The sequence below is a fragment of the Halalkalibaculum roseum genome (assembly GCF_011059145.1).
Classification (GTDB): Bacteria; Bacteroidota; Rhodothermia; order Balneolales; family Balneolaceae; genus Halalkalibaculum; species Halalkalibaculum roseum.
The window spans coordinates 346,028-403,698 of the sequence record NZ_JAALLT010000002.1 but is presented as its reverse complement, the minus strand read 5'-3'; the positions used below and the strand labels follow the sequence as shown (position 1 = coordinate 403,698).

General features: G+C 45.0%; 44 protein-coding genes (2 of these 44 running past the window's edge). 19 read left to right on the top strand and 25 right to left on the bottom strand.

Features of this window, described 5'->3' with window-relative positions:
* A protein-coding gene (locus G3570_RS05860; RefSeq protein ID WP_165140228.1) for a citrate/2-methylcitrate synthase crosses the window boundary here: on the top strand, positions 1 to 787 show its 3' portion. The gene continues 389 nt to the left of window position 1, outside the view; the window shows 787 of its 1,176 coding nt (coding positions 390-1,176); the start codon falls outside the window, past its left edge; the stop codon is at positions 785 to 787.
* 234 nt (positions 788 to 1,021) lie between these two features.
* On the top strand, positions 1,022 to 2,443 hold the full coding sequence (locus tag G3570_RS05855) for a GH3 family acyl-acid amido synthetase (protein WP_165140226.1): 1,422 nt from the start codon (positions 1,022 to 1,024) through the stop codon (positions 2,441 to 2,443).
* 161 nt (positions 2,444 to 2,604) lie between these two features.
* On the opposite strand, the gene leuS is transcribed toward G3570_RS05855, so the two are convergent.
* From leuS to G3570_RS05840, 3 genes are all read right to left on the bottom strand, one after another.
* Complete coding sequence (gene leuS / locus G3570_RS05850) at positions 2,605 to 5,232, bottom strand: leucine--tRNA ligase (protein WP_165140224.1); 2,628 nt, start codon at positions 5,230 to 5,232, stop codon at positions 2,605 to 2,607.
* A 265-nt stretch (positions 5,233 to 5,497) separates the two neighbouring features.
* Positions 5,498 to 6,355, bottom strand: a complete 858-nt coding sequence (locus G3570_RS05845; protein WP_165140222.1) for a hypothetical protein — start codon at positions 6,353 to 6,355, stop codon at positions 5,498 to 5,500.
* Positions 6,356 to 6,385: 30 nt separating this feature from the next.
* Positions 6,386 to 8,593, bottom strand: a complete 2,208-nt coding sequence (locus G3570_RS05840) for a TonB-dependent receptor (RefSeq protein ID WP_165140220.1) — start codon at positions 8,591 to 8,593, stop codon at positions 6,386 to 6,388.
* A gap of 388 nt (positions 8,594 to 8,981) precedes the next feature.
* Between G3570_RS05840 and G3570_RS05835 the strand changes: the two genes are divergently transcribed.
* From G3570_RS05835 to G3570_RS05825, 3 genes are all read left to right on the top strand, one after another.
* Positions 8,982 to 9,923 (top strand): sodium:calcium antiporter, encoded by a 942-nt coding sequence (locus G3570_RS05835; RefSeq protein WP_165140218.1) that lies wholly within the window; start codon positions 8,982 to 8,984, stop codon positions 9,921 to 9,923.
* Positions 9,924 to 10,025: 102 nt separating this feature from the next.
* The gene (locus G3570_RS05830) at positions 10,026 to 10,355 is read left to right on the top strand and encodes a cupin domain-containing protein (RefSeq protein WP_165140216.1); all 330 of its coding nucleotides are present in this window, start codon (positions 10,026 to 10,028) and stop codon (positions 10,353 to 10,355) included.
* A gap of 131 nt (positions 10,356 to 10,486) precedes the next feature.
* Positions 10,487 to 13,735 (top strand): VPS10 domain-containing protein, encoded by a 3,249-nt coding sequence (locus tag G3570_RS05825; protein WP_165140214.1) that lies wholly within the window; start codon positions 10,487 to 10,489, stop codon positions 13,733 to 13,735.
* Positions 13,736 to 13,880: 145 nt separating this feature from the next.
* On the opposite strand, the gene G3570_RS05820 is transcribed toward G3570_RS05825, so the two are convergent.
* Entirely contained in the window at positions 13,881 to 15,431 is a 1,551-nt protein-coding gene (locus tag G3570_RS05820) for a hypothetical protein (RefSeq protein WP_165140212.1), read from the bottom strand.
* Positions 15,432 to 15,606: 175 nt separating this feature from the next.
* Between G3570_RS05820 and G3570_RS05815 the strand changes: the two genes are divergently transcribed.
* On the top strand, positions 15,607 to 16,605 hold the full coding sequence (locus G3570_RS05815) for a metal-dependent hydrolase (RefSeq protein WP_165140210.1): 999 nt from the start codon (positions 15,607 to 15,609) through the stop codon (positions 16,603 to 16,605).
* Positions 16,606 to 16,639: 34 nt separating this feature from the next.
* Here G3570_RS05815 and G3570_RS05810 read toward each other — a convergent pair whose 3' ends face one another.
* The 8 genes from G3570_RS05810 to G3570_RS05775 all read right to left on the bottom strand — a co-directional run bounded on the left by G3570_RS05810 (position 16,640) and on the right by G3570_RS05775 (position 26,937).
* Complete coding sequence (locus G3570_RS05810; RefSeq protein ID WP_165140208.1) at positions 16,640 to 17,749, bottom strand: acyl-CoA reductase; 1,110 nt, start codon at positions 17,747 to 17,749, stop codon at positions 16,640 to 16,642.
* A 19-nt stretch (positions 17,750 to 17,768) separates the two neighbouring features.
* A complete protein-coding gene (locus G3570_RS05805) occupies positions 17,769 to 18,836 on the bottom strand; it encodes a LuxE/PaaK family acyltransferase (protein ID WP_165140206.1) in 1,068 nt (355 codons plus the stop codon).
* An 81-nt stretch (positions 18,837 to 18,917) separates the two neighbouring features.
* The gene (gene purB, locus G3570_RS05800) at positions 18,918 to 20,213 is read right to left on the bottom strand and encodes an adenylosuccinate lyase (RefSeq protein ID WP_165140204.1); all 1,296 of its coding nucleotides are present in this window, start codon (positions 20,211 to 20,213) and stop codon (positions 18,918 to 18,920) included.
* Between the two features lie 204 nt (positions 20,214 to 20,417).
* Positions 20,418 to 21,920, bottom strand: coding sequence for a M48 family metalloprotease (locus tag G3570_RS05795; RefSeq protein ID WP_165140202.1), 1,503 nt, complete (start codon positions 21,918 to 21,920; stop codon positions 20,418 to 20,420).
* Between the two features lie 62 nt (positions 21,921 to 21,982).
* A complete protein-coding gene (locus G3570_RS05790) occupies positions 21,983 to 23,905 on the bottom strand; it encodes a DUF2779 domain-containing protein (protein ID WP_165140200.1) in 1,923 nt (640 codons plus the stop codon).
* Position 23,906: 1 nt separating this feature from the next.
* Positions 23,907 to 24,947, bottom strand: a complete 1,041-nt coding sequence (gene murB / locus G3570_RS05785) for a UDP-N-acetylmuramate dehydrogenase (protein WP_165140198.1) — start codon at positions 24,945 to 24,947, stop codon at positions 23,907 to 23,909.
* Between the two features lie 12 nt (positions 24,948 to 24,959).
* Positions 24,960 to 26,360: a hemolysin family protein gene (locus tag G3570_RS05780; RefSeq protein ID WP_165140196.1), complete on the bottom strand. Its 1,401-nt coding sequence runs from the start codon at positions 26,358 to 26,360 to the stop codon at positions 24,960 to 24,962.
* A gap of 133 nt (positions 26,361 to 26,493) precedes the next feature.
* The gene (locus G3570_RS05775; protein ID WP_165140194.1) at positions 26,494 to 26,937 is read right to left on the bottom strand and encodes a single-stranded DNA-binding protein; all 444 of its coding nucleotides are present in this window, start codon (positions 26,935 to 26,937) and stop codon (positions 26,494 to 26,496) included.
* A gap of 234 nt (positions 26,938 to 27,171) precedes the next feature.
* Between G3570_RS05775 and G3570_RS05770 the strand changes: the two genes are divergently transcribed.
* Complete coding sequence (locus tag G3570_RS05770) at positions 27,172 to 27,855, top strand: DUF1614 domain-containing protein (RefSeq protein ID WP_165140192.1); 684 nt, start codon at positions 27,172 to 27,174, stop codon at positions 27,853 to 27,855.
* Between the two features lie 157 nt (positions 27,856 to 28,012).
* Here the strand turns inward: G3570_RS05770 and G3570_RS05765 are convergent, their stop codons facing one another.
* Both G3570_RS05765 and G3570_RS05760 read right to left on the bottom strand, forming a co-directional pair.
* Positions 28,013 to 28,819 (bottom strand): dienelactone hydrolase family protein, encoded by an 807-nt coding sequence (locus G3570_RS05765; RefSeq protein ID WP_165140190.1) that lies wholly within the window; start codon positions 28,817 to 28,819, stop codon positions 28,013 to 28,015.
* A 243-nt stretch (positions 28,820 to 29,062) separates the two neighbouring features.
* Entirely contained in the window at positions 29,063 to 29,773 is a 711-nt protein-coding gene (locus tag G3570_RS05760) for a TIGR00266 family protein (RefSeq protein ID WP_165140188.1), read from the bottom strand.
* 358 nt (positions 29,774 to 30,131) lie between these two features.
* On the opposite strand from G3570_RS05760, the gene G3570_RS05755 reads away from it, so the two are divergent.
* The 6 genes from G3570_RS05755 to htpX all read left to right on the top strand — a co-directional run bounded on the left by G3570_RS05755 (position 30,132) and on the right by htpX (position 39,877).
* Positions 30,132 to 32,855, top strand: a complete 2,724-nt coding sequence (locus G3570_RS05755; protein WP_165140186.1) for a S9 family peptidase — start codon at positions 30,132 to 30,134, stop codon at positions 32,853 to 32,855.
* A gap of 107 nt (positions 32,856 to 32,962) precedes the next feature.
* Positions 32,963 to 33,394 carry a hypothetical protein gene (locus G3570_RS05750; protein WP_165140184.1) on the top strand — a complete coding sequence of 144 codons (432 nt, stop codon included), beginning with the start codon at positions 32,963 to 32,965 and terminating at the stop codon, positions 33,392 to 33,394.
* A 154-nt stretch (positions 33,395 to 33,548) separates the two neighbouring features.
* Positions 33,549 to 34,091, top strand: coding sequence for a DinB family protein (locus G3570_RS05745; protein WP_165140182.1), 543 nt, complete (start codon positions 33,549 to 33,551; stop codon positions 34,089 to 34,091).
* A gap of 370 nt (positions 34,092 to 34,461) precedes the next feature.
* Complete coding sequence (locus G3570_RS05740) at positions 34,462 to 35,670, top strand: efflux RND transporter periplasmic adaptor subunit (protein ID WP_165140180.1); 1,209 nt, start codon at positions 34,462 to 34,464, stop codon at positions 35,668 to 35,670.
* Positions 35,671 to 35,704: 34 nt separating this feature from the next.
* Positions 35,705 to 38,815 (top strand): efflux RND transporter permease subunit, encoded by a 3,111-nt coding sequence (locus G3570_RS05735; protein WP_165140178.1) that lies wholly within the window; start codon positions 35,705 to 35,707, stop codon positions 38,813 to 38,815.
* 177 nt (positions 38,816 to 38,992) lie between these two features.
* The gene (gene htpX / locus G3570_RS05730; RefSeq protein ID WP_165140176.1) at positions 38,993 to 39,877 is read left to right on the top strand and encodes a protease HtpX; all 885 of its coding nucleotides are present in this window, start codon (positions 38,993 to 38,995) and stop codon (positions 39,875 to 39,877) included.
* Positions 39,878 to 39,914: 37 nt separating this feature from the next.
* On the opposite strand, the gene G3570_RS05725 is transcribed toward htpX, so the two are convergent.
* The 4 genes from G3570_RS05725 to G3570_RS05710 all read right to left on the bottom strand — a co-directional run bounded on the left by G3570_RS05725 (position 39,915) and on the right by G3570_RS05710 (position 43,398).
* Positions 39,915 to 40,085, bottom strand: coding sequence for a hypothetical protein (locus tag G3570_RS05725; RefSeq protein ID WP_165140175.1), 171 nt, complete (start codon positions 40,083 to 40,085; stop codon positions 39,915 to 39,917).
* A gap of 145 nt (positions 40,086 to 40,230) precedes the next feature.
* On the bottom strand, positions 40,231 to 40,644 hold the full coding sequence (locus G3570_RS05720) for a nucleoside 2-deoxyribosyltransferase (RefSeq protein ID WP_165140174.1): 414 nt from the start codon (positions 40,642 to 40,644) through the stop codon (positions 40,231 to 40,233).
* Between the two features lie 59 nt (positions 40,645 to 40,703).
* On the bottom strand, positions 40,704 to 41,897 hold the full coding sequence (locus G3570_RS05715) for a phosphoglycerate kinase (RefSeq protein WP_165140173.1): 1,194 nt from the start codon (positions 41,895 to 41,897) through the stop codon (positions 40,704 to 40,706).
* 31 nt (positions 41,898 to 41,928) lie between these two features.
* Positions 41,929 to 43,398, bottom strand: coding sequence for a hypothetical protein (locus G3570_RS05710; protein ID WP_165140172.1), 1,470 nt, complete (start codon positions 43,396 to 43,398; stop codon positions 41,929 to 41,931).
* A 279-nt stretch (positions 43,399 to 43,677) separates the two neighbouring features.
* Between G3570_RS05710 and G3570_RS05705 the strand changes: the two genes are divergently transcribed.
* From G3570_RS05705 to G3570_RS05695, 3 genes are read left to right on the top strand one after another with little or no spacing between them, the layout of a single operon-like run.
* On the top strand, positions 43,678 to 44,844 hold the full coding sequence (locus G3570_RS05705) for a cysteine desulfurase family protein (RefSeq protein ID WP_165140171.1): 1,167 nt from the start codon (positions 43,678 to 43,680) through the stop codon (positions 44,842 to 44,844).
* Positions 44,841 to 45,386 carry an LOG family protein gene (locus G3570_RS05700; protein WP_249066731.1) on the top strand — a complete coding sequence of 182 codons (546 nt, stop codon included), beginning with the start codon at positions 44,841 to 44,843 and terminating at the stop codon, positions 45,384 to 45,386. Before G3570_RS05705 ends, G3570_RS05700 begins: the two co-directional genes overlap by 4 nt.
* 26 nt (positions 45,387 to 45,412) lie before the next feature.
* Positions 45,413 to 45,808 carry a DUF1499 domain-containing protein gene (locus tag G3570_RS05695; protein ID WP_165140170.1) on the top strand — a complete coding sequence of 132 codons (396 nt, stop codon included), beginning with the start codon at positions 45,413 to 45,415 and terminating at the stop codon, positions 45,806 to 45,808.
* Between the two features lie 94 nt (positions 45,809 to 45,902).
* Here the strand turns inward: G3570_RS05695 and G3570_RS05690 are convergent, their stop codons facing one another.
* Both G3570_RS05690 and G3570_RS05685 read right to left on the bottom strand, forming a co-directional pair.
* Entirely contained in the window at positions 45,903 to 46,382 is a 480-nt protein-coding gene (locus G3570_RS05690) for a hypothetical protein (protein ID WP_165140169.1), read from the bottom strand.
* Between the two features lie 66 nt (positions 46,383 to 46,448).
* Positions 46,449 to 48,329, bottom strand: coding sequence for an AMP-dependent synthetase/ligase (locus tag G3570_RS05685; RefSeq protein ID WP_165140168.1), 1,881 nt, complete (start codon positions 48,327 to 48,329; stop codon positions 46,449 to 46,451).
* 256 nt (positions 48,330 to 48,585) lie between these two features.
* Between G3570_RS05685 and G3570_RS05680 the strand changes: the two genes are divergently transcribed.
* On the top strand, positions 48,586 to 49,089 hold the full coding sequence (locus G3570_RS05680) for a Fur family transcriptional regulator (protein WP_165140167.1): 504 nt from the start codon (positions 48,586 to 48,588) through the stop codon (positions 49,087 to 49,089).
* A gap of 204 nt (positions 49,090 to 49,293) precedes the next feature.
* Here the strand turns inward: G3570_RS05680 and G3570_RS05675 are convergent, their stop codons facing one another.
* Positions 49,294 to 49,746 (bottom strand): hypothetical protein, encoded by a 453-nt coding sequence (locus G3570_RS05675; RefSeq protein ID WP_165140166.1) that lies wholly within the window; start codon positions 49,744 to 49,746, stop codon positions 49,294 to 49,296.
* 62 nt (positions 49,747 to 49,808) lie between these two features.
* Positions 49,809 to 52,355, bottom strand: coding sequence for a serine/threonine-protein kinase (locus G3570_RS05670; RefSeq protein ID WP_165140165.1), 2,547 nt, complete (start codon positions 52,353 to 52,355; stop codon positions 49,809 to 49,811).
* Positions 52,356 to 52,660: 305 nt separating this feature from the next.
* Between G3570_RS05670 and G3570_RS05665 the strand changes: the two genes are divergently transcribed.
* The gene (locus G3570_RS05665; protein ID WP_165140164.1) at positions 52,661 to 53,020 is read left to right on the top strand and encodes a SpoIIAA family protein; all 360 of its coding nucleotides are present in this window, start codon (positions 52,661 to 52,663) and stop codon (positions 53,018 to 53,020) included.
* Between the two features lie 27 nt (positions 53,021 to 53,047).
* Here the strand turns inward: G3570_RS05665 and G3570_RS05660 are convergent, their stop codons facing one another.
* Genes G3570_RS05660 through G3570_RS05650 form a run of 3 tightly spaced genes read right to left on the bottom strand, consistent with a single transcriptional unit; the run spans position 53,048 to position 57,225 of the window.
* The gene (locus G3570_RS05660) at positions 53,048 to 53,932 is read right to left on the bottom strand and encodes a cell division protein FtsX (protein ID WP_165140163.1); all 885 of its coding nucleotides are present in this window, start codon (positions 53,930 to 53,932) and stop codon (positions 53,048 to 53,050) included.
* Positions 53,933 to 53,954: 22 nt separating this feature from the next.
* Positions 53,955 to 55,883 (bottom strand): putative porin, encoded by a 1,929-nt coding sequence (locus G3570_RS05655; protein WP_165140162.1) that lies wholly within the window; start codon positions 55,881 to 55,883, stop codon positions 53,955 to 53,957.
* Between the two features lie 49 nt (positions 55,884 to 55,932).
* A complete protein-coding gene (locus tag G3570_RS05650; protein WP_165140161.1) occupies positions 55,933 to 57,225 on the bottom strand; it encodes a competence/damage-inducible protein A in 1,293 nt (430 codons plus the stop codon).
* Positions 57,226 to 57,504: 279 nt separating this feature from the next.
* Here G3570_RS05650 and G3570_RS05645 point away from each other — a divergent pair, with 279 nt between their 5' ends.
* Positions 57,505 to 57,671: the 5' portion of a CDP-alcohol phosphatidyltransferase family protein gene (locus G3570_RS05645; RefSeq protein ID WP_346267219.1), read on the top strand. Its footprint extends 445 nt past the window's final position; the window shows 167 of its 612 coding nt (coding positions 1-167); its start codon is at positions 57,505 to 57,507; the stop codon falls past the right edge of the window.

Here is a 57,671-nt window from a genome sequence, read left to right as displayed (position 1 = left end):
CAGTGATAAGTTCCGCCAGAATAAGGCAATTTCGATTACTGCTAAAATCCCTACGATCATTGCTGCTTTCGATAGATCACGAAACGGGCTTAATATTGTTGAGCCACTCGATACAGGAAGTACGGCATTTAACTTCCTCTATATGCTCAATGACGAAGAGCCCGGTGAGCAGGCTGAAAAAACTATGGACTTGTGCCTGATCCTGCATGCTGAACACGGAATGAACGCCTCGACATTCACCGGACGTGCTATTTGCTCAACAGAGTCTGATATGTATTCTGCTGTAACTGGAGCTATTGGAGCACTGAAAGGACCTCTACACGGCGGTGCCAACCAGGCTGTTATGAATATGCTGATGGATATCGAGAAGACCGATTCCGATCCTGTTGAGTATATCAAAAAGCGTTTGGAAGGCAAGCAAAAAGTAATGGGCTTCGGACACCGGGTGTACAAAACTATGGATCCCAGAGCCCGAATTCTTCGCGGCATGTCTAAAAAACTTTCCGAAGAAACCGGTCATGAAAAACTCTATGAATGGTCTGAAGCTATCCTGAAGACCATGAAGGATGAAAAAAATATTGATCCTAACGTCGATTTCTTCTCTGCAACCGTTTATTACTCAATGGGTATCAAGCCTGACCTTTATACCTGTATCTTTGCTATGAGTAGGGTATCAGGCTGGACCGGACACTATATCGAACAAGCTGAAAATAATCGCCTTGTTCGTCCCCGTGCTCATTATACCGGAGAGAAAAATCTCGACTGGGTGCCTGTAGAAGAACGATAGTTTTCTGCAAAAAACACATTCAAAACCGCAGGTTTACAGTAAAACCTGCGGTTTTTTTATTTGTATCCATCTTACACTTCCCGTCTTATCACAATTAACCTACCCGGCTATTATCAGCACGTCCCGCGTAAATAATTTGCATAAATACTTTTATGACCTGCGCTTCACCTCTTTCTTGCTTATTATCTTGGCCTGAAAAGAACTAATAATTTGTATCCGGAAGCTTAGGAACCATTGAAAGCAAAAACACTCCAGCAAATCAACCTGTTTCGTCTCCTGGATATAGCAGGCGCAACGGAATTCGGTACAAAATATAGATTTGATACCATCAAGGAGTATTCGGTTTTTACCGATCAAGTACCCATACACTTTTACAGTGACCTACTACCCTATATCCAAAAAATGAAGGAGGGTTATGAAGATGTGTTATGGCCCGGTAAAGTTGATAAATTTGCTGTATCTGCCGGTACGACCGGTGAGGGAAAGCATCTGCCTCTTAGCCGGGACCGGCTTGGCTCAGATGGGGCTTACATGAAAGAGGTCGCCCTCTCCTATTTTAGGCAACGTCCCAACCTCTTTCGTATTCTTGGTAAACACCTCAGTTTGCCCGGTTCCATTGAACAGCAAGGATCCATACAGATTGGGGAAGTAAGCGGGTTCTCAGCCCTGAATTCCCCGGCCTGGTTACGGCCCTTTCAACTGGCCGACCCGGAATCCCTGACCAAAATGAGCTTTCAGCAAAAATTTGACCTGCTCCTTAAAAAAGCGCTTAATGCAAACATCAAGGTGATTACCGCCGTACCCAGCTGGATATTGACCCTTTTTCAGCAGGCACTCAGTGAAACCGGTGCACATGATATTGAAGAGATATGGCCGAATCTCAACCTTTTGGTATGCGGTGGAGTTAAGCTTTCAAATTACCGGCCTCACTTTGAAAAATTGATGGGCAACCTGAATCCGGATTTCATTGAAACATACGGCGCCTCCGAGGGATACGTTGCATACAGTGATAATCTTGATAGAGATGACCTGAAGCTCGTTACGGATAACGGCATCTTTTTCGAATTTATAAAAGATCCGCTTCCAGACAAAGATGCTCTGTCCATTCAGGATGCGGTACCGATCTGGCAAGTAGAAAAAAAAGTGCCCTATGCAGTAATTGTCTCTACTAATGCCGGACTTTGGCGTTATGCCTTACGGGATGTCATTGAGTTTACCTCCTTAGAACCACCAAGAATTGTGGTGAAGGGTAGAATTAACGAGATGCTCGATGACTATGGGGAAGGGCTTTATATCTATGAGGCGGAAGAGGCTTTGTCGGAAGCATTGAGCGAGATGAATCTGAAAAAAAGTGTCTTTACCATTGCACCCCTATTGCCAGATGAAACAGAGATCCCCTATCATCACTGGCTGGTTCAGTTCAGTAACCCAATACATACCGACACCCTTAAACGCCTGGCACAAAAGATTGATGAAAAATTGAAGAGAATGAATCGTCACTACGCAATCAGGCGTGAAAGCGGGACCCTGGCACTTCCAAAAATTGACAGCATTTCGCAACAGGATATTAACCGCTGGCTGGATGCATGTGATAAAATCAAGGCGCAGGGAAAACTCCCCAGGATACTTCGTGAGAATGTAGATCTGCTGATTTAGTATAGCCGCAGATTTTCACAGATTTTAGTGTATTCCATGTATCTCCAGTAGAGCTCTGCAACTAAACGCTACCTCTAAAGCATAGAACGTTATAAGTAAGACCATTTCTTAGTCAGTGAAAATCTGCGGCCCAAAAAATCCGTGTATATCTGCGGCTAAATTTATTTCACAACGATATTCACGATACGGCCGGGAACAAAGATCTCTTTTACAATCTTCCCTTCTGACAGGTACTTTTTAATATTTTCTTCCTCTTTTGCGGCATTCAGAACAAACTCTTTGTCCTTCGCTTTCTCACGTGGAACCTCTATATCCGCGCGTACTTTACCGTTCACCTGAATGGGATACAGTTGGGTATCGGAAACCAGGTACTCTTTCTTGAATTCCGGCCATGGTTCATAGGCAATTGTATCTTCATGCCCCAGCATTCGCCAAAGTTCCTCCGCAATATGCGGGGCAAATGGCGATAACAGTTTTAAAAAAGATTCCAATATTTGCTGTGGACGTTCATCCCACTTATTGGCCTCATTGACGAAGATCATCATGGCCGATATGGCAGTGTTAAAAGATAGGTCTTCGATATCCTTGCCTACTTTTTCGATACACTCATGCAAGGTTTTAAGTTGCTCGCGGGATGGATCTCCTTTTTGAATGACTGAATCCAGTACTTCCCCTGTTTCCTCATCAATCATCAATCGCCATACACGTCCCAGGAAACGGTATACCCCGTCGACATCCTTGGTGCTCCAGGGTTTTACCTGTTCCAGCGGACCCATAAACATTTCATACAGACGCATGGAATCTGCCCCGTATTCTTCGATAATATCATCAGGGTTCACGACGTTGCCCCTCGATTTTGACATCTTGTGGGCTTTAGCGTCGATCTTAATATTGGTGCCCTTAACTACATAATTGTCACCCTCTTTACCGATTTTTGATTCCGGCAGCTTTACTTTCTCCACCTCACCGACGGCGTCTATCTCATCAGAACTGATCCACTCCCCGTCTTTTTTATAACCGGTGTATTCCATCTCACCCAGAATCATGCCCTGGTGAACGAGCTTCTGAAAGGGCTCTTTGGTTTTAAGGACACCGCAGTCGTAGAGAACTTTGTGCCAAAAACGGGCATAGAGCAGGTGAAGAACCGAGTGCTCGGCGCCGCCCACATAGAGGTCAACGGGCATCCAGTAATCTTCCTCATCCGGATCTATGGGACCCCCATCGAAGTCAGGACTGCAATAGCGAAGGTAGTACCAGCATGAGCCGGCCCACTGCGGCATGGTATTGGTTTCCCGTTTGGCCGGTTTTCCGGTTTCGGGGTCTGTGGTATTGACCCAATCTTCCGCTTTAGCAAGGGGCGGTTCACCCGTCTCGGTAGGCTGGTAATCATCAAGATCCGGCAGGGTAACCGGTAACTGCTCTTCGGTTAACGCTTTAGGCTCTCCGTCAACATGAATAATCGGAAAGGGCTCTCCCCAGTAACGCTGTCGGGAGAAGAGCCAGTCACGCAGCTTATAGTTCACTGCTTTTTTGCCATAGTCATTGTTTTCAAGCCATTCAGTAATCTTTTCCTTTGCTTCATCCACCGGCAGTTCATTCAGGCTTATCTCGTCATTTGTTGAATTAACTACGATGCCCTCTTCGGTATCGGTATACGCTTCTTCTTCGATATTACCGCCCTTCACTACCTCGACGATATCAAGACCGAACTTTTTGGCAAATTCCCAGTCGCGTTCGTCATGGCCGGGAACAGCCATTATAGCTCCTGATCCGTAGGTAGCCATTACATAGTCGGCAACCCATATCGGTATCTCCTCACCGGTTGCGGGATTAATCGCATAGGCACCGGTAAAAACGCCTGTTTTCTCTTTACTCAGCTCAGTACGTTCCAGCTCAGATTTCCGAGCTGCCTGCTCCTTATATTCTTTTACTTCATCCAGACGTTCTTTCTCTGTGATCTTCTCTACTAAATGATGTTCCGGTGCCAGAACCATGTAGGTAGCACCGAAAAGAGTATCCGGGCGGGTAGTAAAAACCCTGATATACTTTTCATCATTTCCCAGATTCTTGCTCTCAGCTTCAGCTACTTTGAAATCAATGTCTGCCCCGATCGATTTTCCGATCCAGTTACGCTGCATTTCCTTGGTTGAATGAGGCCAGTCAAGATCATCCAGCCCTTCGAGCAGGCGATCGGCATATTCGGTAATTTTTAACACCCATTGTCTCATCGGTTTACGTACAACAGGAAAGCCTCCAACCTCACTTTTGCCGTCAATAACTTCCTCATTGGCAAGTACCGTACCCAGCTCAGGACACCAGTTTACCGGCACATTATCCTCGTATGCCAGCCCCTTTTCGTAGAGTTTCAAGAAAATCCATTGCGTCCATTTATAGTACTCCGGATCTGTAGTGTTAACTTCCCTGTCCCAGTCATAGCTGAAACCCAATGCCTGCAACTGTTCCCTAAAGCGGTTGATATTCTTTTCGGTGGTATCTCTGGGATGTGTTCCCGTCTTTACCGCATATTGTTCAGCCGGTAAACCGAAAGCATCCCACCCTATCGGATGAAGTACATTGAACCCTTTCATGCGCTTGTATCGGGCAACGATATCCGTAGCAGTATAGCCCTCAGGGTGGCCCACATGCAGACCGGAACCGCTTGGATAGGGAAACATATCCAGCACATAGTATTTTGGCTTGTCGTGCTGCTCCGGCGTCTTAAACGTTTTCTGTTTCTGCCAGTACTCTTGCCACTTGGTTTCAATCTGATCGGGATTGTACGAACTCATTAAATCCTGGTATTAAAATAGAGTTAAAATTAGTTGACGAGATTGAGAAACAGTGGGCTGGAATGACTTTGAAATTACGCTTTGTCACTCTGCGATATCCAGCCTTATGTTTCGCTTTCTCGCACTGATGAAAGAAGCCAAAGATACACAAAAAATGATGGGGTGTGAAGAGAGGATTTCTTTCTAAACTTAGAATTGTATAGAATCTCCGGGTGGGTACTCAATCCAAATACCTACTGAAACATTCTCTCTCTAAGAGTATGTATTAACAGTTTGGCCAACAAACATTTACGGTGTCAATTCTAAAATTGAGGGTATCTTTATATAAAGAAAGTAATCGTCCGGTTCCGCGTGGTATCTGTATCGAATCGGATGTGGCGCTTTCAAAAGAGTTAGGGCCGTAATGCGTATACCTAACATAAAATTGGTCATTATCAAGCTGGTGGCACCCAATTGCCTCGGCACCTGATGAGAAGGGATTGCTGGCACCGGTAAATTCATCGAGCACAGTTTTGGGAATGAATGTAAATGTCTCTGATTTTTCACCATTATTAATATCTCCAGGGCCTGCCCCGATACTTTCCCTGTAAGGCACCCACTGAATCTCTCCATCATAATTAAAACCGATATTCAGGCTAAGATTAATTCGTTCTTCAACCGGATCGAAAGTGACATGTATTGGAGTCAGACAATCTTCCATAACCGGTTCAACATTTGTCTGTGAATAGCTCGGGGTCTCGGCTTCCGCAGAAACGGTTCTCCCATCGGATCGCTCCACCGATACGCGGTACCGGGTATCCGGTAGAATTTCCATACCTGTATAAAAATTATGTGTTTTAACTCCGTCGAACGCAACGATACTATCCTGCATGACATCCGACACACCGGACTGCAGATCTTCTATTATAACGGTTGCATCTATCACTCCGGAAGTATCCTGCTGCAACGTGCGATTAAGATCTTTGATTCTTACGAAATTCATGTCATCGCGCAAGTCCAAAGCACCGTATATAGAATAGACCCCATTTTCTCGATCCAAGGGCTGAATACTGTTATCACAGCCTGTGTAGAACAACAGGAAGAAAAATGTCGGGTAAACCCATAATGTTTTAATGAAATTCATAAGCGCACTCTTTTGTGGGGTATTCTTTAATTATTTAAATGTTGTTTTCAAAGAGAAATATGGCAGCAATGGGGTTTGATTTACCCTTTCCAAAGAATTCAGATCGTAGTAGAAGATATTATCGCGATCGTAGGTATTAATGCATCCCAACTTGACATTCAGAGTGTTACTAGAAGCAAACGTGAACGAGCGCTCCAAGGAAAAGTCAAGTCTGTGTACGTAAGGGAGTCGCTCTCCATAGGGACGATCATAAAGTGTACGAGCTGTGCCCGGTTCCTGAAGGGGCTCCTGTGATGGAACATTGACTGCCAGATCAAAACCGTACACCTGGGTGTAGGGCCGTCCGGAACTCATCTCCCAGCTGGCACTGGCCTTGTATTTTCCGATCCGATAGGACGCTATGGTGTTAATTTTGTGTCGCTGGTCATGAGCGGGTGAATATTCAAAAATCGGTTCTTCAATCCACGCACCCAGATCTTCAGAGGCCGCTTTGTACTCAACTTTCGACCAGCCGTATCCTAGGTAGAGATATAGTGGGTGATTATTATACTCGACTCGCACATCAAAACCGTAGGTCAGTCCATTTGCATACCCGGTTTCGATATTTATCTGGGCTTCGGGTGTCCATTTGGCAACCGGAATACCCCTGTGCCTTTTCACATATCCCTCAATATTCGTCGAAAGTGAACTGCTAATGATCTGTTTATAGCCAAGGATCCCATGCAGAGCCGTCTGAATACCATCCTCTAATTCAACGGGGCGATAAACCGTGAAGACCGTGCCGGCATCTCTTTGATCATTGATACCATTCAGCTCTTGTGAGTACCTCCCTGCTGCTAGGCTAAACTCACTGCTTTCGCTTCCGGCCGGAGTGTAGGTTACTCTAAGTCGAGGCTCGAGGGTAGGTGGTGATCCCAGGGCAACTTGTGATCCAAAGCTAGGTTGGAAGGTGAAGTTTTCACCCGAATCTATGATCGTACTGAAATATGTATGGGGAATCAGGCTGAGATTGCTGAACGATTCATAATTGGTAAATACACCGGCCAGTTCGGCAGTCACCGAGCGCAGGTTAAGACCAAAGCCGTAATCTATCGGCAAACCGAACAACTCTTCCTTGTTATCAATACGTATAAAAAACTGTTTGATGCCGGCCGATCTCTCTTCCCCGTCTGGGGAGGCTTCTGAATTGCTGAATCCGGAATATCCGGCCGTGACTTCAAAAGGATGGTTATATGTTTCGTCGAAGCCTCTGCAGCGTGCCCCTAGTGCGGTATTACTCCAGCTTAGGTTAATATCCCTGCCGGGATTGATTTCCCCCTCATCGAAGGTACGCATACCGGTAATATTGCAATAGAAATTAGAAGATTGGTAGGAGTATCGCGCTACGATGTCATAGAAATCAATAGGTACCTCTTCGATATCGATTAAATCGGAGTACTTTTGAATCGTCGACTTTCTACCCATAATTAGAAATGATTCCCTGTTTTCTGTCAACGGCCCTTCCATCTGAAGTGAGACAAGATGCGGGGAAAGTGAACCGCCTCCGCTAAAATTCTTCATATTGCCCGGGCGTAAGCTGACATCTACGATTGCCGAGGTTGCACCCAGGTATTCCGCTCCGAATCCTCCCGCGTAGATGTCAATATTCTGTACCGCCTCCTGGGGGAAAGCTGAAAAAAGGTTGGATATATGAAATGGTTTGAAGAGCGTCATATTATCCACCAGCACTTTGTTCTGTGTTGGGGTACCTCCCCTGATGTAGAGATCGCCACCGCGATCACCGGTACTGACCACACCCGGAAGTGTCTGCATATAGGATGCCAGATCACCTCCGGAACCGGGCATGGGTATTCTGCCGAGATCCACACTTGAAACCCTGCGAAGCCCGGCTTCACCGGTAATTACTTTTCCCTGAGCTTCAACTACCAGTTCTTCGAGCTGCTGCACATTCACCGGTAGCGTTACCTGCTCTATTTTAATTTCGCCGCTTTCCAGAGATATTCGCCTGGTGTAATTTTCGTGACCTATAAAACTGACGCGCAAGACATACTCTTTTGGAATCACATTCCGGAATTCATGAAATCCATCCTTATCCGTAGCCCCGGCATGGGATATGTCCAGTGAATCACCCTCCTGATACTCTTCATTCAGCAACAGTACATTTGCCCCGGCAACCGGGGTGCCGTCTTCACCCGATACAACCAGCACTCTCAGTGTTGCGTTGTCCTGAGCAGACAAACCTGCGACTGTGAAAAAAAGGTAGAGTAAAAAAAGCAAAGAAGTTTTAAACGTGTAAGTATGGTTAAGCGTCATCTCGCAAATAAATTTATTTTATGAAGCGGAATAGGGATTCTTGAGCAAACGTATTTATTGATACTTCAAAAAAACAAGCTTGATAAACCATCTTATTTCATAATATCCTATCATAGTCTTTAAGCCAACTAATCTATCCCGTTTGTGTATCTATAAAATCGAAATTAAAATAGAAATGTACATCACATGATCATGTTAATTTTTCGATATACTTATATACAACACTAAAATATATTTTAGAAAAGTAAGATATTTGTTTTATATCTTTTCGAACATGACATGCCAATATTTCAAAATAAATGATCACTGATCCATGATTACAGCCGTTTCCCTCTTTATTATTGGTTTAGTGCTGGTTGTTTATTTTTCCGAAAAGTTAGTGGAGGGTGTAGTCGGCACCTCCCTATCCTTTGGAATTTCAGCTTTTCTGATCAGTGTAATATTCATCGGTTTTGATCCGGAGAACCTGGTACTGGGCGGTGTGGCCTCTTACGAAGCAGCCTCCGGTATTGCACTGGGAACCATCATAGGCTCTGCTATGGTTGCCATAGCACTCGCTTTCGGGATAACTGCAATCATCGCACCAATGAAATTCAAATCGGCGCCGGCAGGAATTGTTATTGTTCCTGTAGCATCTGTTGCACTGTTGGTGTTGTTGAGTCTGGACGGGATGCTGACACGTCTCGACGGCATCTATCTACTGGGCGGATTTTTCCTGGCGCTGTGGTATCTTGTACGCTTGTCATCCAAAGGACTCGATATTGAAGCTACCGGAGAGGTAGCTGAAACTATAGAAAAAGAGACCGTACCCGCTGCCTGGAAATCTGTGGGCATGTTAATTATCTCCCTGATTGCAATAATAGTGGGAAGTGAATTACTCATTCGCGGATCAGAAACCATCATCGACGGCATAGGTTTGACAGAAACTGTTTTCGGTATGACCTTGCTGGCATTGCTGGTCAGCTTCGAAGAGCTTGCACGGGAACTTCCGGCTGCCTTGAAGGGTCGTCCCGATATCAGTTACGGCAATGTTTCCGGTTCCGTATTGGCATTCTTCCTATTCAATGCCGGGATCATTGCATTAATCAATCCTGTACCTATACCTACTGAAGTGCTCTATTTTCACCTGCCTGTAAGTGTTTTAACTATTGTGTTTATTTCCATGTGCATGCTGGCCAAACGGGTAACCCGCTGGTCAGGTCTGATTCTGGTTTTATTATACACGGTATTTTTTGTTGGCAGTTTCTTCCGGTAAAAAGTGCGTTAATAATCCTACTTTTCTTCTTCCCTCCTTTACCCTTCCCGCTTTGTCTGTTACATTGTTTTAATCCAATCAACAAAATAGCGGAGGATCGCAATGAGTCAAGGACATATAAAATCGGGAGAAGTTGTAAATCTGGAAACACTACGGGAAGAGATGGATGTGGATGCTTCTTATGCACTGGTTAAAACGGAAGATATGGAAGTGATTAGAATGGCAGTGCCAAAAGGGAAGACCATTGATGAGCACCATATCTCCGGGGAGATGACTGTGCAGTGCCTGAAAGGTGATATTCTATTTATGGTGGATGGAGAAGCCCGGGAGCTCACACAGAGTGACTGGCTGTATTTACAAAGAGAGCAAAACTTCTCCTACAGTGTCAAGGAAGACACCATTTTGCTGGTCACCATACTGTTTACCGATTAACAGATAGAACAATTATATCCGATTCAATCATAGCATCTTTAAGAACGATTACCGGTACTGTAATTGATTGGCATTGCTTATCAAGAATCACTATCGTTTTATCTCCATACTCACCAATAAAATAATCAGATATGAAATTAACATTTCAAGCATCACTGCTCTTAGTCATTGTAATGCTTATCGGTTTGCCCGCTAAAGCACAAAATGATGGCTCCATAGTAACCGAAACAAATTATAATGCACTGGAACTGAGAAATATCGGTCCGGCACTCACTTCCGGAAGGATTGCTGATATCGCCATTCATCCTGAAGATGACAATCTGTGGTATGTAGCGGTCGGCTCCGGCGGCGTCTGGAAAACCACCAATGCCGGCACGACCTGGAAGCCGATTTTCGATAACCAGCCTTCCTATTCTATTGGCTCGGTAACTATTGATCCGAATAATCCTAACACTATATGGGTTGGAACAGGTGAAAATGTAGGTGGTCGTCATGTAGGATATGGTGACGGTGTATACAAGAGCACAGATGCCGGGATGACTTGGGAAAATATGGGACTCAAGAATTCTGAGCATATCTCAAAAGTAGTTATCCATCCGGAAAACCCGGATGTTGTTTGGGTAGCAGCTCAGGGACCGCTTTGGAGCAAGGGCGGAGAACGGGGACTTTATAAATCAATGGATGGTGGCAAGACCTGGAATAAAGTTCTGGGTGATGACGAATGGACCGGTGTTACTGATTTGGTACTGGATCCCAGAAATCCCGACCGTATGTACGCGGCAACCTGGCAGCGGCACAGAACCGTAGCTGCTTACATGGGCGGCGGGCCGAATACCGGTATTCACAAAAGTACGGACGGAGGCGAAACCTGGACCGAACTGCAAAACGGTCTGCCGGGTGCCAATATGGGCAAGATCGGACTTGCCATTTCTCCCCAGCAGCCTGATATCGTGTATGCAGCTATCACGCTTGAACGAACTACCGGTGGAGTATATAAGTCTGATGATCGTGGGGCTTCCTGGCAAAAAATGTCCGATGCTGTTTCAGGAGGCACAGGTCCCCACTATTACCAGGAACTCTATGCCTCTCCCCATCACTTCGGAACTATCTACCTGGTGAGCAATTACACATTGTTCTCGCAAGATCACGGTGAAAACTTCGACCGTATCAATGTCGGCAACAAACACGTTGACGACCATGCAATTGCTTTCAGAAAGGATGACCCCGATTACCTTCTATTCGGAACTGACGGTGGAATCTATGAAACACTAGACGGTACGGAAAGCTGGCGTTTTATCAACAATATGCCGATCACTCAGTTTTATAAAGTCTCAGTAGATGATGCCAAGCCTTTTTATAATGTATACGGCGGCACCCAGGATAACGGTTCACAGGGCGGCCCTTCCCGAACAGACAACGATGATGGAATTCGCAACGCCGACTGGTACAAAACCCTCTTTGCGGACGGGCACGATTCGGCAACAGAACCCGGGAATCCGAACATTATTTATGCAGAAACCCAACAAGGTGGACTTCACCGTGTAGATCGTATTACCGGCGACCAGGTATTCATTCAGCCCCAGCCGGGTAAAGACGAAGACTTTGAACGCTACAACTGGGATGCGCCCATTGAAGTGAGTTTTCACAAACCGACGCGACTCTATTTCGCTTCCCAGCGGGTTTGGCGATCGGAAAATCGTGGTGACAGCTGGACCGCCATTTCACCGGATTTAACCAGGGATCAGGAACGAATCACCCTGCCTATCATGGGCAAACAACGCAGCTGGGAAAATCCCTGGGATGTCGGTGCTATGTCAAATTACAATACCATTACCTCTATCGGGGAATCTCCCATCGATGAAAACCTCATCTATGCAGGTACTGACGACGGTATCATCCAGGTCACGGAAGATGGAGGAGAAAACTGGCGCAAAATTGAGGTGGGTAGCATCCGGGGAATACCCTCCACGGCTTTCGTCAATGACATCAAAGCCGACCATCACGATGCCAATACCGTCTATGTTGCGCTTGACAACCACAAATACGGAGATTTTAACCCGTACCTGATCAAGAGTACCGATCGCGGCAGGTCCTGGACTTCAATCACAGGAAATCTTCCCGATCGTAACCTGGTATGGCGCATGGTACAGGATCATGTAAATAAAGACCTGCTTTTCGCAGCCACCGAATTCGGTATCTTCTTTACTATCGATGGCGGAAATGAATGGGTAGAACTCAAGGGCGGTGCACCTACCATCTCCTTTCGCGATATTGTCATCCAAAGAGAGCATGAAGACCTGGTTGCCGCCTCGTTTGGACGCAGCTTTTTCATACTTGATGATTATACCCCGCTTCGTGAAATCAGTGAGGAGGCTCTAAATCAGGAAGCCAAATTATTTGATGCACGTGAAACCTTCTGGTATGTCCCCAATAGTGTGGTTAGCAGCATGGGAGCAAATTACTATAAGGCGGATAATCCGCCTTTTGGCGCAGTCTTCACCTACTATCTGAAAGAAGGGTATCAATCACTGGAGGCTCAGAGGAAAGAGCAGGAGCAAAATCTGGATGAAGATGCCGATGTTCCTTTTCCCGGCTGGGATGCATTGGAACGTGAATTACGTGAGGAAGGTCCTAAAGTGTACATTACCATCAAGGATCAAAACGGCAACGTAGTGAATCGAGTAGAAGGACCAACTACAAAAGGGTTACACAGGGTAAACTGGGAGCTCCGATATGCTTCCAAAGATGTTGTAAGTCTGGATGAACCGGAAGGTGGCGGTGGTTTTTTCGGGGGCGGCTTCATGGCTACGCCGGGAACTTACACAGCAAGCCTTTCAAAGCTTGTACGAGGTGAGGTTACCCAGCTATCCGAACCGATTACCTTTGAAGTAGTACCCTTAGAAAGCGGTGCTATCGAGGGTGCATCCGAACAAGCTATTGTGGAGTTCAGGGAAAATCTGGAGGCCTTGCAGCAGGATCTGACCCAAACCACTAATAACCTCCGCAAGCAGCTGGACAAGGTCAATGCCATGCAGCGTGCACTGGAACGGGCCGAAGAAGAAGCACCCGAGTTGGTTACCCGTCTGAATGACGCCCGGCTGCAACTGCTTCAGCTGAATGAAGAGATGAATGGCAGTGAGGCAAAGGACCAGATCGGAGAACGCAATCCTCCGTCTCCAAGATCTCGACTGTTTACCGGGTACCGGGCTCTCAGCACCACTTATGGTCCAACAGCCATGCACCGTGAACAGGTTGAAATTGGTAAACAAGAGCTCGCGGAATTCAAACAGGATCTTAACCGCTTTGTCAACAATGTGGTACCATCCCTGATGCGTCAGGTGCGTGATGCCGGAGCACCTCCCATTGAAGGAGAGAACTAGCTTCATAAAGCAATAATCAAAAAAGGAGTGTCTTTAAAAGACACTCCTTTTTTATTTTGATAAACCAAAAATCGTCTATCCCTTAATTTATGGAGATCGCCACTAAAATTATTTACAAGATGATTTTAACTCTTTGACCATTGCATTACGATCCCGTCTGAATAGCCAGCTTAACATTGTAAATTAGTTCTAGATTATAGAGATGGTGTTCTCCCTGGACGTTTTCAGTAAAACTCTCGAAATCATTGAGCATTTCAAGCCAGTTTGCCACACGCTCCTGATTTTCTTCGGTTCCACCAGGAACACCTTTGGTTATTATCTCATCCTGTATAAAAAGAGCCATCATCCGAAAACTGTTCTCTGTCAACAGTCGATAAATTGCTTTTGCCTGCTCATTTTCAGGTTCTTCCCGGAAGGCACGGTTGCTGAAGTTCTCATAGTTTGCATTCAGCGGCTTATCAGTGTCATGAATTTCACTGTCGAAATTCTCCACAACAAGCTTGCGGGTAATGGCAAAGGCGTTATGGATGGGATATCCGTCATCAATATGCATATGCAGGGTAAAATAACGTGCCTGAGTGGTGGCATCCCCTCCTTTTGAATGCTGCAATCCCTGATCAAACAGCCATCCTGTATAAAACCACGGAACACGAATATCATTCATCTGTTCGTCAATGCTACCCGATGGCTTGGACCTCAAAAGCACTTCAGGAGGCATCTCAAAATCAGTAGGATCATCGGGTCCGCCCCGTAAGCCGTGGGCTATAAGTCCGATATCCCAAATCGGATTATCAATATCTTCATCACGAGTCGGGTACCAAGCCAGCGTAGGCCGGTTGGGAAATTCGTCTTGTGCCATCAATTCCTTGCGGAACATGTGTTGCGCCATTAGAACAGAACGGTATTTTTTATGAAAAAACCGCTCGCTGCTTCCGTCAAATATTGCCGTGGTATAGCGATTTTCATTGTCGTACATGGCCCAGAAGTTTTCATCGGAAGGATTCTGCAGATAGTTATCCTGCAGCGCATACCAATCCGCCGCCCTTCCCTCTCTGGGAAGCCTGGGCAAATCAGGGAGCCAATCGGCCATCGTTGCATGCATTTCCCCGTGATGAGGGTCCTCCGACCAGCGATTAAATGGAATACCTATTTTCAGCGTCCGCGGATTCAACCCCAGCCAGGCATCACGGTGAGCAATGGCATCTTCAAGAGACAAAACCGGCTCAGTAGCAAAGATGAATCCCATATCAACCAGTTGTTGTCCAAAGGCATAATCCCGTTCCGCTGCGGTATTACCCGGTAGCACCTCACGTCCGGGCTGCAAGGGCCGGAAATTCATATGATCCCTGGGCTCTATATCATACTTGATTCGCAAGGCATCCACCATCTTTTCGATCTTTTTAAAATCTGAGCCCGTAAGCTGAAACGAAAATTCTCCAACGTGCGGTTCTGCCCTTCTCTCTAAGGTTTTATCATCAAAATCAAAATAGGCGAGGTCCAGCGCATCCGGTGCATGGCAGTTGGCACAAGCAGCGCCCTGCTGTATGACTCCCGGCTTTCGCCAGGCTTCCAATCCTTCGGTAATAATGGCATCGAGCTCTGATTCAGGAGTATCCGGAGAAAGACCGGTATCGGTACAGCCCGATAGTGAAAGCAGTAAGATTCCTATGAACAGGTAGTGTATCTGATATTTCATATTCCCCTTGAGATTAAATGCAGATGATACAGCCCTTAAAAAGATTATATATCAAGATATAAAACGATACTTTTGTTACAGTTAATTGTTCCTTAAGTGCATTAATTATATTTAATTACCGTGGCTGTTTATTTTTGGCTTTTTAAAATTCAACGCGTAAATATCTAAACTGCCTATGGATCCTGTTACACACGGACTTCTTGGAGCTACTGCTTCTCAATCCTTTGCTTCCCGGGATAAGATCCGTGCTGCGGCTTTTACAGGACTAGCCTCCGCTATGATAGCCGATTTAGATGTGTTGATATCCAGTTCTGCCGATCCTTTGCTTAACCTGGAGATGCACCGGCAGTTTTCCCATTCGCTGGTTTTCATTTCTGTAGGTGCCCTTATAGCCACGGTTTTGGTATGGTGGTTTGTAAAAAGTCGGCTCTCATTTAAGGAAACTTATCTCTTCAGTTTAGCTGCCTATGCCACAGCAGGCATACTGGACGCCTGTACCAGCTACGGGGTCAAACTTCTGTGGCCTTTTGTAGATGAGCGCTATGCCCTGAATATCATATCCGTGTTTGATCCCCTATTCAGTTTGGTATTGCTGCTCACCACTGCTCTGGTATTCTATAAACGACAAAAGCTGCTAAGCTGGCTTTCATGGACCTGGGTTGTACTATATCTCTTGTGGGGATCAGGTCAATACGGGCGCGCCGAACATATTGCCTCCCAAATAGCCGCTCAGCAGAATCATCTGCCTGTTAAAACGGTAATCAAACCGACCATAGCCAATGAGCTCTTGTGGAGTGTTCGTTATGTATCCCGAAATGACAGTTTGTATGCCTATGGAGTGCGTATCAGCCCGTTTTCCGATCCGGTAATCTATAAAGGGAAAGCTGTCCGGCTACTCAACTGGCGCAACACATATGCCGACTACAAAGGAACCGTTCTGTACGATGACATTCAGCGATTTGCGAAGCTTTCGGATGGTTACCTTGTACGCCATCCACAACTTGCGGAGGTAATCGGCGACGGACGCTATGCCATGCTGCCTACTTCTGTTTCACCTCTATGGGGCATCGAAATAGATACGACCTCCCCACACAATCACGTCAAATTTGAAACATTCCGAGACGCCGGTCCCGAGGTTCGCAACAAATTTCTGGATATGCTTTTAGGGCGGTAGAAAAGGAAGCTCTTTATTTTTTTGTTGCTTCAAATTAACCCGAAATAAGCCAACGAAGTATATCTGTCCCATCCGGTTTCCAGTAGATCGGTGGACGTTGCGCATCTGATAAATACTCAACCTTATCACTGTGATCTGGAATAGTAATATCCGGCTCGGTAATGTAGATGCTTTGCAGCTGCCCGGTGAATCGTTTTGCAAGTTCCTGTACCTTCGTTTCATCGCCTTCTACCCAGTAGCAGATGAAATCCTGGTCCATTTCCAGTCCCCCTTCCTGTAGCAGAAAGTCATCCAGCCACGCCTGGGGTCGTTCAATCGCTTTGTTATAGGCAAAACGCTGAGTCAGCTTTGGCTCAGGCTTCTCAAACTGGGGGTTTTCCAGCCAGAAGGACTCAATGTAATCAGTCAATTCGCATTTAATCGTGTCCAGATCGTATGGGGAGACGACAACGGCCACAGACCGGCATCCCTTGCCGCCATAGCGAAAGATCGCTTCCACCAAATCCTTCATGTGTTTCTCCTGCCGTTTATCCAGGTAGGCCATAGAAAAATGGGCCGTTCTGATGAGATACCGGGTATCCTTCTTTTCAAGGTTTAACTCTTCCACAGCTTGCTTCACACCAGTGACCGATGATTCAGAGCCGGCAAATAGGATAGCGTCATTCTGCATGTCTTCCAGGTCATCAAGCCGGTGGCTCCACTGAACATCAATACTGCTCCAAATACCGGTTTTCTTTACCTCATTCAAAAACGTAGGTAGCAAATAGGGATCTTTTCTTGAAATCTTACCTGTATAGCGGGCACCGCTCAATAGCACTGCCAGGGCATCCTGAAACCCTACCAAAGGCAAATTCCCGGCATGAAGACAGAGTACGTTTTCTCCACGGGCATCATTACGGTCACTGAGGCTGCTTCGTTCAACCCACTCTTCGATGGCAGTCCGGTTAAGGGTCTCCTTTAAAGTCTTCAGGGCATATTTAACGTCATGGAAGGCGAAATACTCCTCCTCTACTGTTCGTGCAATCGCCTCCCTTAAGAACTGATTATCATCCGAGAGCCAGTTATCAAATACCTCTAGAAGCGTATCTATTCTACTTTGAAGATCACCCATTAGATTGTTGAAATCGTTTCGGATTTTGTTCATTCGATATTGTGGTATTCATTCAGTCTTCATCAATGAGGAAATTACAGCCTCTTAAGTCCTTTTGGTTCCATCTCCCGAGGACCTGAAACCGACCCCCATTGTCCATAATGCCCTTGTCACCGGTTAATAAGAAAGAACAAGAGTGCACATTGGCAAGGTCAATAACTCCAATCAGACCTTCCTGATATGGAGGCATTTTTTGCCGAGGATCATCGGCATCCCTTACAGTGACCTTCATCCATGGAACTGTATGAAACCACTTTCCGCCCCGTGCATAGGCCTGGCTTAACAGCTCAGCCATACCGTACTCAGAATGAATTCTATCTTCAGCAGTTCCAAAACCCTTTGCCAAATTCTTATGCATTTCATTACGACTCATCTCCCGTTTGTGGGTTTTCATACCACCCGTCTCTATGACAAGGCTGTTGCCCGGCAAGACAACATCGGAGGATTCAACTAGATCAACCAAACCGAATGCTGCCCCGAAAAGGATAATGCGGCTTCCTTCTGAGGCAATGTCATCGATATCGTTTTGCTTCAATGGTTCATTGAGGGGTAAAAATCTACTGACCGTGCTGTCACTTTTTGTGATAAGCTCCTGTAACATCCAAATAAGCGAAGAATCCGGATTTTCGGAATAGCCCGGTGTATAAGCAAGAATAGTTGTGGAATCGGATCCATAAAAATGATTAAAACCCCTGATAAGCGACTCTCGGTAGATACCGGCATCTGCCACAAGATGAGTACTTCGGGCCATGCTCGTTGTGCCACTGCTCTTGAAGACCAACTCCGGTTCGGTATCCGTTCTGCAAGTCAGCTCTGCATCTTTAAAACCTTGAATAGGAAATAAGGGAATATTGTCAACATCCTCTCGGGCCAAACCCATTAATTTATCTCCAATTTTACTAGGACTTAAAGCTGTTTCCTTGGCTTCTAATTTACTATAGGTATTGCCAATAACGCTATGCAGAGCATTGCAGTATCGTTTGTACATAATATTATTTTTATACTGATACTCAAATACCTTGCTCGCCTTATCTTCAAAGGCGATATCTTCGGAAAAAATCAGTTCTTTCCAATTCTGCATATAGTCGTACACCTTGAAATAATTTATCGAAATGTGGTGGCAGCCTGCGCTGCAATGACTGAATTTAAGAAAGAGTGTGTATTAGGAAAGACCTACCCTTTGAAAGATCCGATCAACATTTCTTGTATGGTGTTTCAGATCGAACGCCTCATCAATTTCTTCATCACTGAGTTGTTCCCTGACGGTCTCATCGGCTTCGACAAGATCCCGGAACATGGTTTTCTCCTCCCAGGCCTTCATTGCCAAAGGCTGAACGGTATCATAAGCCTTTTCACGGGACATGCCTTTGTCGATGAGCATGTGCAACACTCGTTGCGAAAAGGTCAATCCGTATGTTTTATAAATATTATCCTTCATATTCTCCTCATAGACGGTAAGCTTGTCCAAGACACCGGAAAAGCGATTGAGCATGTAATCGAGCAGAATTGTGGCATCGGGTAATATGATGCGTTCTACAGAAGAGTGCGAAATGTCACGTTCATGCCACAGAGGAATATTTTCAAAAGCGGACACCATATATCCCCGAAGCACCCGTGAGCATCCCGATATATTTTCAGAGCTCACCGGATTTCGCTTGTGAGGCATAGAAGATGACCCTTTTTGCCCTTTCCTGAAAAATTCTTCAGCTTCACGAACCTCACTGCGTTGTAAATGACGTATTTCAACAGCCATCTTTTCCAGGGAGGATCCGATAAGAGCCAGGGTCGAGACATATGCTGCATGGCGGTCACGCTGCAGGGTCTGGGTGGATATGGGCGCCGGCTGCAGTCCCAGTTTTTCACATACATACTCTTCGACCTCGGGCGGGATGTTGGCAAAAGTTCCTACCGACCCGCTCATTTTGCCGAATTCAACATCGCTTGCTGCCTTTTCAAAACGCTCCAGATTTCGCTTCATTTCGGCATACCATAGGGCACACTTCAGTCCAAATGTCGTAGGTTCGGCATGCACTCCGTGCGTGCGACCCATCATTACCGTGTATTTATGCTCTTTAGCTTTGTTCGCAAGAACCTCAATGATATGTTCAATATCTTTCCTAAGAATGGCATTCGCCTGTTTAAGGCGGAAACCGTTGGCAGTATCAACGACATCCGTGGAAGTCAACCCGTAATGCACCCATTTCTTCTCCTCTCCCAGTGACTCGGATACCGATCGGGTGAAAGCCACTACATCATGACGCGTCTGCTTTTCAATCTCTTTTATTCGTTCTACATCAAAAGATGCCTTATCATAGAGTTTAGTCACATCTTCTTCAGGAATTTTACCCAGCTTGCTCCATGCCCAGCAGGCAGCCAGTTCCACTTCCAGCCACGCCTGAAATTGGTTTTCCAGTGACCAGATGTCTGCCATCTCCTTTCGCGAATATCGCTCTATCATGTATTGCTATTACCTTCCGTTTAGAGATTAAAATTACGCTCCAAAGATAGAATAAAGGAACAAGGGAGGAAAGGACTCGATTGGCACAATTTGGAATACAGTATTCAGGAGTCAGAATTCAGGAGGGTCACAAGCAAAATCGCTACTGCCTACTGTATTCTGAATTCTATATCCTGCAACCTGCAGCCTGAAACCTGCCCCTCCTTACTGCCTCGGCAGCTTTATCCAGGTTCCCGCTTCGATACGCTCATCCAGATCTACCTGATTCAGTATGGCCAGATCATTGGCGGTAATTTCTATGGGCATGCCATCGAAATTTTCAGGAAGAAATGACTCAAATGTTCCTGATCTATTCGTTTTAACTGCTTGCAGGCGTACCGGTTGAATGTCAAGTATACTTTGATCTCTAAGCGGTTTGAAACCGGAGGTTATCTGTTTGAACCTGGGCTCATAGTTGGAAAACTTGTCAAGTGTTGAATAATTCAAGAAGCGATAAATGGTGCCGTCATGCTTCAAGGCATAAATATAGAATTTAATTTGAGTCCCTTCTTCAGTCTGACCGCTGGCTACGGCTTCGTAAGCTTGCAGCTCATTATTGGTTGCTGCTGATTTACTGACCGTCGTTATCCCTTCCTGGTTCAGGAATTCATTTACAGATGCCTGTACATCAGCAGATTTGCTGTCCAGCTTCATGATAGAGACGGCATCCTGTTCCTTATTGACGACAGCGACCAGGGATCGCTGGTTGATAACCTGCCAATCCTGAGGATAGGGAAATTGAAATTTCAGCTCAGGATGATAAAAGAGGCCGTTGCGAGTAAAACCCTCCCTGGGATTGTTACCGTAAACAATATCATTGATCTTGCTCATATACTGATCGGTGCCCTCTATTCTCAAATCATACCCTTTCTGACTCCAGCTTTCCGCTAATTGAGGTATCGTCTTGGCCCTTTCCGAGGGATCAGGGTGTGTGGATTGCCAGTCAGGAATACTTTGTCCGGACTGCCTGGACATTCGCTCCAGGGAAACGAAGAAATCAGCCCCTTCAGCAGCCTGGTAACTTTGCATAGCTGCGTACTCTACACCCAGTCGATCCGACTCCCTTTCATCATCTCTGCCGTAACTGAGAAATAAAAGCTGTGCCGCCTGACTTCCCAGGTTTAGAACACTGCCACCCGGAATCCCGAGAAGCTCTTCTCCCGCGATAGCTCCTCCAAGCAGGGCTACCTGTCCGATCTGCTGTTCAAAAGCCCTCTGCGAGGCATGTCTTGCTGCTACGTGTCCGATCTCATGGCCAAGTACCACCGCCAGTTGCGCCTCATTTTCCAAATGGGAAAGCAATCCACGGGTCACATACACATAGCCTCCCGGCAGTGCAAAAGCGTTAACAACGGGACTATCTAAAACCCTGAAATAAAACTCAGTATTTTTATACTGCTCAGGCGTATCCTCCCGGCGCATGTGACTGACAGATAGCATTTCCTGCCCGATATTCTCAACATAACGCTCCAATTCATCATTATCGTAGATGCCATACTGCTGTTGTATCTGCTGGTCAGCATCCCTTCCAATCTGTTTTTCCTGTTCCCAGCTGTACCCATATGCCCTTCGATCACCGGTTATGGCACTCTGCTGAACCACACAGGCAGTAATAATAAAACTTACAATTACAAGAGGAAGTGCTGCTTTTGCTAAAAATCTTCTCATGACAATTTTGCTTTTTGTTTAACAGATCTTTGGAAGCCTAATTTAAATATAAATCCTATAACTTAGTTCCAATTTTCTTCCATCAGGTAGTGCCAGTGCTGGTAAATCATAACCATCGCGAGGGTATCCAATTCACAGTATCTAAGCAGCGCTTTGTGTAAGGATTGCTTCTCCTCAACAGTCAAATCTTCGCTCAACATTTGTGCATAGACTACCATCGCTTCCGTCCCTCTACGTATACCCTCATCCTCACGGTCTTCAAGCATGAGCCGGTAAGGACTTTTTGCTGCACCTTCGGGATCTGCCTGCCACCAGATAGCAGCGTTGTAGTTTTCACTGTTATACGGCCTGGAGTAAATTTCTTTGAGCTGCGGACTGACGCTCATAATCGACTGTAGTACATCTTTTATGCTCAGTGAATCCTCCATTTCCGCATTGTAGTAATAGTTTTTTACCAATCTGCTTAGATCCGACAAATAAGGACCGGTAGGATTGCTTGAGTCATGGCGGTTGATAATCTGGAGAATCCATTCAGTTAGCTCTCCCGCATCTTTTACCTGGTCCGCTTCAGCCAACAGTTCTTTACGGATACCGCGCAACGCATTTCTCTCAAAATTAGAATACTGCACAATCGTACCTTGCTCAATATCAGGAATTTTCTTGAGGCTGCGAACGAGTTCATAATTGGGATATGTCCCATCAGCCCCATCAATCCACTGGTAGTGATTCCAATGACCTTCTTCAGTTAATGAGTGACAGGAATACTGAAACACCAGTAAATGGTACGGCCTCCTCCCTTTTCTAATGGGTATCACGTAGTTGCCCGCTTCGAAATCAAGGAAGTGGATGGGAAACTCCCAACGGTTAAGCTCTCGGTACAGATTAGGTTTCACCAGCTCTTCGGGACCCCTGTTACCTTTAGCCTGCATAATCTGAAGAGATTGCCGCTGCTTTTCGTTGAACTTTCCCTGGACATTACTGATTGTATCGAGCGTGTAAAACTCACCATCAGGCACCTGCTCCTGCAGATAAATTCCTCGTTCAACCCAATGTTTAGTTCCCGGCCCTATCAGATTGAATACCAATGGCTTAAAAGAGTTATCCAAATTGATGTCAAGTGATTCATTCCAACACTCCACAAAACCGCTACTCTCCCCTTTTTGTACTCTTTCCCTTTCGATTCTGAATTCACAGTTCTTACATTTATTACCGATAGTTACCGGATACTTCTCTTCTCTAAAAAAGTATCCCGCCATTTCAATAAGCTGTTCTTCAAACGTTCTACCTTTAGCGATTACACTATCTAAGGAATCTCTATCATTCAGGATCTTTCCAATCTCATCGGTAACCTCTACAGGTTCAATAATCTCTTCTTTTTTAATGCCGCTCCTTCGAATAGAGCTCTCACCTGATTGTATTTTGCCAATAACCTCGTGCAGTTTATCCATTTTAGCCAAGGCATATTTCGCCGGCAGCAAGAAGAAAGATCGGATCTCCCACCCAGGATAACACCGGCTAATCACATATATCTGAAAAGCAAAATCTATCGCGTATTTACGCCATTTTGAGTATATCTCACCGGCAGAGTTGCTCAAATCACTCTTTTGCCTTCTAAACGTCTTGGTTTGAATATGGTAGACATTAACCTTATCCCCCTTCTTTTCCAGAATAGGTATGTTAGCTAATAACCGGTTGTGAATGAATACCGGATCAAAAAGAACTGTATTTCCTTTTTTTAGTTTTTTACGTGTTTCCTCGAAGTCTCGTTCAATGGATCCTGAATCAATTTGTAACCCTTTGGGAAATTGGCACCGTGCCAAAGCGGTAAGCTGCTTTTTATTGTAACGGTAATGGGCAATAGAGGGCAATGCTTCGCGGTTTTCGGGATACTCTCTGGCATTGTAGTATAAACGGGTGGGACATTCTAGACCGGTTCGAAAATGATGCTTCGTGAAATAGGTCCTATCTGTATCCTTATCTGGCATCTCAGTCGACAATATTGACTTCGGGTACCAGTTCAATGCCGAACTTATTCTTGACAGAAGCTTTGATTTTTCCCGCCAGCTCCATGATTTCCTGGCCTGTTGCTCCTCCATGATTTACAATGACCAGTGCCTGTTGCTTGTAGGTCCCGGCGTTGCCAAGTTTCATTCCCTTTAATCCCGCTTCTTCGATTAGCCATCCTGCCGGTATTTTTATTTCGATTTCATTCAATTCATAGCCCGGTACTGAAGGATATTTCATTTTCAGGTGCTCATATTTTTGCCTGGAAACTACCGGGTTCTTAAAAAAACTACCTGCATTTCCCAGTTCATCAGGATTGGGCAGCTTGCTGTTGCGTATATCAATCACTACCTGACTTATATCACGTATCGTTGGACTTTGGATATTTCTTTTTTCCAGTTCCCTGCTGATGGCCCCGTAGGACGTATTCAACTGAGGGTTTTTTGATAGTGCAAGCGTGACCTTTGTTACGATATATATTCCCTTCAGCTCATTCTTGAAGATACTGTCGCGATAGCCGAAGCGGCAATCTTGTTTATAAAATGTTTTTACCTTTCCCGTCTTAAGCTCAACGGCATCAAGGCTTTGGAATACTTCCACCAACTCGACTCCATAGGCGCCAATGTTCTGTATGGGTGCAGCGCCCACCGTGCCCGGAATCAGGGATAAGTTTTCTATACCTCCCCAACCCTGCTCTACACAGTACCTAACGGTTTCATGCCAGTTTTCACCGGCCCCTACCTGAAGTTTTATATACTCATCAGTTTCTTCTACTACCTCCCTGCCCTTGATGGCAACATGCAGAACCAAGCCCTCGAAATCATCCGCAAAAAGGATATTACTGCCGCCACCTAACACGAACAGGTTATCGAACTCCTGCCCCGCCTCTTTGATAAAGCTAATAAGTTGTTCCTGTGAGGTTACCGATAAAAACGAAGCTGCCTTTGCCTCGATGTTCAGGGTATTATAGGGTGCCAGGTCAACATCATATTGAATGGGAAATTCGGCAGTGGTTCGGGTCATTAAATAGAAAGGCTATTCTTTATCTTTTACCGGACTTTTTTGCTGTTTGGCATCATCTTCGTTCAACTTGACTCGCAATTTTCTTACCCGGTTGTTCTGAACGGAGTGAATGGTAAGTTCAAGTCCCTTATAGTAAACTCTTTCACCCACATTCGGAATTCGTTCTGTAAGATGATATACCAAGCCACCCAACGTCTCAAAATCATCATCATCTGCTGTCAGCTCAATTTCAAGGATCTCCTCCATATCATCCAGATCAATTTTAGCGTCAAATACGTACACACCGTTTTTGAACTGTGTATAGAGCTGTTCTTCATTCTCTCCGTATTCATCGGAAATATCGCCGACAATCTCTTCCAGGATATCATCCAGGGTGATCAGTCCTTCCGTACCCCCGTATTCGTCCACTACAATAGCGATGTGTGTTTTTTCTTGTTGAAAATCCCTTAGCAGATCATCCAGTTTTTTGGTAGCGGGAATGAAGAGTGCTTTTCTGGCAATGGTACGCCAATTGATGGTGGTACGTTCAATATCGGAATTGATATAAGGCAGCACGTCTTTCGAATAAATAATACCCAATATATTATCCAGATCATTTTCATATAGCGGCATCCTGGACAACCCCTTCTCCCTAATCAGGGCCAATACCTCATTTAAAGAGTTCTCTGTAGAAACCGCCACAACATTAACGCGAGAGGTCATGATTTCCCTAACGGATGTGGTACCGAATTCAATCACATTCTCAATAATCTCACGCTCATCACTCTTGATTGATCCTTCCATTTCACTGACTTCCGCCATGGTCATGATATCCTCGGAGGTCATTTTGCTATCGGGCTTTGGCAAGCGTTCTTCCAGACTGATGGTGCTGTTGGCAATAAGCTTGGATAAAGGCAGCAAAATGATGTAGAGCCCATATATAAACCGGCTTATTTTTCTGGCCGATTTCAGCGGATCGTTTATGGCAATGATCTTTGGGGTAATTTCACTCAGAATGAGAATCATAAAGGTTAAAACCAGTACCTCTAAGGTATACACAAAAATCTCTGAGAATCCGAAATAAGCAACAATATTACCTGTGGCAACGGCGGCAAGCACGGATGTAATGATGTTGGCAAAAGTATTACCTATCAGAATTGTGGCCAATAATCGGCGCGGCCGCTCGAGCATTTTGAGGATCAGTTCATCGGCCGAACCGCTTATGCCCCCCTCCGTGAGTACGTCCTGCTGATTGGAAAGAGAGAAGAAAGCCACCTCAGAACCCGAAAAAAGGGCAGAAAAAATCAATCCTACCACTATAAAGAAGAACTGCAGAACAAGATCAACGGTATCCAACGAGCCATCCAGAAGAGTAGCATCGTGTGCCTGTATCAGAAATGATAAAATAAATTGAAAACTGTCTGGATCGTCCAACTACTATACTATTATACTACAAATTAAGGTTAAAGCTATGTAAAGGTATTTTATGGTGCAAGAATAGAAAAAGCGATGGTATAAAGCTATTCCATCGCTTTTTAAAAATATAAACAACCGGGGTGTTCATTCATTAGAATGGTAGATCATCATCGATATCATCAAAGTTCTCATTCAGATCAACATTGCTGGATACCGGTTGGGCATTCTGAGGTTTCTCAGGCATATTGCCTCCGCTGTTGCTCCCCTTGCTGTCAAGCATGGTCATCGTCAGCGCTTTGATCTCGGTAGTATACTTGGTTTGACCGTCTTTATCCTCCCAGCTGCGGGTTTGAATGGGACCCTCAATATATACCTGCGAGCCTTTTTTCAAATATTCCTGGCAAATTTCAGCGAGTCTGCCCCATGCCACTACGCGGTGCCACTCGGTATTTTCTTTCCACTCACCCGATTTATCCTTGTAGCGTTCGGAGGTTGCTACCGATAAATTAGCAACAGCCGTATTCGACTGGGTATAACGTACATCTGGATCCTGGCCCAAGCGACCAATGATCATTGCTTTGTTTAAAGAACTCATAACTGTTACCTCGTTACGTTTTAATTATTTACTGTAAAGGTAAGACTTATTGGGGAGGAATTCCTTACAGATTATTTTTCCGATAGTACTTTAATTTTTATCGACTTATCTCTTGCTTATTATTGTTTTCTACCTCCATTTATCGGAAGCTTCATTTTCAGCTGTTCTTTATTGAATTATATTTCAATAACAATTTTTATCTAATTGAAAAGATGAAATAAAGACTCATTGAATATGCGAGGATTTCCGCCGGGTTGTTTGGCACTTTTTCTGTTTTTCGTTCTGCTTATTCTCATACCATTCTTTCTGGCCGAGGTCATGCTGACGGCACTTGCCAAGCTCGGTCTCAGTGCCCAGCAATCTATCATGGCAGCAATCGGTATCTTTCTGGGGAGTATGGTAAATATTCCCTTAACCCGATTTGAAAACCGGGGGAAGGTCAAAATGTCCCCCTCTAAAATGTTCGGACTCGAGCGCCAGCTTTTTCCAGGTCTCCAGCAGCAGGATTCCACACTGCTTGCTGTAAACCTTGGCGGATGCATCATTCCGCTTATGATTGCTGCTTATCAAATCGTGCGGCTCAGTGAACTGGGAACCCATTATATTCTTGGATGCGGTGTGGTAGTTGTAGCTAATATCATCATATGCCGCTACACGGCCAAACCCGTAAAAAATATGGGTATTGCTATTCCCGCACTCATTCCGGCAATGGCTGCTGCCGTACTGGCTTTGTTTTTTGTACCTGAGCAGGCACCGGCGGTTGCATTTACAGCCGGCGTCTTAGGGCCGCTTATCGGGGCAGACCTTCTCCATCTCAATGAGATTAAAAAGATGGGCACTCCGATAGCAAGCATAGGTGGAGCCGGGACCTTCGACGGTATCGTGCTATCAGGTATTGTAGCAACTTTACTGGCTTAACAAGTACGGAATGGCCAGATAATATCGCTGGAAAGCTTATCCGGACATTGTCTTACAGCATCGACTACTAAGCATTCGACGAGTACATTTTATTGAAAATGTAGATATAGCTACTTCTCACCTCAACACTTCCGGTTAGCAACGGGTTTAGAAAGTGTTACAGATTATTCAGAATACTTTTCAGGCGCTCCCATGACTGATTGCGAGCGATAACATTCGGATCATCTTTCGGAGCATCAGGGTCGTCACCGCGCCGCATGTAGGCATGTCCGGCGCCCTCATAAATTTTGTAATCGTAGGTATTGCCTGCTTCCTCCATCATCATTTCGGAGTTTTCAATTGTGGCATTCACACGCTGATCGTCGCCTCCATAAAACCCGTAAACGGGTACTTCTATCCTCTGGTAATCCTCCAGTGACTCAGGGCCGGTACCGTAAAATACAAGCGCCGCATCAATGCTGTCACCGGCATTGGTTGCAAAGCGAAACGATTGCGAACCTCCCCAGCAGAACCCCGCCACTGCTACAGTGCCATCACCCGCATCAATAGAACGGGCATAATCAAGCACATTCAGTAGGTCGGTGGTAACCATATCCGGGTCCAGCGCATAAATGGCTTCCCGGGCGGCATCAGAACTTTTGAAATCGGAGGTCTTCTGTATCCCTTCCACCGTATTGGAGATCAAATCAGGAGCCACTGCAATATATCCGGCTGCCGCCAGCTGATCGGCAAAGCTGCGGGCCCAATCGTTCAGACCCCGGTTTTCATGAATCACCAGTACCACCGGGGCATTATCTGATCGTTCGGGATAGGCAACAAAAGTGTGAAGTACCCGACCGCTGGATTCCATGGTGACCCACTCATGATGACGCGGAGAGTTTTCCAATTGCTCAGTGGCATAATCCTGGGCCGATACCTCAAGCGTAAGGAGCAGTGCTAGAAGTGATAACAGTATAGATTTCATGATTCCGGATGTTTCGTGAAGGTTATTGTGTATGTATTAATTCATGAATCAGCAAAAATAACCCCGGTCTGAGCTTCGTCGTTCAATCCATGAGATACCAGAATGACAACGAATTTTCTTACTCATTCTTTGCTATTTAATACAATAATGTTCCTGTGAAGCAAAATTTATTTTCTCATCTAGATATGATGAGTTGATTCTGACAGCTGACCTTCGGTGAGCCGAACTACCATTTAGGGGGTATTAACCCTTGTCGTTGTAATGTACATTCACTGCGGATGCAATACGATCAACCAATCGTGAGAAAGGCAAACTTTGTAAATAAACGGTGCCGGGACCGGTGACTTCTGCAAGAAACAGTCCCTCCCCACCAAAGAGAGCATTTTTGAAACCGCCGATAAACCGGATATCATAATCCACGTTTTCCGAAAGCCCGACCAGGCATCCGGTATCCACGATAAGTTTTTCACCCGTGGCTAGCTTTCGCTTGATAGAAGTACCTCCAGAGTGCATAAAAGCTAAACCACTTCCGGTGAGTCGCTGAAGGATGAAACCCTCTCCGCCGAATAAACCGCTACCGAATCGCTTTGTGAAAGCAACCTCTACCTCTATGCCCGCAGCGGCACACAAAAAGGCATCTTTCTGACACAAAAAGGATCCTCCCTCCTCTTTAAGATCAATCGGCACTACCTTTCCCGGATAAGTGGCGGCAAAACTCACTTTCTGTTTCTTTCCTGAATTATTTAGAAATGAGGAGATAAAAAAGCTCTCACCCGTCACCATTCTTTTTAAGCCTTTGAAAATTCCACCTCCCGTGGAGGTCTGCATCTCTATACCCTCATCCATGTACATCATGGTGCCTATCTCACCGCGTACAGCTTCACCGGGATCGAGCTCCACCTCAACAATTTGAAGATCATTGCCATGAATTACATAATCTATCTGATCTGCCATCTATGTTTCTGTTTGTTTATAATTTCTATCCATGATTACGGCTTATAGCTTTAACATGCAAGGTTATCGAAAGTGCATTCTTAAGGCGAAATGACTCTTGAATTAAATACGATTTGTGCAGAAAAGCACATAAATCTACGATGGAATCCTTATTTACTGTGGATGATTTACTCATGCCTAAGTCTATAATTTTCAAAAAATTCAATTTAATCTTTTTAAAATTGCGACCATTTTTTCACATTAGTCCATTGCCTGCAACTACCTTACGCCTTCTTTTGCTGTATGGCAACTCGTTGCCATGCGGGTTAAGGTATTGGCTGCAACTATCACCACCGCATATGAAACATACTTCCCGATCATGAAATATCTCACTACCCTACTATTTTCACTGACTATCATTTTATATATAGCACCCTCCGATCTTCTTGCACAGGAAGCGGATCCCGCAAAATGGACTGTAGAAGATGTCATCAAGCAGGAGAGCGCCTACAGTCTTGAATTCTCCCCGGATGGCAGCAGTCTTGTGTGGGTTAAAAGAAGAGCCGATAAAGAAGAGGATAAATTTATTACTGATCTTTATCTCACTCGACTGGACGTAACAGAGGACGATACGTTCAAAACAGTGCAGCTAACCCGTGGCAAAGAATCGGATAACAGTCCGCTCTTTTCAAGAGATGGAAAGACCATCTATTTTCTATCCTCGCGGGAGGAAGGCAAAAAACTTTGGGCCATGAGTATTTATGGAGGGGAACCCTATGAGGTACATACCTTTGAATCGGGCATTTCTGATATTCAATGGCTGGGAGATGACAAATTGGCCTTTGAATCGGATGAAGGAAAAACGCTGTATGAAATGAAGCTTGAGGAAGCCAAAGACAACACAGTTGTAGTGGAAGATACAGCACATTTTAAGGCAAGTCGTATTTACTCATTCGATCTGGAATCAAAAGAGATAAGCCGGCTAACTGACAATGAATTCCCGGTGGGTGAGTACCGGGTTTCTAAAAACGGAAAGCATCTGGTCACCTCTCATATCCTCTCACCTGACTATGGGGCTGATGCCAATCCCAAACCTACCTACTACCTTTGGGACCTGGAAACCGGTGAAAAACAACAGATTTTAAAAGACGGATACCAGACCCCTGGAAATTTTGAATTCACTGAAAACAATGAAGGATTTTATTTTGTATCGGTAAAGTCTTCCGATCCGGAGTGGAACGGAGCCGGTATAACCTTGCTGTACTATTATAACTTGGCAGATAATACGGTTAAGAATGTACCCGTCGATTGGGATTGGGGACTCGGTTCAGGGTTTGATCTGATAGGCAACGATCTGATTGTAGGACTTGCCAACGGCGCCACGGTAAAGCTGGCTTACATGGAGAAAACCGGAAACGGATGGAATAAAAAAGAAGTGGACGCCGGCGAGATGGATGAGCGTGTTTCCATTGTAGCGGTAGGCAAAGAAGGAAAGAATGTGGCATATGTCTATTCAACCGCTTCAACCCCTCCGCAGTATAGGCTAGCGAGTTTAAAGAAAGGTCGCAACAACGTATCCCTGCCGGAAGGCGAAGAACTTTTTAAGCTTAATAAACACCTTGACAAGAAAACCAAAGCCCGTACTGAAGTGGTGACATGGACCGGCGCGATGGATGATGAAATTAATGGCATTTTGTACTATCCGCATAACTACCAGGAAGGACGTGCCTATCCCCTCGTTGTTACTATACACGGCGGTCCATCGGGTGTGGATACTGACAGCTGGAATGAATCATGGACAGACTTTAACAATATCATGGCTCAGAAAGGAGCGTTCGTACTGCAGCCCAATTATCACGGCTCTTCCAATCACGGACTGGAATTCGTGGAATCCATTAAAGGACATTACTACGAATATGAAGTACCGGATGTTATTTCCGGAGTTGAGATGCTCATTGATAAGGGCATGGTCGACCGTGACTCACTTGGGGTTAAAGGATGGTCGAACGGCGCTATTATCACAACTATGCTCACGATTCAATACCCCGAGATGTTTAAGGTTGCGGCACCCGGAGCAGGAGATGTTAACTGGACTTCCGATTATGGAACCTGTCGCTTTGGTGTCTCATTCGATCAAAGTTATTTCGGTGGAGCCCCATGGGACAACACCGATGGAAAAATCTACAATACAACCTACATACAAAAATCACCTCTGTTTGAGATGGAGAAGGTGAGAACCCCTACCCTTATTCATCACGGAAGTGAAGATCGTGCCGTACCGCGTGACCAGGGCTGGGAGTACTACCGCGCCCTTCAACAGATTGAGAAAGCACCTGTCCGCTTCCTGTGGTACCCGGGACAACCTCACGGACTGCAGAAAGTGACGCATCAGACACGAAAGATGGAAGAAGAGATCAGATGGTTTGACACCTATCTTTTCGGTACCTACGAGCCTGAAAATGAGGCCTTCAAAGAAGAGAGTCCCCTTGCCGAGATCTTGAAAAAAGATAAGATCCAGATGAATGAGGGGCTTTATGGAATGGTAGCCGGCGGAAGTCTGATACCGGAAACAAATCGGATAAAAGAAGACTCAATAGCCATCGGGCGCTTTGAAGTCACAAATGCTCAATTTGCTGCCTATGATCAGAATCACTCATATCCTGCGGTAAGGGCAAATTATCCGGCAACCGGAATTACCGTGGAAGATGCCATAGCTTATACCGAATGGCTGAGTTCGCTGACCGGTAATACCTATCGGCTGCCAAATTCCGATGAAGCCACCTCCCTGCACAAGCAGGCTAAAAAGACTGCAGCCAATGAAAACACTCTAAACTACTGGGCCGGCTATGAGATCACAATCGATGAAGTACCCGAGTTGCGTGAAAAAATGGGTGAACTCCAGCACTCCTTGCTTAAAGAATCGGGATCCTACAAAGGCACCAAGCTGGGTGAGGCGTTGATTTATGACCTTGGCGGTAATGCTTCAGAATATCAGGAAGATGGATCAAGCTACGGGTATTCAGCCGTCAGTTATGTTGATGAACGCGGAGAAGTGAAGGAAGCTCCCTTGTCATACACCGGCTTCAGAGTGATCATGGAATAAGCTGATTCTTATATGAAATATGAGGAATACAACTCCTTAAAGTGGATAATCGCTGTCTTAATTCTTAGTATCCGTCCCTAAAAAGAAATAGGGTCACAGTTAATACTATGAGTTTTACCTCCTTCTTGTCATCACTATTTAGAAGCCTCCTGGCATTTTTTCTGGGCGGACTGGCATTTATTCTAATAGTCATGCCCTATGGTATCATTCTGGACTCTGTGTTCCCTGGATCTATGGGCAGTGACATGATTCCGGAAACCCTTTCTTCACAGGTACTGCTTATTGTTATCAACTTTATCGGAGGTTCTATTGCCACTTTGGTAGTCAGCCTCATGGCCCCCAAACGAATAAACGTACATGCCTTTCTGTTTGGAGTTTTTCTGCTATTTTTAAATCTCTCTACTCTCTTCGGCAGCTCAGTATCCTGGCCGCTCTGGATATCAATAGTGCTTCTTGTTGCCCTACCATTTGAGATTTGGACGGGGGCCTGGCTCGGAAATTATATTAGAGTAAGTGATCAGCAAAAAAGTGCCGTATAACATTGAGCTGTGTATTTGTGACCATCAGACCATAGCTTACTGATTCGCGACAGAGTTATTCATAAATTATTTGGGATTCCGGTTAGGTTATTTGCAGTTAATGTTATCTCATTTCATATTATCGGTACCTAAATTCTAATCCAGCACACGAATTATGAAAACACTATTAACCCTGATCTTATCCTCTCTCCTATTTTTATCAATTTCATTACCGGATTCGACGGCACAAAGTTCTGAGACTGACCATAATTTCAGAGAGCAGTTTATCGCTCATTTTCAATATGCTTCACGCGTGCTGGATCTTGCCAAAGCCATGCCTGCAGATACCTACTCCTGGCGTCCGGGTGAAGGCGTTATGTCGGTGGAAGAAGTGTATACTCACATAGCACGCTATAATTATTTGTATGCCGCCACTTCTCTGGATATACCAGCTCCTGACGATATTGATATGGAGAACATGGAATCCATAAGTGGTAAAGAAAATGTTGTTGAAGTACTGGAAGCTTCCATCGATCATTTAATGGAAGCGGTAAAGCAAATGCCGAATGCCAAACTTAATGAAGAAACCGAATTATATGGAAGGACGGTCAACGGCCGGGGCGTTCTCATGCAACATATCACACACATGAGTGAACACGTCGGTCAATCAATCGCCTATGCCCGGATGAACGGTATTGTACCTCCCTGGAGCAGATAGCAGCAATTTTTTTAGCTCCCAATTAGCAATTTTTCTCATTGATTTACCTATGCCGTAGACAGAAAGAGAGCTATTTCGTTGTAAATAGTTATGGGTTCGATGTATCAATCTTGAGAAACATAGCGATCAAGATACTAGGCTGAGTAAATTGTGACAATAAATTGGCACCGGACCTGTAAAAAAATGTGGAGTCCTAAATATATTCTACACTCAATAAGCGTCTTCGTGCCGGATAACTTCAAAATTGCTATAGATTTACCCCTTATTATTTAGTAAATGCCGGAATGATGACAAAGGCATTTCAATTAGAGTGAATATAATTCGTTTCTAACAAACGATTAATATCCACAGCCAAAGATAGATCCCGCTTATGAACTGGAATAAAACGCTGCTCATTTCCGTCATAATTCTTTTGACAGGTGGTGCTGTAACTGCACTCATTTTTACAACAGAACCCGAAGCTTCCCGATCCGGTGCTACACAGGAAACCGCCATGCTGGTGAATATCATTGAGGTTAACCGGGATAATTACCAGCCCATTATCGAAGCCATGGGTACTGTCAGGGCCTCCCAGGATATCACCCTCAGTCCAAGAGTCAGCGGACAAATTGTGGAACGTTCAGATGAATTTACACCAGGCGGTTATGTAAGAGAGGGTGATACCCTGTTGCGAATTGATCCCTCTGACTATGAAAATAACCTGGAGCAACAACGCAGCGAACTTCAACAGGCTATGGCTGATTTGGATCTTGAAATGGGTCGACAGGAAGCTGCCGAAAAAGAATACGAGTTATACGGAGATACCTTATCCGAACAGAATAAAGCCCGTATATTGAGAAAACCTCAACTGGATGCTGTAAGGGCGCAAGTTGCAGCTGCTCGTGCAGCGGTAAATCGAGCAGAAATGGATCTGAAGCGAACCACTTTAACCGCGCCTTTCGATGCCCATATAATAAGCAGAAATGTAAACATTGGTTCACAGGTGGCTCCGGGAAATAATCTGGGACGGTTGGTGGGGCTGGATACCTACTGGGTGGAAGCATCGGTTCCCTTGTCAAAGTTGCGATGGCTTAACATTCGTAACAATGATAATTCCGAGGGGTCGGAAGTTCGAATAAGGAACCGAACGGCATGGCAGGCTGATGAGTATCGAAGCGGGACTCTCTTTAAAATGGTCGGATTCATTGAAGAGCAAACCAGAATGGCAAGAGTGCTAGTAGAGATTCCTGATCCAATGGCTTATCGTGATGAAAACTCAGGATCCCCTTCCCTGATTATCGGTTCTTTTGTTGAGACAAATATTGAAGGAAATGAACTGACTGACGTCATTCGCCTAAACCGGGATTATGTGCGCTCAAATGATACCGTATGGATTATGGAAGACGGTAAACTACGCATCAGAGATATTGATGTGGTAATGAGGGATGCCAACTATGCCTATATATCGGAAGGCCTTAATGATACCGACAAAGTTGTTACCACAAATTTATCTACCGTATCCGATGGGGCCCCGCTCCGGCTTGAAGGGTCAGCCTCCCAAAATTCTTCGCGTCCGGATAGCCTAATGAGTGACATGTAACTGTAACGAGCCCTGAAACAGCTAAACCAACACTATGGCTGAATCCAATAATACCAATACAGAGAACAGCAGTCTGTTCAGCGGACCTATTGCCTACATGGCACAAAATCCCATTGCTGCAAACCTGCTGATGATTATACTGCTCGGCGGCGGCATCTGGACCATGTTCAATATTCAGAAAGAGGTATTCCCGCAATATCAACTTGATGTTGTTGAGGTGAGTGTAGTCTATCCCGGTGCGGCACCTGCAGAAGTGGAACAGGGCATACTGAGACCTGTGGAGGAAGCCATAAGAGGTGTAGATGGAATCAAAGAGGTGACCTCCCAGGCAGAAGAAGGTTCAGGTAACGTGTCTATCGAGCTGGTAGCTGGTACCGACCGCATGAAGACATTTCAGGATATTGATCAGGCCGTCAACAGGATACGAACCTTCCCCGACGATATCGAAGAGCCTGAAGTTCAGCTGCAGTCCAACCAGCAGGAGGTTATGACCATCGGTCTCTATGGCGATTCCGATATCTGGACACTCCGCAAACTGGCTGAAAATGTGCGTGACCAGCTTCTCAACAATGAAGAGATTACACAGGTCGAAATCGGGAATGTGCCTGACTATGTGACCCATGTCGAAATTCCACGTAACAAATTGCGGGAGTACAATCTTACGCTTGGACAGATTGCTGAAATTATAGCCCGTTCCAGTGAAGATATCCCTGCAGGCGCTGTTGAAACCAATGCCGGTGAAATTTTACTTCGCATGCAAGAGCGCAAACAATGGGCTGATGAATATGGAGATATTGAAGTGATCTCCACTCAAAATGGCGGGTCTGTGACCCTGGCTGATTTAGCGGTCATTGAAGATGGTTTTGAAGAGACCGGCTTTCATGGACAATTTAATAGACAGCCAACCGTCGATCTTCAGATATATAGGATCGGCGAACAGTCACCTTTGGAAATTTCTGCTGCCGTTAAAAGTATCCTGGAAAATGCGGAACCCAATTTCCCTCCGGGAGTGCAATATCGTATTGACAGCAGTGCAGCAAGGGATTATAGCGAACGTCTCTCTTTACTTACCGAAAATGGTATCCTGGCCATTTTGATTGTTCTGTTTATTCTCACCCTCTTTCTGGAATACCGATTGGCATTCTGGGTCATGATGGGCATGACCATATCGTTTGTAGGCGGCATGCTGTTTCTACCGATGCTTGATATCAGTATCAACATGATATCTATGTTCGGGTTCTTGGTGGTGCTGGGTATTGTAGTAGATGATGCTATTGTGGTAGGTGAGAATATCTATGAATACCGGCAAAAGGGAATGAATTTTATTGAGGCAGCCATCACAGGTGCTAAAGATATGGGCAAGCCGGTAACCTTTGCCATTTTGACCAACATCATTGCCTTCCTGCCCCTGTTGTTCATTCCGGGAACTACGGGTAAATACTGGTGGCCCCTTCCCGCAGTAGTCATAGTAGTACTGATCGTTTCACTGATGGAAGCCCTGTTTATACTTCCTGCGCACCTGGGACACAGCTCCAAAAAAGAAAGTCGTTTCCGGCTGGGTCAAATCATACATCGATGGCAACAGAAATTTGCCACCAAGTTTAACAAGTTTATCGATACCTACTACCGGGCATTCCTGGATCTATGCCTGAGAAATCGATATATCACACTAAGCACCGCAATTGCCCTGCTTCTCGTTGTAGGGGGTTACGGGTACAGTGATCATATGGGCATGGTTATGATGCCGGAAGTTTCGGCAGATGAGATTGAGGCCGGCGTTTCTCTTCCGGTCGGTACCACCCCGGATCAGGCTGCAAAAGTCGCGGAGGAAATTACCAATAATACCTATGTGATGTTTGAGGAGCATAATTTGTTTGAAGTGGCGGATGGCATTAAAACGAATGTCCGCGGTCAGAGTTTTATTGATGTTGAAATAGTTATGAAGCCGCCAGGGGAACGAGATATGAGCGCACAAGATGTGATTGAACTATGGCGAGATAATATAGGCGATATCGAAGGGGTTGACCAGATTACCTTTGAAGCTGAACGGGGTCCGGCCGGGTATCGGCAGGATATTACCGTGGATCTCAGCCACTCGGAAATTGAAGTCCTTGAAGCAGCCAGCCAGGCATTTTTCAACCGGGTACAGGCGTTTGAGGCAACTCGCGATGTCAACGACAATTACAATCGCGGCAAAACCCAGTTTGATTTCAAATTATTACCCGAGGGTCGAAAACTGGGACTGACACCTGCAGATGTTGGATCACAGGTACGCAACGCCTTCTATGGGGCACTTGCCATGCGTCAGCTTCGTGGCACCAATGAGATCGAAGTCCGCGTAAAGCTGCCGGAAGAACAGCGCAAGGACATCTACCACCTGGAAGATTTGGTCATCCAGACTCCGACCGGAATGGAGGTACCGCTGCTTGATGTGGTCAGTATTGAAGAAGGTGAAGCCTTCACTTCCATCAACCGTCGTGACGGTCGCAGGGTGGTTTCTGTTGGTATGGATGCCGAACCCGCCAATGCCGTGACCCGTGTGCTTGAATCTATCCAAACCGATGTGCTGCCGCAGCTTCGGGCTGACTTTCCCGGTATAACATGGAGTTTCGAAGGGAGTCAGGCTGAGATGCGCGAGTCTACCCAGGCATTGTGGGGAAGTTTTGCGCTGGCAATGATGGTCATCTTTGCACTGCTTGCCATAGCATTTAGAAGCTACATTCAGCCACTCATCGTCATGTTTGCCATTCCGTTCGGTATCGTGGGTGCGGTAATAGGTCATATTCTTCTGGGCTATGACCTATCATTGGTAAGCCTTATGGGAGTTATTGCCCTTTCAGGTGTGGTATTGAATGATTCGCTGATTATGATTGACCTGGCAAATAAAAAACGGGGAGATCATTCGGCTTATGACGCCATCCATGAGGCCGGCCTGCGGCGTTTCCGTCCTATTATACTAACTACCCTCACTACCTTCGGCGGACTTACTCCCATCATACTGGAAACCTCACGTCAGGCTTATCACCTGATACCAATGGCAATATCACTGGGCTTTGGGATTATCTTCGCGACTTCCATTATACTCGTAATTGTTCCCTGTCTGTACATGATACTGGAAGACATCGTGGCAAAAGTGACAGCCTGATTTTGATACCATTAGTTGATCCCATATAGTTATCCTTAGTTGCCTTTTCTTGTAAGCTAAGGGTAACTTTCCATCAGTTAATACTATCTCCTGCTGAAATAATTTTAAGTAGGAAATTGCGTTGTTAGTTATATTCGAGAGTGGTCCCTAACAAATAAATTTTTCTAAACAAATACTATGAAGCGCGTTTTCTTATTTCTTGCCACCAATCTGGCTATTATCATAGTAGCCAGTATTACGCTGAGTTTACTTGGTGTCGGTTCTTATCTTGATGGAACGGGTCTAAACCTGCAGGCTCTGCTAATATTCTGTTTTGTTTTTGGAATGGCCGGATCTTTTATATCCCTGCTTCTCTCCAAGAAAATGGCCAAATGGTCGATGGGAGTTGAACTTATTGACCAGCCTGAAAACCGAAGTGAAGAATGGTTACTTCAGACCGTTCGACGGCAGGCTGAGCAAGCCGGAATAGGTATGCCGGAGGTTGGAATTTTTCCTGCTGACCAGGCTAACGCTTTCGCAACCGGATGGAATCGGAATGACGCCCTGGTTGCTGTAAGCAAAGGTATGCTTCAGCGATTTGAGCATGACGAGGTGGAAGCTGTTCTTGGTCACGAAATCGGACACGTTGCCAATGGCGATATGGTTACCCTGGCACTGATACAGGGCGTGGTTAACACATTTGTTATGTTCCTGGCTCGGGTAGTAGGATTTGTTGTGGATAGAGTGGTTTTGAAAAATGAACGAGGTCTGGGCATCGGCTATTTTGTTACCACAATTTTAGCCGAAATAGTACTGGCAATACTCGCTTCGATGATTGTGTTTTGGTTTTCACGTCGCCGTGAGTTCAGGGCCGATGAAGAAGGAGCCCGACTCGGCAGCCGTAACGGTATGATCAACGCACTTGAACGTCTTAAAACTGACGCTCAACAGCCGACACCTATGCCCGATTCTATGAAGGCTTTTGGTATTTCCGGCGGCAAGTCTCAGGGTTGGAAAAAACTTTTTATGACTCACCCCCCTTTGGATGAGCGTATTTCAGCTCTGCGAAATTTGGCCGCTTAGCTGCAGTAGAGTAGATGGCAGTTCTAATACGCTGTTCCTATCTCTTTTTCATGGTTATGCCCATGCCGCCACTCTGCATGAATAGAAATGCAATCTCCAGTTCGAGATTCTGTGTGATAGCATCGATATAATCGGGATCGGGATAATTCATATTGTGAGCGATCACAAAACCTCCGACCTTCACCAAAGGAAGGATCATTTTATTCACATATGTAAGTTATCCATGCTTTTTACATTTTTGGATAACTGAGTATTAATTTTTAGAAACTGATGGAACTGGTAAACCGTCGTTAATAAGTCCATCCCATCAAGTCTTTGACCACATTCGGTTTATGGCTTCCCTAATTTTAAGCTCACTGTCTAGTGCGGATGCCAAATATATGGCATAAAATTTCCCGGGCCTCCGGAAATTTGTTATAAGAATGGCAAGTTACTTTTGGCGAACCTTTTATCATGGCTGAAACCCTCGTTTCTTCATTTTCTCGGTACAGGCAATAAACGGGTTTCTCAAAAGAGATGGCTTTGGCAATTTCATACCCGACACCTAAAGAAGGGGTTGTTACTTCTGCAATAACGATATCGGCCTCGTGTAGCCACTGGATATCCCGGTCATGGATCTCACGGTCGGACAGTTCTTCTTTCAATGCAGATGACCCAACATGCTCGGTCAGCACTTGGCCATACTTTTTGAGTTCGGTAATCAGATCCCTGTAGAGATCGGCATCAATTCTCCCTCCTCGTATCGACCCGGAAAAATAGATTTTCATAGGGCAATCTTTATTGTACTGGCCGTCTTAACTATGTATTAATTCTAGCGTTTCAAAATCTATTTATCCGTCAACGCTGCAACTCCCGGAAGTTCTTTACCTTCAAGAAATTCAAGGCTGGCTCCGCCTCCGGTAGATACGTGTGAGACTTCATCCTCAAGTCCCGCTTTTCTTATAGCCGATGCAGAGTCTCCGCCCCCGATTATGGTAGTAGCGCCATGTTCAGTGGCTTCTGCCAGTGCTTCCGCAACGGCGAAGGTCCCGTCTGCAAAGTTTTCCATTTCAAAAACTCCCATCGGACCATTCCATACTACGGTTTTGGCATTTTTAATGACGTTTCCAAATGAGATGGACGACTGGGGACCAATATCAACGGCCATCCATCCGTCCTCTATTCCGTCTTCGTCTACTACTTTATGTTCAGCGTCATTTTTGAATTCCTTTGCAATCACTGAATCCATGGGTAGCATGAACTTGATGCCCTCATCTTCTGCTTTTTGCATTAATGACTTTGCAAGATCTACTTTATCCTCCTCAACCAGGGAATCACCAATAGGTAAACCTTTTGCCTTGTAGAAGGTGTAGGTCATTCCGCCTCCGATAATAATGGTATCCACTTTACCCAGTAGGTTCTCAATTACACCGATTTTGTCAGATACTTTGGCACCTCCCAAAATGGCGACAAAGGGACGTTCCGGGTGCTCCACGGTTTCGCTTAAATATTTGATCTCCTTTTCCAGCAGAAATCCGGAAACAGCCGGTTGGAGAAACTTTGCCACTCCGGCCACCGATGCATGTGCCCGGTGGCTGCTGCCAAAGGCATCATTAACAAAAAGATTAGCGTGAGCGGCAAGCCTCATGCAAAATGCTTCTTCATTTGCTTTCTCCTCGGGATGGAAGCGTACATTTTCAAGCAGGACAATCTCGCCAGGATTTGCCTGTTGAATGACTTCTGCAGCCTTCTCCCCTATGCAGTCTTCAGCAAAATAAACGGGACAATCGACCAGCGTTCGTAGATGCTCTGCTACCGGCTTTAAACTCAGGGATTGGTCAAATTCCCCGCCCGGTCGACCGAGGTGACTGGTAAGTATCAGTAGCCCCCCATGATTGACTACATAATTGATGGACGGCAGTGCTTTCACAATACGGCTGTCATCACCGATCTTTCCGTCTTCTATGGGCACATTGAAGTCCACTCGCATTAATACTTTCTTGTTCTTTAATTCCACATCCTTCAGCGTCATTTTATCCATAGTCTCAAATATTTAAGTACAATAATTACTATTACCAGCTCAGTGAAATTCGTCCGAAACCGCCGTCAAACCAGGTAGGCGTTCCGGTTATGCGCGGTAAACCTATCCCTGATTGTTTGTCTTTATCCAGATCATAGGATATTCCGCCCAATAAATAAAAGTTTTCATTAACTCTATATCCAATGGTAAATGTCATGCGTTCGTTTCTGTTTCTTACAATCGGATAGACATTTCTAAAATCAAAATTACGGACACCATTACCGGGAGCTTTCTCTCCCTGAGGATAACGATAGTCAGCATGAAACTCTATTCCTGTTTGTAAGCCCTTCTTTAAGGAGCCGTAAAGCAATCTGCTTTTAATCTTCAAACGGCGTTCAATAAAATTAAAGGGCCGGCGTTCATTGGATAAATAATCAGGTGCCAGATCATCAGGTACCCGTTCTCCCTGTAACCGATCTACATTCCTTTCCAGCCACAGCCACTGCTCAAGTTGAAACAGACCGAACCTCCCGGTTGCAAAGAATCCTCCCCGATCGGAAAACTGCCAGTTATTAAAGTCCTCGTCAAATTGCGATCCCCGGGCCGGCTGGCGACGCAGCTTTGAAAAACGCCGCTGGAAGGTCAATCCCACTATTCCTTTAGCGTACTCATACTCAACCAAAGCTCCGATATAGTGTGCCCACTCTTCATCACGAAAGTCAAGTGAATCTCCGGAAGGATTTACCAGTTTCCGGGTGTAAGTTTGCAAACCGGCCAACAATTCTCCCCTGAAATTACCCATCTGGGGACTCACTAATTTCAGATTTAGTAGCTTTGGACTTTTCTCATACTGAAATGTGAGGTCATAAGTATCGTTGTAGCGGTTGTCGCTGTCATCTGCCAGACCCTGAACGACATTTCCGGTCCAATCAAGAAAAGTAATACCCGCATACACCATGCCTTCTTCAAACGAACCATATCGGTAGTAAGCCGTCAAGTCCAGGTCACTTTTATCATTGAGAAAGGTATGGCTACCGCCAACGTGATGTTTACCTTTGAAATGATGTTCATAACCGAGTTGAAAGAATAATCGGCTCGCTCTTAAGTTCTCTTCATGCGTGCCGTTTATGATAAAATCATTCCTGGAATCGAAACTATAAGTTGATTTGATTTTATTTTCCACAGCAAAGTCCCTGGCATTCAGGCTTCCAAAACTAAGGCGATAGGCTTCATCGGATGTTTCCCAATGAAAATCATCCACAAGAGTAAAGCCATAGGTGAGCAAATCAATTTCATGTTCCGGACTCATAAGATTGATATTATCCCGGAAGAGGCCGCGACCGTAATTGGTGCCTCCATAATTATGACTCCGATCGAGCATAAAGTTGAGCGTTCGTTGCTCCCAACCCATCAGAGTAGCATGTTGAGCAGCGGATTGGGCAAAGGTCCGGGATGTACCCAAGTAACAGATCCATAAAATAAGAAGAATACAGGTTTTAAAAGCCCGAGTGCTGGTTCGCATACTGCCAATTAGGTCATGTAGTGCCGTTATGATATTTTGCGAGAAATATATACTGAATTACCCTGCATACAAAAACAATATTAAACAGGCAGGTTAAGATAACAACCATCCCGTGAAGTTATTACATTAGCTGAGATGCGTGTAATGTAACCTGGTAAAATTTTTTAAGGTATCTCTACAGCAATATTCTTGGAGACCAGTTTGAAGGATCCGTAGTATGACTTTGTCAGACAATTTGGGTATTATTGGATGATAAAATTTTCAATCTAAAAAGGATTCATGCGAACGGTATATTTCGACCATGCTGCCACCACTCCCGTAGATGAACGGGTTTTTGAGGCTATGAAGCCCTACTTTACTGAAGAATTCGGCAATGCCAATTCAGCCCATCAGCTTGGAAATAACGCCAAGGTGGCTGTTGAGGAAGCACGCGAAAAAGTTGCAGAATTGATCGGTGCTTCACCGGCAGAAATCATTTTTACCAGCGGGGGTACCGAAAGCGACAACGCAGTGATTAAAGGAGTGCGGGCCGCAATCGGCAAATCTGATGTGATTACCTCGCCCCTGGAACATCACGCGATATTGCATTCCGCAGAGTGTGAAAAACGAAGAGGCGGTAAACCTGTCTATATTGAACCCGATTCAAAGGGTAATATTACTCCCAAACAGGTAGAAGAAGCCATCACTGATGAAACAGCCCTTGTTTCATTGATGCATGTAAATAATGAAATAGGCAATATCAATCCTTTGAGAGAAATAGGTGCAATATGTAAGGAGCATGGAGTGCCTTTTCACTCAGATGCGGTTCAAAGTATCGGAAAGCTTCCCGTAGATGTTGAAGAACTTGGACTTGATTTCCTTAGCATGAGCGGACACAAGATCTACGGGCCAAAGGGAATCGGAGTATTGTATGTACGTCACGGCAGCCCCTGGATCCCCTGGATGCACGGGGGATCACAGGAAAGGCGACGTCGCGGTGGCACATTAAACGTTCCGGGAATTATAGGCCTGGTTAAAGCCCTTGAGTTGGCTACAGATGAGGTCGACGTAAACCTTGAGCACTATGACAAGCTAAGAAAAAGGTTGCTAAAAGGTCTCCACAACCGATTTGACGGTAAGTTTGTTATAAACGGGAACCCGGAAAGCAGCGTGCCCCATATCATCAATCTTGCCTTTACCGATGAGCAGGGAAATGGTATCGACGGTGAAATGTTATTGTTAAACCTTGATATGGAAGGCATATGTGTTTCTAACGGGTCTGCCTGCACTTCCGGGGCTGTAGAACCATCGCATGTACTGCAAGGATTGGGCTTAGATCCTGAAATAGCCAATTCCAGTATCCGCATCAGCATGGGTAAGAGTAACACTATCGATGATATCGACTACTTTCTCGATAAATTGGAAGCTGTGCTAAATCGCATGATGACTACAACGGCCAATGCATGAGCATTAAGAGAGTTTGTGTCTTCTGTGGATCCAGTTCCGGTACCAATGGTACTTTTACGGAAGAAACCCGCGCTTTAGGTAAAAGACTTACTGAGCATAATATTGAACTGGTGTACGGCGGGGGCTCTGTGGGACTGATGAATGTGATTGCCAACACAGTGCTGACCTATGGAGGTAAAGCACATGGGGTCATTCCCGACCACCTGATGCAATGGGAAGTCGGCCATACTAACCTGACTGCCCTTCATGTTACCGACTCCATGCATGAGCGCAAAGCGATGATGGCTGAGCTTTCCGATGCCTTCATTGCCCTCCCCGGCGGATATGGCACACTCGAGGAATTGATGGAGGCCATCACCTGGCTGCAACTCAAGATCCATAAGAAACCGGTGATTCTTTACAACATTGACGGGTATTATGATAAGCTGATTGACTTCATTGAACACGCTAAAGAATCAGGTTTTATTGATGGCAAAAACAAAACCCTTCTTCACTCAGTTGACAACCTTGAAGATTGTATGCGCTGCCTGGGCTTCAATTAGTATTTTCAACCTTCAAGAGTTCTTAAATGGCTATTACATTCTTTTTTAGCGGCTCCACTTCCGATGATTTTGATCAAAGCGAAGATAGGCGCAATCTACTACCGCCCTGTCCTGACTCACCCAATTGTGTTAGGTTTACTACGTCTTATAATGAAAAACCGGAAACTGTTTTCAATGCAGCTAAATCGGTTATTCAAGACATGGGAGCTGTAGAACTGAAAACACTGGAGGAACCGCTTCGCCTCAATGCGGTGTTCAGGGTGTTTATCTACAAGGATGATTTTATTGTGTTGATAGAAGAGGAGGCATCAGCTAGTCATCTGCACATCCGAAGCGCCAGCAGGGTCGGCTACAGTGATCTCGGGGTAAACCGGAGAAGAGTGAAGCGCTTCATTAGGAAACTGGAGAAAGAACTAAAATAAGTAGTCCCTTCGGGTTGTAACACAGAGTTACACAGAGAAAAAACAGAGATACACAGAGTGTACCTTTCTCAATTCTGCCTTCTCGCTTTTTCCTCTAAAACGGCTTAAACAGTCCCAAAAGCGTATTTACCAGTACCAATAAGTAAACGATAAGTGACATCTTATACGCTTTGTTCCACTTATCACGAGCTTCCATGCTCAAGGTATCATCCTCTTCACTTCGCACTTGCTTCTTAAAAGCGATACTGCGTTTAATTGAAAATCCTACAAGTACTAAAATGAGCATAAATAGTACCTGTTTGACTCCCAGCCAGGCATAATCGGCAAAATTGAACCAACCCCATTTGGGTCCGCTGGGAATTGAGGCCATAGCTCCGCCGGAAATCAGAATTCCAAGAGCACCTAAGTGTGCCCCTATGCTCGTAGAAAGACGTTCAAATTTCATGAATTTCTTCTCATCAGGAGTTTGAAAGGCTTTTCCTGTTTTCCAGGCAAAAAACATGCTGCCAACGAAGGCCGCCAGCCATGCTATGTACGATACAATGTGAATCCAGTAAAATATGGTATAAGACATCTGTAGCTATTAAATAATTAGTTGCTGAGCTTTTGTTAAAAAAGTCAGCTGAAATTAACAGTTAGTTTATTTTGAGTCAGCAAAAATATCCTCGATCAGATCACTATACTTATCCTCAATTATTCGCCTCTTGACTTTCAGCGTGGGCGTGAGCTCTCCCGATTCTACCGTAAACTCGTTCGGTACCAACCGGAAATCCCTGATCTTCTCATGTGAGGCCAGCTCTTTTGAGTAGCTTCTTATCTCCTTGCGGTAGATCGACTGAATACTCTCACTGTTGATGAGGTCTTCGATAGAATCGTATGCGATGTTATTCGATTTTGCATGTGATTTTAACAGTTCAAAATCAGGAACAATCAGTGCCGCCATATAAGCCTGCCTCTCGCCTACTACCACAAGCTGATCAACCCATTTGCTGGTTTTAAATAGATCTTCAATCGGACCGGGATAGATATTCTTACCGCCGGCATTTACAATCATATGTTTAATGCGATCCGTAATTTGAAGGTTCCCGTCTACGAAACGCCCAACATCACCGGTGTGAAGCCACTCGTCTTCATCAATCATTTCACGGGTAGCTTCGTCATTTTTCCAGTATCCTTTCATCACATTCGGACCTTTGCACAATATTTCACCCGCTTCTGAACTGATATCGGTTGGATAATCCTCCCCGCTGACCTCGGCAATGATTTTACCATCTTCTAATCGCTGAATACCTACCGTGATGCCGTTAAGTACCTGCCCAACAGTACCCATTCTCTCATCGCCGTATTTATTGGCACACATGATCGGAGATGTCTCAGTCAATCCGTAACCTTCCAGAATATTAAGACCCGCTGCCATAAAGAAATGTCCTATTTCAGCAGGCAAGGCTGCGCCTCCGGAAACAAAAAATCTGATATTTCCTCCCGTTCTCTCTTTCAACTTATTGAAAACCAGCCTGTCAGCCAGATTCTTTTGAAGAGCGACCAAACCGCGTTTTCCTTCCGCATATTTCCTGCCTACTTCAAAAGCCCAATTGAAGATTTTCTGTTTGACGGCGGTCCCTTCTTCCACACTCTTGGTGACAAGATTGTATATCTTTTCAAAGAGCCGGGGCACACTGATGATGATAGAGGGATTCACCTCCGTCATATTTTTTGCAACGGTATCAACGCTTTCCGCATAAAAGATCTCCGCGCCGCCGGCCATCATCGCATAAAAACCAGCAGTGCGTTCAAAGGCATGGCACAATGGCAAAAAGGAAAGGCAGCGATCATTTTCATAAATATCGATGTGTTGATGTGCCGCCTTGATGTTACTGACGATATTGCGATGGGTTAGCATAGCACCCTTGGGCTTCCCGGTGGTACCCGACGTATAGATCAGAGTTGCCAGGTCCTCCGGTTCAATAGCTTTAATGCGCTCATTTATCTCCTCCTCCTGTTTGGGATAGAGCTTCATTCCTTCGGCCATGACCTTATCAAATAGTGTCAAGTAAGGCTCTTCCATGTACTCTTCCACCTTAGGCTGGTCAATAGCCACAACCCTATTCAGATTCTCACAATTTTCAAATACTTTAATAGCTTTCTTGACCTGTATACCTGTAGAGGCAAAAAACAACTTAGCTTCGGAATCCCTGAGAATATATTCGCACTGATTGGGCGGCAGTGATGTATAAAGCGATACGTTGACGCCTCCAATTATCTGCAAGGCCAGATCGATGACCGCCCATTCATACCTGTTTTCACTTAAGATAGCTACCCTGTCACCCGCTTCAATGCCATGCTCAACCATATATGCCGCCAGGTTCTTAACATCTTCGGTAACTTCCTTCCAGTCTATGGTTTCATACTCACCATCGGGATTCGGCTTTCGTCCGAAGGCAACTTTATCGGTGTTGCGGTATTTTTTTGACAAACTGGTAAAGAGCTCGGAAATAGTTTCAAAAGCTACTACAGTTGGCATATATTTTATATTAATTACAGTTACAATGAAATCCGGCTAACGATAAGCCAAAATTGGAAATTCCGATGAATCCCCGCTATTAATCTAAAGCGCTGTTACTGATCAGTGTTACCCATACATATCTACCTAAAGCAAGATTTATTAAGGGTAGGTCGAATATAACATTATGAATGGAATTTTCAGCACGCGCTTATTGATCTCTTTTTATTGGCTCTTCGGATTCCTTATATTGAATAAAAAATTTGATCCCACATTCATGGCACACCCTGCAAAAGAAGAAACAATTGACCTGGTTAAAGAAATTTTCCGTTCACACCTGAAGGAACACAACCAGCGACAAACTCCCGAACGATTTATGGTATTGGAGGAGATTTATCGTGCTGACGGGCACTTCGACGCCGATGACATCTTTTTCAATATGAAAGATACAGGGTCAAGGGTTTCGCGTGCCACTGTCTATAATACGCTTGACCTGTTGGTTGAATGCAACCTGGTACAACGTCACCAGTTCGGCAAGAACCAGTATTATTACGAACGTGCTTATGCCTACCAACAGCATGATCATATCATTTGCAAGGAGTGCGGCGCTGTTCTTGAGTTCTGTGATCCCAGGATACAGGAGATTAAAACCATGATGGAGAAGATTCATGACTTCAATATCACCGGACACTCACTTCACTTCTTTGGGGCATGCGAAGATATCGAAAATTGTACCCGCCGGGAGGAGATTCAGAAAAAACAGCGAGCCAAGGTTAATTGATTTAGGGATGTGAGACAGGAGACGGGAAAAGCGAGAAGTAAAACGTGAAACGAAGTCTCATTCTGTATTGAAATTCTACAAAAATCTGCAGGCACAGAGGGGTTTACAAACTGCTTAAATTGTTTAGGACAAGTTATCACTTAGAATTAAAAAAATAAGATGCCCGGTTTGGGGCATCTTGAAGTTCGTCACTGCATCTCCACTTTATCTGATTACGACTTTAGGTGGTGAGTTGCCCACTACGTACTTCTCTGCAGAGATTACAAAGACATTATAGATTAGCGTATCGGCGGGCGCATCTTCACGAACCGTCAAACTGATTCTCTTATTGGCCTCCACCCTCTGAGTATATCCATCTTCAAACAGTCCCTCCTCAAACTCGAAATACCTGTTGACATCTTTGTCGAAGGTGAAAACCATGTCTGATCCAACAGTCAGCCAGTTGATCTGATCGCTATCGTTTCTATTTGCATTGATGGTCCCCATATTCCGACCCTCATTGTCTTTTACTCTCCAGGTGTTATCCTGGTTGTCTTCCTGAATTCTGACATTAATCGTGGCAAGCATTTCACCGGCGTCAAAATCATAGTAGACCATCCCGGCGGTTACCGAAAATAGTAGCGTAAAAATGATGGCATAAATCGGCTTTTTAATCATAGATATTTGTATTTGAGTTAGGGTGAATTTTCCAAAAAAAGATTTTACCAAACTGATCAGGGTCATTCCTTGAACTTTTCAGCAAGCTCCCGAAATCTTGGGTCCTTGATTAAATCCTGTAGCTCAGGCTGTGTTTCAATAGTTGTGATGATAGATGCATTAATCCATTTCAAGGCCTCCTCTCGCATGCCAAGGCTCTCGTAAGTAGAAACCGCCCGCTCCCTGACCATGATGTTTTCCGAATCCACATTTAAAGCACGTCTCATAAATTCAAGGGATTGTGTAGTATCTTTAACATCAGAATAATAGGCACCCAGATCAGCCAACACTTCCGCGTTTCTGGGATTTACCTCCAACTGATCCTTGGCCCTGTCTATAGCAGTCAAGTAGGCCTCTTCCGACTTCTTCTCCTCCCCGCTGTACTCATAGGCTACTGCCAGGTTACCCCAATACTGGTACCTGTTGGGATAATCCTGCAAAACTACCTCATACATTTCGGCAGCTTGTTGATACTTACCCCCGGTAAAGTAAAGATAAGCAAGATTATTGGCAGCTGCTGAATTCTTCTCCAGTGACATGGATTTAACAAACATTTCCCTGGCCCGATCATTTTCACCGTTATATAAGTAGGCTGCACCCAAATTGGAATAAGCCGAGCTATTGTCAGGAGTAAGTCGGGTTACCATTGTGAACTCCTTAATCGCATTTTCAAAATCGCCGGTACTGAGATAGTGTATGGCTAACCCTTTATGCCCCTCCCAATACTCAGGTTTTAGGTCTATGGCCTTTCGGTAAGTTTCCACAGCCTTTTTCGGATCTCCCATTTCTGCATATACACCGGCAAGACCACGCAGAGCCGGCGTGTGTTTTGGATCCATTTCAAGAGCTTTTTCAAATATCTTCTCTGCTTCCCTGTAGTTCCCCGTTCCTGATTTAAGAAGGCCAAGCAGCATCTGGACCTGGGCCAGGTTTTCATTTAGTTCAAGAGCCTCATTCAGAGCATCTTCTGCCTGACTAACGTAGGGTACTTCTCCCGTATCCTGGTAAAGACGCCAATAGGATTCACCGAGACCAGAATAGCCTAGTGTAAATTCAGGATCCAGAGCAATTGATTTTTTAAATAGCTCGACCGCCTGTTTAAGGCTGTCGGGTGAATTGTACATTTGCAAAGCAGCTCTTCCCCTTAAGTAATACTCATAAGCTTCCGGGTCGGACGTATCTCCCTGGTTGATAGTCTGATTGATTTCCGGATTGATTTGTATATCCAGCATCGCAAGCATAGCCTTGATGCCATCTTTTTCAAGCGAAGCCAGATTCTCCGAGGCGACTACTATCTGTACGGTTTCAAGCCTTCGGATGTTATCAGCATCCACAAGTTCAAGAATGAGACGAGTGGAATCTCCAAAGGCTTGAATCGTGGACGAGATGGCAAGATTCACACCGAATATTTTATGAGCCTGTGTGGCACTCCTCACATTCTCCTTCCTGATTTCACCGGCCGGAGTAACCCAGTATGACTCCTCATACTTTTCCAGTTCTGAAAGTCGATAAGAAAAGGTTTCCGCCAAACCAACACTGAGCACCTGCAGATCGGGATCCTCCCCGATATTTTCTATGGGCAGTACGGCCAGGTATTTTTTATCAGGTATACTGTTACCCGTCAGATTTAAGTTAGTATCCCGGCTGATATAGATAAAAGCCAGTAGCAACACCGCAGCAGCAACAGCTGCTACGAGATAACCGGTGTAGTCTTTACTTGCAGCATTCTTCTTTGAAGTGGTCTGATGCGGCCTTTTAACAGGAGTGGTTTTTTCAGAAATGAGATCATTCAACACTTCTTCAAATGTTTGATACCGGTATGTTCTATTTTTCTCAAGGCATCGCTCAATTACATGGACAATTCTTTCAGGAACCTCTTTTTGGTGATCTGAAATTGGTACCGGATCATTTTCAGTGATAGCGTACATGATGGCCGGCTCATAGGCACCATCAAAGGGAAGAGACTTCGTAAAGAGTTCATACAGCACCACACCGTAAGACCAAATATCAGAGCGCATGTCGATTTCCTCACCGGTCAGCTGTTCGGGTGCCATATAAGCCGTAGTACCGATGGTAGTCCCTGTCTTGGTGATTCGATCAGCACCTTCCATCCTGGCTAATCCGAAATCCATAATTTTAGCTGTTCCCGACTCATTGATCATAATGTTCCGAGACTTAATATCACGGTGAACAATCCCCTTCTTATGGGCGGCGTTGATTCCCTGTGCAATTTCCAGCGCCAGCTCCCACTTTTCATCTACCGTAAGAGTTTCCTCTTCAACCAGTTCTTTAAGTTCTTTACCCTCAATGTACTCCAATACAATAAAAAGCTGGTCATCAACCTCTTCAATGGCATAGACCTGGGCAATGTTGGGATGGTTTAGAAAAGCAGCTGACTGAGCTTCCTGCCTGAAGCGCTTTCGTTCAATTTCATCGTTTGAAATGTGCCTTGGCAAAAACTTCAAGGCTACGTAGCGATTCAGCTTGGTATCTTTGGCCAAATAAACGAGGCCCATGCCGCCTTCGCCCAGCTTTTCTATGATATCATAGTGCAGATATGATGACGGCATACTGATTTTAGGGTTAGCTAATATTAGAGGTGGACATCAGTCGGAGAAACAGTAAATGATGCTTAGTTGCTTCAATTTAACATTAAATAGAATAAAATCTACTTTTTAGAGATAATTATTAAATGGTTCAATATCAGCAAGGGTATTAATAGATCTGTTTTTCGGTTCCAATAAAACGGACTTTAATTTTCAGCATAACTGAATAACACTACAAAGATGTCATAATATCTTTGATCAAGCATCTATTTTTTCTTTAGTTACGTGCTTGAATATTGTCGCACTATTTTCAATCAACCACATCTTTTATGGTCGAATTGATAGACTTTCAACGTGGTAACGTCGTAGGAATAAAAATTGACGGAAAGCTGACAGAAGAAGAGTTTGATAAAATTGCCTCTTTCTGTGAAGACAAGCTAAAAGAGTTTCAAAATATCCGGTTGTATGCCGAATTGGAATCATACGGTGGCATGTCTCCAAAAGCCGTGCTGAAAGATATCAAGTTTGGCATCAAGCACTGGAAACAGATTGAAAAAGAGGCCATTATTACCGACCAGCAGTGGATGCAAAAAGTAGCTGAAGCAGCCGATAAATTATTTCCAAATGTTGAGGTGAAGGCCTTCCCTTTTGAGGAGAGCAAGTGGGCTAGGAAGTGGATTTCAGAATGATCAATTTTCTAATCTGAAACGATCAGGTTATTCCGATATAGATGTCTCCCTGATAAACTTTCGCGCTGCCCACTGGCTGCCCCAGTAACCCATCATGATGGCCAGTAATATCATGGCCCCGCTGAGATAATACCACCGTCCGAACGGCCAGCTAAGAATGCCGAATTGTGGTATGTATTCGGGTAATACATACTGGAAGATAACGAAGGTAAGTGCGGTAGCCAGAGTGCCTGCAGCAAGCCCCTGCAAGATGCCTTCAACAACGAAGGGACGCCTAATAAAGCTGTTGGTAGCTCCAACCAGCTTCATTGCTTTGATCAATCCACGCTTGGCATAAATGGTAAGACGTATGGTATTAAATACCAGAATGAGCGAGACGAGCAGTATCAGAATACCTATACCTGAACCGGCAATGGCAACGGTTCTGAATCGAGTTTGCATTAAATCGAGCAGCTGCTGATTAAATTCGACCTCATCAACTCCGCGGTACTCCCCGATCGCCGTCACCAGTGAATCAACTCGTTGGATATCAGCATCAGGACTAATCTTAAGTTTAAAAGAGGCCGGTAAAAACTTCAGCTCAGCAAGGGATGATCCACCCGACCCGAATTCCTCCTTGAATATTGCCGCAGCACTGTCTTTTGATATGTAGGTCAGGTCTTGAACCATCTCCTGGTCGGCAAGCCGGCTACGCAACTCGTCGGTAGTTCGTTGGTCAAGATCCTCCAGAAATACCTCTACGTCGATGGATTTTTGTAGCGATTGCGCCACTTCATAAGCGTTATAGGCTACCCTGCCCAATATCCCCAGCAGCAAAACGGCAACAAAAAGTGAGAACGTTGATGTAAATGAGGCAAGCCTGGCTCTTTTGAGCCCCGCTATTCCTTCTTTGATAACATAACCTAAGCTCATGGAGTAATGATGTGAATCAATGTTAATTTCTAAAAAATGTACGAATACCGAAGATAAATCTTCTCTGGCTCATTGGGTAACCGGCTGTCTCAAAATAACCGCGCTGGGTGACATCATCCAGTATATTTTCCCATCGCAGTAGAATCATTATGGTACGTACCCGGGCAGAAAGATCAAAGTCAAGACGATTGAAAACCGGCAGCAATGAATCGTCACTCAAAGGCTGCCAGAAGTCTAGCACAGGGTTATAATCTGCCGCCTGATAACGAAACGGTGACATCATTCCGGAAAAACCGGCTTTGACATAGGTAGCCCTGTCAAACAAATATCCCTTAACATACAGACTTCCTTTCAACCAAACTCTTTCATTCTCATTCAAAAAGAGCTGAGAAGAGCTATTTTCAAATTGCTGGTAAGTGGCAGACCCCGAAAGTTCTAAAAAAGTGTTCTCAAAGTTAAAATATGGTGTCACCGCCAGCGATCTATAATCCGGTGAATTATAAAAGCTGCTGTCAGTACCTACCATAATACTGTTCTTCAACTCCTTTACCTGACCTTTTACACCTATTTCAATGGTATCAAAAGGTCTCAGGCTCAGGCGAGCCATCACCTCCTCTACTTCCTCGTTGACCAAAGCAGCATCGCCACGGTATTCTGTCGAATTCCAATATAATTGTTGGGGAGTAGGCATAATCGTTCCGCTGGATGCTTTTACCTCAAGCGTAATGGCATCACCTACGTAAAGACCGGCACCTGCCTCAACCCGGTACGAGTCGAATCCATCTGATCTATAGCCGTATGCGGCTTCGCCGTTTACCTCGAAGAAATCAATCGGTTTAAAAACTGCCGATCCATCCGCCTCAAAAAGACTCCAGGTACCCTGATCCAGGTTTGAACTTGACCGGTTCTTATTTTTAAAAATTTCGTAGGTAACACCACCTTCCAGGGATAAGGGGTTCAGCTCAAGCCATTTCCTGGTACTTCCACCGAAAGACTGTATCTGGTATGAGGTAGAATCTGCCGAATATTCCAATTCACGTCCCCTGTTATTATAAAACAAACCCGTGTGAAAGTTATCGGTAACCGCAGTGGTATCCCTGCCGCGCCGGTAATAACTCATTGAGAAGTTAGAGGCTTTGACAACCGATTCTGCACGCGATTCGTTGGCACTGGCGATGAAGCGGTCGAAGGGAAAGTTTTCCGGTTCAGGTATTACATATCCAAAAGGCTCTCCCGCAGTATATTTGTTACTAAGAAATTTCAGCTTCAGCGACTGCCGGTGATCCAGCTGGTGGAATACACGAGCATAAATCTGTCTGCCTGCTACATTGGAATTACCATATTCCCCTCCTGCCCGGCGATCCCAGTAACTGAGCTCTACATTAGTCTTCTGCGAGAAGTTCTGGCTTACCAAAAATTCAAGACTGCGATAATCGAATTTACTCTCTTCATAGTTGAGCTTGGTCAAAGGGCGGTTCAGATAGTACTGCCTCAGGTAAAAATTGGTATCGTAAAAGAGACCGTTATCCTCGCTGTAGAATGAGTTGATTTTATGGGTTGGTATTAAGTTCCAGTATACCGAGCCGCTGACCGGATCATTTAAATTCATACCCTCCCAGCTTAATCGCTGATAGCGAGGCTCTTGAGCATCAATCAAAAAAGCGTTGTTTCGCTCGATGGTACCGAGACGATAAGATATTACCCCGGGGTCACGATTTGTCTTGTAGGTCCAGTCGGGCCAGATCTGCCATCTCAACGTGCTGTCTGAACTTGTCAGTTCCGAGCCTAGCGAACGGTGATACTTCCAGGGTACTACTTTGAATACGCTTTCCACAGAATCGGAGGCAACCGAATCGCTGCGTGTCGTATCTGTAACTGCGTCTATACCTACCCCCATACCGGTTGTATCAACCGCTATAGAATCTGTAGCGCTGCTATCTACTTGTGCCATACCCGCATGCGTCAAGCAAAACAAAAAAGCAATCAGATATGTCAACTTTTTAGGCATCGGTATATTGGGGCTTTAAATCATAGGGAAGTTTCTCATATCCCAGAATCTTTCTGCGAATAATTTCCAGGGCAACAGCCGAACTGCGTTCTTTATTGATCAGCCGGTCGTTTGTAAAAAGAGCCTTGACAGCAAAATAATCATCCTTTGACCAGAAACCCACCCATACAGTTCCCACCGGTTTCTCCTCGGTGCTTCCACCCGGTCCTGCAATACCGGTGGTGGATATACCGATATCGGCACCGAAACTTGAGGCAGCTGCCCTAGCCATTTGTAAAGCCACCTGTTTACTGACGGCTCCATATCGTTCAAGATCATTTTCACTCACATCCAGTAATTGTACTTTGGCTTTGTTGGAATAGGTTACCATACCTCCCAGAAAATAGTCGCTACTGCCTGGAATATTGGTAACACTATCAGCTATCTGTCCGCCGGTACAACTTTCGGCAATGGCGAGTGTAAGTTTTTTTTCTCGTAGCAGGTTGCCAAGTGCTTCACCTAGCGTCAGTTCTTTCCCCTCACCGACTATGAGATATGAAGCCTTTTCCAGAATATGATCTATTACAGGTTTCATATGCTCTTCTACCTCTTCCTCGGAATGGCCATAGCCGCTGATACGGATACGGGTTCCCTGCGGACTCGGAAGGTAGGCAACCGAAAGATTGTCGTTCAGAAAAGGTTCGAGATTCCCGACGACATTGTCGCTCAAAGTACTCTCGCCCACCCCGGACGTCAACAGATAGCGCGAGTATCTTTTCTCATTACCACCGGTTATTGCTTCCAGTTTGGGTTTAACTTTATGGTTAACCAGCTCTTTCATCTCATAGGGTACGCCGGGCAGAACGGCCAGTAAAGAATCTCGTTCTTCGAACCAAAGTCCCGGGGCCGTCCCTTGTTTATTGAACAGCACTTCGGCATTATCGGGAACTTCCGCCTGTTCATAATTGGATTTGCTGAAAGGGATATTCCTCTTTTCAAAGATCTTTTTTATAAATCCAAGTGTCGGTTTATGAACCGTCATTTCTGCATTAAACAGCATCGCAACCGCCTTTTTGGTAACATCATCGTGCGTCGGCCCCAGACCTCCCGTACTTATGACGATATCGGCCGCTTCGAGACTCTCATTTATGGTATCCCTGACTATCGATAGATCATCGCTTATGGTATGAATACGGATCACTTCAATACCCTGATCGACCAAAAACTTACCCAGCCAACTTGCATTGGTATTAACTGTATCACCGATAAGCAATTCATTGCCAATACTTATAATTATGCCGGTCATTCGTATTGATATAAATGATAGTTTCAAACGAAATGAAAATAGGTAAAGCGCTACGCTTTTCGAAGACGTTTATCAATTAATTTACAATATAAGCTGCGTGAAGAGATCTGAGGCATCTGTTGGCTTGACGGAGATATTAAGTTGGGAAAGCTCTTCGATGCTGTGTCATATCCATTGAAAATATTTCAATTTGCCGGGTTTAATAAGTGAGTCATTCATGAGGTCTGCAGTCATTCTAAAAAACATTTTATTCTCTTAAAGTATTGCTATCTTTGTGCCGTGCGTCGATTACCCAACATATTGAGTGCCACACGGATGATTCTTGCACCGATTTTCCTGCTTCTATATATACAGGACGAAGTAGTTTGGAGGGCTCTTAGTGTCGGGATTTTTGCTGTTGCCGTTGTTACGGATTTTTTCGACGGCTACATTGCGCGCTTGTATGG

What these genes read in the sequence shown, in the direction of transcription:
- leuS (WP_165140224.1), bottom strand. Translation starts at nt 5,232, where the DNA reads ATGAGTTCGTACAATCCCGATCAGATTGAAACCAAGTGGCAAGAGTAC.
- G3570_RS05845 (WP_165140222.1), bottom strand. Translation starts at nt 6,355, where the DNA reads ATGAATTTCATTAAAACATTATGGGTTTACCCGACATTTTTCTTCCTG.
- G3570_RS05835 (WP_165140218.1), top strand. Translation starts at nt 8,982, where the DNA reads ATGATTACAGCCGTTTCCCTCTTTATTATTGGTTTAGTGCTGGTTGTT.
- G3570_RS05830 (WP_165140216.1), top strand. Translation starts at nt 10,026, where the DNA reads ATGAGTCAAGGACATATAAAATCGGGAGAAGTTGTAAATCTGGAAACA.
- G3570_RS05825 (WP_165140214.1), top strand. Translation starts at nt 10,487, where the DNA reads ATGAAATTAACATTTCAAGCATCACTGCTCTTAGTCATTGTAATGCTT.
- G3570_RS05820 (WP_165140212.1), bottom strand. Translation starts at nt 15,431, where the DNA reads ATGAAATATCAGATACACTACCTGTTCATAGGAATCTTACTGCTTTCA.
- G3570_RS05815 (WP_165140210.1), top strand. Translation starts at nt 15,607, where the DNA reads ATGGATCCTGTTACACACGGACTTCTTGGAGCTACTGCTTCTCAATCC.
- G3570_RS05810 (WP_165140208.1), bottom strand. Translation starts at nt 17,749, where the DNA reads ATGAACAAAATCCGAAACGATTTCAACAATCTAATGGGTGATCTTCAA.
- G3570_RS05805 (WP_165140206.1), bottom strand. Translation starts at nt 18,836, where the DNA reads ATGCAGAATTGGAAAGAACTGATTTTTTCCGAAGATATCGCCTTTGAA.
- purB (WP_165140204.1), bottom strand. Translation starts at nt 20,213, where the DNA reads ATGATAGAGCGATATTCGCGAAAGGAGATGGCAGACATCTGGTCACTG.
- G3570_RS05795 (WP_165140202.1), bottom strand. Translation starts at nt 21,920, where the DNA reads ATGAGAAGATTTTTAGCAAAAGCAGCACTTCCTCTTGTAATTGTAAGT.
- G3570_RS05790 (WP_165140200.1), bottom strand. Translation starts at nt 23,905, where the DNA reads ATGCCAGATAAGGATACAGATAGGACCTATTTCACGAAGCATCATTTT.
- murB (WP_165140198.1), bottom strand. Translation starts at nt 24,947, where the DNA reads ATGACCCGAACCACTGCCGAATTTCCCATTCAATATGATGTTGACCTG.
- G3570_RS05775 (WP_165140194.1), bottom strand. Translation starts at nt 26,937, where the DNA reads ATGAGTTCTTTAAACAAAGCAATGATCATTGGTCGCTTGGGCCAGGAT.
- G3570_RS05770 (WP_165140192.1), top strand. Translation starts at nt 27,172, where the DNA reads ATGCGAGGATTTCCGCCGGGTTGTTTGGCACTTTTTCTGTTTTTCGTT.
- G3570_RS05765 (WP_165140190.1), bottom strand. Translation starts at nt 28,819, where the DNA reads ATGAAATCTATACTGTTATCACTTCTAGCACTGCTCCTTACGCTTGAG.
- G3570_RS05760 (WP_165140188.1), bottom strand. Translation starts at nt 29,773, where the DNA reads ATGGCAGATCAGATAGATTATGTAATTCATGGCAATGATCTTCAAATT.
- G3570_RS05755 (WP_165140186.1), top strand. Translation starts at nt 30,132, where the DNA reads ATGAAATATCTCACTACCCTACTATTTTCACTGACTATCATTTTATAT.
- G3570_RS05750 (WP_165140184.1), top strand. Translation starts at nt 32,963, where the DNA reads ATGAGTTTTACCTCCTTCTTGTCATCACTATTTAGAAGCCTCCTGGCA.
- G3570_RS05745 (WP_165140182.1), top strand. Translation starts at nt 33,549, where the DNA reads ATGAAAACACTATTAACCCTGATCTTATCCTCTCTCCTATTTTTATCA.
- G3570_RS05740 (WP_165140180.1), top strand. Translation starts at nt 34,462, where the DNA reads ATGAACTGGAATAAAACGCTGCTCATTTCCGTCATAATTCTTTTGACA.
- G3570_RS05735 (WP_165140178.1), top strand. Translation starts at nt 35,705, where the DNA reads ATGGCTGAATCCAATAATACCAATACAGAGAACAGCAGTCTGTTCAGC.
- htpX (WP_165140176.1), top strand. Translation starts at nt 38,993, where the DNA reads ATGAAGCGCGTTTTCTTATTTCTTGCCACCAATCTGGCTATTATCATA.
- G3570_RS05720 (WP_165140174.1), bottom strand. Translation starts at nt 40,644, where the DNA reads ATGAAAATCTATTTTTCCGGGTCGATACGAGGAGGGAGAATTGATGCC.
- G3570_RS05715 (WP_165140173.1), bottom strand. Translation starts at nt 41,897, where the DNA reads ATGGATAAAATGACGCTGAAGGATGTGGAATTAAAGAACAAGAAAGTA.
- G3570_RS05710 (WP_165140172.1), bottom strand. Translation starts at nt 43,398, where the DNA reads ATGCGAACCAGCACTCGGGCTTTTAAAACCTGTATTCTTCTTATTTTA.
- G3570_RS05705 (WP_165140171.1), top strand. Translation starts at nt 43,678, where the DNA reads ATGCGAACGGTATATTTCGACCATGCTGCCACCACTCCCGTAGATGAA.
- G3570_RS05700 (WP_249066731.1), top strand. Translation starts at nt 44,841, where the DNA reads ATGAGCATTAAGAGAGTTTGTGTCTTCTGTGGATCCAGTTCCGGTACC.
- G3570_RS05695 (WP_165140170.1), top strand. Translation starts at nt 45,413, where the DNA reads ATGGCTATTACATTCTTTTTTAGCGGCTCCACTTCCGATGATTTTGAT.
- G3570_RS05690 (WP_165140169.1), bottom strand. Translation starts at nt 46,382, where the DNA reads ATGTCTTATACCATATTTTACTGGATTCACATTGTATCGTACATAGCA.
- G3570_RS05685 (WP_165140168.1), bottom strand. Translation starts at nt 48,329, where the DNA reads ATGCCAACTGTAGTAGCTTTTGAAACTATTTCCGAGCTCTTTACCAGT.
- G3570_RS05680 (WP_165140167.1), top strand. Translation starts at nt 48,586, where the DNA reads ATGGCACACCCTGCAAAAGAAGAAACAATTGACCTGGTTAAAGAAATT.
- G3570_RS05675 (WP_165140166.1), bottom strand. Translation starts at nt 49,746, where the DNA reads ATGATTAAAAAGCCGATTTATGCCATCATTTTTACGCTACTATTTTCG.
- G3570_RS05670 (WP_165140165.1), bottom strand. Translation starts at nt 52,355, where the DNA reads ATGCCGTCATCATATCTGCACTATGATATCATAGAAAAGCTGGGCGAA.
- G3570_RS05665 (WP_165140164.1), top strand. Translation starts at nt 52,661, where the DNA reads ATGGTCGAATTGATAGACTTTCAACGTGGTAACGTCGTAGGAATAAAA.
- G3570_RS05660 (WP_165140163.1), bottom strand. Translation starts at nt 53,932, where the DNA reads ATGAGCTTAGGTTATGTTATCAAAGAAGGAATAGCGGGGCTCAAAAGA.
- G3570_RS05655 (WP_165140162.1), bottom strand. Translation starts at nt 55,883, where the DNA reads ATGGCACAAGTAGATAGCAGCGCTACAGATTCTATAGCGGTTGATACA.
- G3570_RS05650 (WP_165140161.1), bottom strand. Translation starts at nt 57,225, where the DNA reads ATGACCGGCATAATTATAAGTATTGGCAATGAATTGCTTATCGGTGAT.